This is a genomic window from Enterovibrio paralichthyis (assembly GCF_019209835.1).
Classification (GTDB): Bacteria; Pseudomonadota; Gammaproteobacteria; order Enterobacterales; family Vibrionaceae; genus Enterovibrio; species Enterovibrio paralichthyis.
Genome location: NZ_JAHUTS010000002.1, coordinates 171483 through 229153, shown reverse-complemented (window position 1 = coordinate 229153; position 57671 = coordinate 171483). Strand labels below are relative to the sequence as shown.

Annotated in this window: 54 protein-coding genes and 1 pseudogene (2 of these 55 cut by a window edge); 33 read left to right on the top strand and 22 right to left on the bottom strand. The window is 50.4% G+C overall.

The window, feature by feature from the left end; all coding sequences use genetic code 11:
* The 14 genes and pseudogenes from KU854_RS03385 to phnP form a co-directional block, all read left to right on the top strand.
* A protein-coding gene (locus KU854_RS03385) for a hypothetical protein (RefSeq protein WP_218357071.1) crosses the window boundary here: on the top strand, window positions 1–364 show its 3' portion. 335 nt of this gene lie to the left of the window's left edge; only the last 364 of its 699 coding nucleotides appear in the window; its start codon lies off the left edge, out of view; the stop codon is at window positions 362–364.
* 216 nt (window positions 365–580) lie between these two features.
* Window positions 581–1414 (top strand): phosphonate ABC transporter ATP-binding protein, encoded by an 834-nt coding sequence (gene phnC, locus KU854_RS03380; protein ID WP_218357070.1) that lies wholly within the window; start codon window positions 581–583, stop codon window positions 1412–1414.
* Between the two features lie 27 nt (window positions 1415–1441).
* A complete protein-coding gene (gene phnD / locus KU854_RS03375; RefSeq protein ID WP_218357069.1) occupies window positions 1442–2437 on the top strand; it encodes a phosphonate ABC transporter substrate-binding protein in 996 nt (331 codons plus the stop codon).
* A gap of 68 nt (window positions 2438–2505) precedes the next feature.
* Window positions 2506–3294, top strand: a complete 789-nt coding sequence (phnE, locus tag KU854_RS03370) for a phosphonate ABC transporter, permease protein PhnE (protein WP_218357068.1) — start codon at window positions 2506–2508, stop codon at window positions 3292–3294.
* A gap of 62 nt (window positions 3295–3356) precedes the next feature.
* A pseudogene (phnF, locus tag KU854_RS03365) lies at window positions 3357–4055 on the top strand (phosphonate metabolism transcriptional regulator PhnF); the annotation flags it as partial.
* A complete protein-coding gene (gene phnG, locus KU854_RS03360; protein ID WP_218357066.1) occupies window positions 4056–4508 on the top strand; it encodes a phosphonate C-P lyase system protein PhnG in 453 nt (150 codons plus the stop codon). It abuts the pseudogene before it with no gap.
* On the top strand, window positions 4505–5113 hold the full coding sequence (gene phnH / locus KU854_RS03355) for a phosphonate C-P lyase system protein PhnH (protein ID WP_218357065.1): 609 nt from the start codon (window positions 4505–4507) through the stop codon (window positions 5111–5113). The genes phnG and phnH overlap by 4 nt, the downstream gene beginning before the upstream one ends.
* Window positions 5104–6201 carry a carbon-phosphorus lyase complex subunit gene (locus KU854_RS03350; RefSeq protein ID WP_218357064.1) on the top strand — a complete coding sequence of 366 codons (1098 nt, stop codon included), beginning with the start codon at window positions 5104–5106 and terminating at the stop codon, window positions 6199–6201. Before phnH ends, KU854_RS03350 begins: the two co-directional genes overlap by 10 nt.
* Window positions 6198–7082 (top strand): alpha-D-ribose 1-methylphosphonate 5-phosphate C-P-lyase PhnJ, encoded by an 885-nt coding sequence (locus KU854_RS03345; RefSeq protein ID WP_218357063.1) that lies wholly within the window; start codon window positions 6198–6200, stop codon window positions 7080–7082. The genes KU854_RS03350 and KU854_RS03345 overlap by 4 nt, the downstream gene beginning before the upstream one ends.
* Before the next feature lie 26 nt (window positions 7083–7108).
* Window positions 7109–7906: a phosphonate C-P lyase system protein PhnK gene (gene phnK / locus KU854_RS03340; protein WP_218357259.1), complete on the top strand. Its 798-nt coding sequence runs from the start codon at window positions 7109–7111 to the stop codon at window positions 7904–7906.
* A 22-nt stretch (window positions 7907–7928) separates the two neighbouring features.
* Window positions 7929–8663, top strand: coding sequence for a phosphonate C-P lyase system protein PhnL (phnL, locus tag KU854_RS03335; protein WP_218357258.1), 735 nt, complete (start codon window positions 7929–7931; stop codon window positions 8661–8663).
* Entirely contained in the window at window positions 8660–9796 is a 1137-nt protein-coding gene (gene phnM, locus KU854_RS03330; protein WP_218357061.1) for an alpha-D-ribose 1-methylphosphonate 5-triphosphate diphosphatase, read from the top strand. Before phnL ends, phnM begins: the two co-directional genes overlap by 4 nt.
* Window positions 9797–9808: 12 nt before the next feature.
* Window positions 9809–10399: a ribose 1,5-bisphosphokinase gene (gene phnN, locus KU854_RS03325; RefSeq protein ID WP_218357059.1), complete on the top strand. Its 591-nt coding sequence runs from the start codon at window positions 9809–9811 to the stop codon at window positions 10397–10399.
* A 64-nt stretch (window positions 10400–10463) separates the two neighbouring features.
* A complete protein-coding gene (gene phnP / locus KU854_RS03320; RefSeq protein ID WP_218357058.1) occupies window positions 10464–11222 on the top strand; it encodes a phosphonate metabolism protein PhnP in 759 nt (252 codons plus the stop codon).
* A 47-nt stretch (window positions 11223–11269) separates the two neighbouring features.
* On the opposite strand, the gene KU854_RS03315 is transcribed toward phnP, so the two are convergent.
* A complete protein-coding gene (locus tag KU854_RS03315) occupies window positions 11270–12478 on the bottom strand; it encodes a multidrug effflux MFS transporter (protein ID WP_218357057.1) in 1209 nt (402 codons plus the stop codon).
* Window positions 12479–12932: 454 nt separating this feature from the next.
* Here KU854_RS03315 and KU854_RS03310 point away from each other — a divergent pair, with 454 nt between their 5' ends.
* Both KU854_RS03310 and KU854_RS03305 read left to right on the top strand, forming a co-directional pair.
* Window positions 12933–13367, top strand: coding sequence for a DUF3592 domain-containing protein (locus KU854_RS03310; protein WP_418885832.1), 435 nt, complete (start codon window positions 12933–12935; stop codon window positions 13365–13367).
* A gap of 206 nt (window positions 13368–13573) precedes the next feature.
* Window positions 13574–14014 (top strand): GNAT family N-acetyltransferase, encoded by a 441-nt coding sequence (locus tag KU854_RS03305; RefSeq protein ID WP_218357055.1) that lies wholly within the window; start codon window positions 13574–13576, stop codon window positions 14012–14014.
* A 278-nt stretch (window positions 14015–14292) separates the two neighbouring features.
* On the opposite strand, the gene KU854_RS03300 is transcribed toward KU854_RS03305, so the two are convergent.
* Window positions 14293–14625 (bottom strand): PBPRA1643 family SWIM/SEC-C metal-binding motif protein, encoded by a 333-nt coding sequence (locus tag KU854_RS03300; protein ID WP_218357053.1) that lies wholly within the window; start codon window positions 14623–14625, stop codon window positions 14293–14295.
* Between the two features lie 494 nt (window positions 14626–15119).
* Here KU854_RS03300 and KU854_RS03295 point away from each other — a divergent pair, with 494 nt between their 5' ends.
* Window positions 15120–16931 carry an Lnb N-terminal periplasmic domain-containing protein gene (locus KU854_RS03295; RefSeq protein ID WP_255555379.1) on the top strand — a complete coding sequence of 604 codons (1812 nt, stop codon included), beginning with the start codon at window positions 15120–15122 and terminating at the stop codon, window positions 16929–16931.
* Between the two features lie 5 nt (window positions 16932–16936).
* Window positions 16937–17380, top strand: a complete 444-nt coding sequence (locus tag KU854_RS03290) for a DUF3015 family protein (protein WP_218357052.1) — start codon at window positions 16937–16939, stop codon at window positions 17378–17380.
* A gap of 167 nt (window positions 17381–17547) precedes the next feature.
* Here KU854_RS03290 and KU854_RS03285 read toward each other — a convergent pair whose 3' ends face one another.
* From KU854_RS03285 to KU854_RS03260, 6 genes are all read right to left on the bottom strand, one after another.
* Complete coding sequence (locus KU854_RS03285) at window positions 17548–19236, bottom strand: choice-of-anchor X domain-containing protein (RefSeq protein WP_218357050.1); 1689 nt, start codon at window positions 19234–19236, stop codon at window positions 17548–17550.
* 4 nt (window positions 19237–19240) lie between these two features.
* Window positions 19241–20701, bottom strand: coding sequence for an esterase/lipase family protein (locus tag KU854_RS03280; protein WP_255555378.1), 1461 nt, complete (start codon window positions 20699–20701; stop codon window positions 19241–19243).
* A 20-nt stretch (window positions 20702–20721) separates the two neighbouring features.
* Window positions 20722–20997, bottom strand: a complete 276-nt coding sequence (locus KU854_RS03275; protein WP_218357049.1) for a hypothetical protein — start codon at window positions 20995–20997, stop codon at window positions 20722–20724.
* Window positions 20994–21698 carry a PEP-CTERM sorting domain-containing protein gene (locus tag KU854_RS03270; RefSeq protein ID WP_218357048.1) on the bottom strand — a complete coding sequence of 235 codons (705 nt, stop codon included), beginning with the start codon at window positions 21696–21698 and terminating at the stop codon, window positions 20994–20996. The genes KU854_RS03275 and KU854_RS03270 overlap by 4 nt, the downstream gene beginning before the upstream one ends.
* A gap of 356 nt (window positions 21699–22054) precedes the next feature.
* On the bottom strand, window positions 22055–23935 hold the full coding sequence (locus KU854_RS03265) for a methyl-accepting chemotaxis protein (RefSeq protein ID WP_218357047.1): 1881 nt from the start codon (window positions 23933–23935) through the stop codon (window positions 22055–22057).
* A 246-nt stretch (window positions 23936–24181) separates the two neighbouring features.
* On the bottom strand, window positions 24182–25675 hold the full coding sequence (locus KU854_RS03260; RefSeq protein WP_218357046.1) for a carboxypeptidase M32: 1494 nt from the start codon (window positions 25673–25675) through the stop codon (window positions 24182–24184).
* A gap of 151 nt (window positions 25676–25826) precedes the next feature.
* Between KU854_RS03260 and KU854_RS03255 the strand changes: the two genes are divergently transcribed.
* A complete protein-coding gene (locus tag KU854_RS03255; RefSeq protein WP_218357045.1) occupies window positions 25827–26402 on the top strand; it encodes a gamma-glutamylcyclotransferase family protein in 576 nt (191 codons plus the stop codon).
* A 56-nt stretch (window positions 26403–26458) separates the two neighbouring features.
* Here KU854_RS03255 and KU854_RS03250 read toward each other — a convergent pair whose 3' ends face one another.
* Window positions 26459–27445: an OmpA family protein gene (locus KU854_RS03250; protein ID WP_218357043.1), complete on the bottom strand. Its 987-nt coding sequence runs from the start codon at window positions 27443–27445 to the stop codon at window positions 26459–26461.
* A gap of 288 nt (window positions 27446–27733) precedes the next feature.
* The gene (locus KU854_RS03245; protein ID WP_218357042.1) at window positions 27734–28423 is read right to left on the bottom strand and encodes a DUF2786 domain-containing protein; all 690 of its coding nucleotides are present in this window, start codon (window positions 28421–28423) and stop codon (window positions 27734–27736) included.
* Between the two features lie 269 nt (window positions 28424–28692).
* Here KU854_RS03245 and KU854_RS03240 point away from each other — a divergent pair, with 269 nt between their 5' ends.
* On the top strand, window positions 28693–29550 hold the full coding sequence (locus KU854_RS03240; RefSeq protein ID WP_255555397.1) for a DMT family transporter: 858 nt from the start codon (window positions 28693–28695) through the stop codon (window positions 29548–29550).
* Window positions 29551–29580: 30 nt separating this feature from the next.
* On the opposite strand, the gene KU854_RS03235 is transcribed toward KU854_RS03240, so the two are convergent.
* From KU854_RS03235 to KU854_RS03210, 6 genes are all read right to left on the bottom strand, one after another.
* Complete coding sequence (locus KU854_RS03235) at window positions 29581–30495, bottom strand: substrate-binding domain-containing protein (RefSeq protein ID WP_218357040.1); 915 nt, start codon at window positions 30493–30495, stop codon at window positions 29581–29583.
* Window positions 30495–31301 carry an ATP-binding cassette domain-containing protein gene (locus tag KU854_RS03230; RefSeq protein WP_218357039.1) on the bottom strand — a complete coding sequence of 269 codons (807 nt, stop codon included), beginning with the start codon at window positions 31299–31301 and terminating at the stop codon, window positions 30495–30497. Before KU854_RS03230 ends, KU854_RS03235 begins: the two co-directional genes overlap by 1 nt.
* Window positions 31298–32353, bottom strand: coding sequence for an ABC transporter permease (locus KU854_RS03225; protein ID WP_255555377.1), 1056 nt, complete (start codon window positions 32351–32353; stop codon window positions 31298–31300). The genes KU854_RS03230 and KU854_RS03225 overlap by 4 nt, the downstream gene beginning before the upstream one ends.
* A gap of 85 nt (window positions 32354–32438) precedes the next feature.
* Entirely contained in the window at window positions 32439–33461 is a 1023-nt protein-coding gene (locus KU854_RS03220) for a sugar ABC transporter substrate-binding protein (protein WP_218357038.1), read from the bottom strand.
* Window positions 33462–33559: 98 nt separating this feature from the next.
* Window positions 33560–36055 carry a PAS-domain containing protein gene (locus KU854_RS03215; protein WP_218357037.1) on the bottom strand — a complete coding sequence of 832 codons (2496 nt, stop codon included), beginning with the start codon at window positions 36053–36055 and terminating at the stop codon, window positions 33560–33562.
* Entirely contained in the window at window positions 36055–36798 is a 744-nt protein-coding gene (locus KU854_RS03210) for a winged helix-turn-helix domain-containing protein (RefSeq protein WP_218357036.1), read from the bottom strand. Before KU854_RS03210 ends, KU854_RS03215 begins: the two co-directional genes overlap by 1 nt.
* Before the next feature lie 182 nt (window positions 36799–36980).
* Between KU854_RS03210 and KU854_RS03205 the strand changes: the two genes are divergently transcribed.
* A complete protein-coding gene (locus KU854_RS03205) occupies window positions 36981–39338 on the top strand; it encodes a DNA polymerase II (RefSeq protein ID WP_218357035.1) in 2358 nt (785 codons plus the stop codon).
* A gap of 52 nt (window positions 39339–39390) precedes the next feature.
* Here KU854_RS03205 and KU854_RS03200 read toward each other — a convergent pair whose 3' ends face one another.
* The gene (locus tag KU854_RS03200; RefSeq protein ID WP_218357034.1) at window positions 39391–39702 is read right to left on the bottom strand and encodes a hypothetical protein; all 312 of its coding nucleotides are present in this window, start codon (window positions 39700–39702) and stop codon (window positions 39391–39393) included.
* 297 nt (window positions 39703–39999) lie between these two features.
* On the opposite strand from KU854_RS03200, the gene KU854_RS03195 reads away from it, so the two are divergent.
* Window positions 40000–40266, top strand: a complete 267-nt coding sequence (locus KU854_RS03195; RefSeq protein ID WP_054779272.1) for a DUF1289 domain-containing protein — start codon at window positions 40000–40002, stop codon at window positions 40264–40266.
* Between the two features lie 80 nt (window positions 40267–40346).
* Here KU854_RS03195 and rplY read toward each other — a convergent pair whose 3' ends face one another.
* From rplY to KU854_RS03180, 3 genes are all read right to left on the bottom strand, one after another.
* Window positions 40347–40625 carry a 50S ribosomal protein L25 gene (rplY, locus tag KU854_RS03190; protein WP_054779273.1) on the bottom strand — a complete coding sequence of 93 codons (279 nt, stop codon included), beginning with the start codon at window positions 40623–40625 and terminating at the stop codon, window positions 40347–40349.
* A gap of 181 nt (window positions 40626–40806) precedes the next feature.
* Complete coding sequence (radD, locus tag KU854_RS03185) at window positions 40807–42582, bottom strand: DNA repair helicase RadD (protein WP_218357033.1); 1776 nt, start codon at window positions 42580–42582, stop codon at window positions 40807–40809.
* A 75-nt stretch (window positions 42583–42657) separates the two neighbouring features.
* Window positions 42658–43125, bottom strand: a complete 468-nt coding sequence (locus KU854_RS03180) for a GNAT family N-acetyltransferase (RefSeq protein WP_218357032.1) — start codon at window positions 43123–43125, stop codon at window positions 42658–42660.
* Window positions 43126–43381: 256 nt separating this feature from the next.
* Between KU854_RS03180 and rsuA the strand changes: the two genes are divergently transcribed.
* From rsuA to KU854_RS03165, 3 genes are all read left to right on the top strand, one after another.
* Entirely contained in the window at window positions 43382–44086 is a 705-nt protein-coding gene (rsuA, locus tag KU854_RS03175) for a 16S rRNA pseudouridine(516) synthase RsuA (protein WP_054779274.1), read from the top strand.
* A gap of 251 nt (window positions 44087–44337) precedes the next feature.
* Complete coding sequence (locus KU854_RS03170) at window positions 44338–45537, top strand: Bcr/CflA family multidrug efflux MFS transporter (protein WP_218357031.1); 1200 nt, start codon at window positions 44338–44340, stop codon at window positions 45535–45537.
* Window positions 45538–45542: 5 nt separating this feature from the next.
* On the top strand, window positions 45543–46196 hold the full coding sequence (locus KU854_RS03165) for a DUF2913 family protein (RefSeq protein ID WP_218357030.1): 654 nt from the start codon (window positions 45543–45545) through the stop codon (window positions 46194–46196).
* A gap of 17 nt (window positions 46197–46213) precedes the next feature.
* Here KU854_RS03165 and KU854_RS03160 read toward each other — a convergent pair whose 3' ends face one another.
* Window positions 46214–47674, bottom strand: a complete 1461-nt coding sequence (locus tag KU854_RS03160; RefSeq protein ID WP_218357029.1) for a DUF2867 domain-containing protein — start codon at window positions 47672–47674, stop codon at window positions 46214–46216.
* Between the two features lie 275 nt (window positions 47675–47949).
* On the opposite strand from KU854_RS03160, the gene KU854_RS03155 reads away from it, so the two are divergent.
* The 5 genes from KU854_RS03155 to KU854_RS03135 all read left to right on the top strand — a co-directional run bounded on the left by KU854_RS03155 (window position 47950) and on the right by KU854_RS03135 (window position 52872).
* A complete protein-coding gene (locus KU854_RS03155) occupies window positions 47950–48621 on the top strand; it encodes an ABC transporter ATP-binding protein (RefSeq protein ID WP_218357028.1) in 672 nt (223 codons plus the stop codon).
* Entirely contained in the window at window positions 48602–51061 is a 2460-nt protein-coding gene (locus KU854_RS03150; protein ID WP_218357027.1) for an ABC transporter permease, read from the top strand. Before KU854_RS03155 ends, KU854_RS03150 begins: the two co-directional genes overlap by 20 nt.
* A complete protein-coding gene (locus KU854_RS03145) occupies window positions 51061–52179 on the top strand; it encodes a lipocalin-like domain-containing protein (RefSeq protein WP_336245222.1) in 1119 nt (372 codons plus the stop codon). The genes KU854_RS03150 and KU854_RS03145 overlap by 1 nt, the downstream gene beginning before the upstream one ends.
* Window positions 52180–52300: 121 nt before the next feature.
* The gene (locus KU854_RS03140) at window positions 52301–52621 is read left to right on the top strand and encodes a hypothetical protein (protein WP_054779276.1); all 321 of its coding nucleotides are present in this window, start codon (window positions 52301–52303) and stop codon (window positions 52619–52621) included.
* Window positions 52622–52635: 14 nt separating this feature from the next.
* Complete coding sequence (locus tag KU854_RS03135; protein ID WP_054779277.1) at window positions 52636–52872, top strand: lipoprotein; 237 nt, start codon at window positions 52636–52638, stop codon at window positions 52870–52872.
* A gap of 50 nt (window positions 52873–52922) precedes the next feature.
* Here the strand turns inward: KU854_RS03135 and cra are convergent, their stop codons facing one another.
* Window positions 52923–53903, bottom strand: coding sequence for a catabolite repressor/activator (gene cra / locus KU854_RS03130; RefSeq protein WP_218357025.1), 981 nt, complete (start codon window positions 53901–53903; stop codon window positions 52923–52925).
* A gap of 313 nt (window positions 53904–54216) precedes the next feature.
* On the opposite strand from cra, the gene fruB reads away from it, so the two are divergent.
* The 3 genes in view from fruB to fruA are tightly spaced (at most 3 nt apart) and all read left to right on the top strand, a layout consistent with a single transcriptional unit that may run on beyond the window.
* Complete coding sequence (gene fruB, locus KU854_RS03125) at window positions 54217–55332, top strand: fused PTS fructose transporter subunit IIA/HPr protein (protein ID WP_218357024.1); 1116 nt, start codon at window positions 54217–54219, stop codon at window positions 55330–55332.
* Window positions 55333–55335: 3 nt separating this feature from the next.
* Window positions 55336–56304: a 1-phosphofructokinase gene (gene pfkB / locus KU854_RS03120; RefSeq protein ID WP_218357023.1), complete on the top strand. Its 969-nt coding sequence runs from the start codon at window positions 55336–55338 to the stop codon at window positions 56302–56304.
* Window positions 56301–57671 carry the 5' portion of a PTS fructose transporter subunit IIBC gene (fruA, locus tag KU854_RS03115; protein WP_218357022.1) on the top strand. It continues 360 nt past the right edge of the window, so the window shows 1371 of its 1731 coding nt (coding positions 1–1371); its start codon is at window positions 56301–56303; its stop codon lies beyond the right edge, outside the window. The genes pfkB and fruA overlap by 4 nt, the downstream gene beginning before the upstream one ends.

The window sequence follows — 57671 nt, the reverse complement described above, 5'->3', positions numbered from 1 at the left end:
ATCCGAACTGGCCGCGTTTGAAAGCGATTTTGCCGATCTACTGGTGGATAGCCAACTCAAGCCTTCCGATGTGCGCAAAGTGCAGAATGTGGTGGAGGAAGCTGTTTCGCTTGCCCGCAAGAAGGGCGTAGACGGTATGTTCAGTCTGCTCGAAAAGAACCTTGATGAATTGACTTCGCTTCGCAAAAGGGATGACCGCGGTGCATTCGACAATGTTCCAATGTGGAAGATTGTCGCTGTGGCACTTTTCTTGGGTGTTGCGGTCATTGCCATTATTCACTGCCTGGGTTTTGGTTGCCGGGGTAACGAAATATCTTACGGGGCAGCATTGCTCGTCTTGGGATTGATTGCGCTCTTTTGCTGAACAATCACATTCTGTGAAGATTTAATGAAGCGGTTATCTAGACAAGTGCTTTTACTTGTCTAGATGACTGCTTACAAGCCCCGAAAATTAGGGGATCCCGCCGCTAGACATCTGCTTACTCCTTATTTCCTGCCACATCCCTGACACCTCTCCGTTATATAAACGACATAAACAGACCACAGGATAGGGACACCACTTAACGAGGTTCCCTGAAACATGGACAGCATTATTGAAGTCAACGGCTTGACCAAAACCTTTGGTAAAAACAAGGCGCTTGACCACATCAATTTAAAAATCCAGCACAAGGAAATGACGGCGCTGCTCGGGCCTTCTGGCTCAGGAAAGTCAACCTTGTTGCGCCATCTCAGCGGCTTGGTGTTTTCCGACAAAGCAAAAAGCGGCGAGATTCAGGTCTTAGGCAAAACCGTTCAATCCGCAGGCAGGGCATCTTCAGAAGTCCGTAATTGCCGCGCTCAGGCTGGGTACATTTTCCAGCAGTTCAATCTGGTCAACCGCCTGTCAGTAATGACTAACGTGCTAATTGGCGCGCTTAACTACACGCCTTTTTGGCGCACCATTACGGGCAATTTCACCAAAGCGCAGAAAGCAGAAGCGATGGCAGCGCTGGAGCGGGTAGGGATGAAGGACTTCGCCCACCAACGTGTTTCGACGCTTTCTGGCGGTCAGCAACAACGTGTGGCCATTGCACGAGCGCTGATGCAAAAGGCACGCATCATTTTCGCGGATGAACCTATCGCGTCACTGGATCCGGAATCTTCCCGCATCGTGATGGAGCTGCTCAGTGACATAAACCAGCGTGAAGGCATTCCAGTGATCGTCACGCTGCATCAGGTGGATCACGCCCTCAAATATTGCCAGCACGTGGTTGCATTGCGCGATGGAAAGATTTTCTACCAAGGGGAAAGTGCAGGTATCAGCCAGGATGCTCTGGACGAGCTGTATGGCTGCAAGTCTGAACCTTCTCCAAAAGCGGCGCAGGGAAATGTTCCGGCGCTGCAACGTAAAACCCCACTTTCTATCATCAGTTAAACCGTTAACACATAAAGGACGATGACGATGTTACGAGCAATTCGCACTATCACCTGTGGTCTTGGCCTTATGGCTGCCACTGTCACAGGCTACGCTTATGCAGATGACAACATGGACACGCTGAATTTCGGCATTATCTCCACCGAATCACAGCAAAACCTGAAAGCAATGTGGGATCCGTTCCTGGCGGACATGAGCAAAGATTTGGGCATGGAAGTGAATGCCTACTTTGCACCAGATTACGCGGGCATTATCCAGGGCATGCGTTTCGACAAAGTCGACGTGGCCTGGTTTGGTAACAAATCAGCGATGGAAGCGGTTGACCGTGCGGGCGGCGAGATCTTTGCACAAACCGTGGATGCGGAAGGCAACCCCGGTTACTGGAGCCTGCTGGTCACTCACAAAGATAGCCCAATCAACAGCGTCGAAGACATGATTGCCAATCGCAGCAAACTGGCGTTTGGTAACGGCGATCCAAACTCTACTTCTGGCTTCTTAGTGCCTTCTTACTATGTGTTTGCCAAGAACAACATCCAGCCTTCCGATTTCAAACGCACACTGAATTCCAGCCACGAAGTGAACCTTTACGCCGTGGTTAACAAACAAGTTGATGTGGCAACCAACAACACGGAAAACCTGCGTCGTTTTGAGCAGACCAACCCTGAAAAATTCAAAGACGTGAAAGTGATTTGGCAATCACCGCTGATCCCGTCTGACCCCATTGTTTGGCGCAAAAACCTGCCTGAGAACGTGAAAGAAGACGTGTATGACTTCTTCATGAGCTACGGCAAAAACGGCGATGCCCAAGAAGTGGCTGTGCTGAACAACCTGCAATGGGCACCGTTCAAACCGTCAAGTGACTTGCAACTCCTGCCAATCCGTCAGCTGGCGCTCTACAAGCAGCTCAGTGGCCTGAATAACCAGGACAAGCTTTCTGATGAGCAAGCGGCAGAGCTGGCGAATATCAAAACCTCTCTGGCAGCGCTTAACCGCCAGATGAGTGCGCTGGAAGCGATGGAATAAAAGGGAAATGAGCCGGACGCTGTTCCGGCTCTTTGATACCAAACGAAATAATCGTGATGGAAACCAGAATGAGCAGTCACACCGCAGTTTTAACTACACCACCTACATCACACTGGAAACGCTTTGTTGGCATGTTGCTGGTGGCCGTTGTTCTTGCCTGGTCATGGCAGGGCGCGGAAATGAACCCCGGCCAGCTGATAAAAGATGCCGGAAACATGGCGGAGCTTGGCAGCGACTTTTTCCCGCCGGATTTCACTCACTGGAAGCTCTACGTCGATGAAACCCTGATCACCATTCAAATCGCTATCTGGGGCACGGTGCTATCCGTCTTGCTGTCGATTCCCTTCGGCCTGCTCTGTGCCGACAACATCGTGCCTTGGTGGGTGTATCAACCCATGCGCCGTTTGATGGACGCCGCCCGTGCCATCAACGAAATGGTGTTTGCCATGTTGTTTGTTGTCGCTGTTGGCCTGGGGCCATTCGCCGGTGTGCTGGCGTTGTTTGTTCACACCACTGGCGTGCTGGCAAAGCTGTTCTCCGAAGCGGTCGAGGCCATTGATATCGGCCCGGTGGAAGGTGTTCGTGCGACTGGCGCAAACAAGATTGAAGAAGTGATGTACGGCGTATTGCCACAGGTGTTGCCGCTGTGGATTTCATTCACGCTGTATCGGTTTGAGTCGAATGTGCGTTCAGCCACCGTGGTGGGCATGGTCGGGGCAGGCGGTATCGGCGTGTTGCTCTGGGAAGCGATCCGCGGATTTCAGTTCCAGCAGACCGCGGCCATCATGCTGATCGTGATTGTGACCGTCAGCCTGATCGATTTCGCATCGCAATATATCCGCAAGATGTTCATCTGATTCGAAGGGCGCTTTTTATTTACCCCAACTTGTCTAGATAACCCGAAAGGAAGCGAGGAAGCAGGATGCGCGTTTACTTGGACATCGCCCGACAACTTGAAAGCCAGGTGAAAAACCATTTTCAGGCGGGCGACTACCTGCCGCCTGAATCTGCGCTGGCAAAGGCGTTTGACGTTAACCGTCATACCGTGCGGCGGGCAATCGACGAGCTGGTGTTCAGCGGCTTGGTGGAACGTCAGCAGGGAAGGGGAAACATGGTCGTCAGTCAGCCTTATGACTATCCACTGCACCCCGGCGCGCATTTCACCGACAACCTGTTGGAGCAGGGTAGCTTACCAACAGGTCAGGTACTGAGCCGGGGTCTGGTTGCGGCCAACGAGAAAATTGCTGGCATGTTTGGCCTTGAACCTGAAAGCCAAATCATCAAATTGCGCACCCTGCGCAAAATCAACGGCATGCCAGCAAGCGTAATTGACCACTATCTGGCAGACCTTTCTTGGTGGGCAGTGGTGAAGCACTTTGAAGTGGGCTCGTTGCACGGTTTTTTGAAAGACAAACTGGATGTTCACCTGACACGCAAGAGCACGCGGCTGAGAGCCATGATGCCGAAAAAGACCGACTGCCGCCTGCTTCAGCTGTCTGGCAAGACACCCATCATGGTGTTTAAAACCACCAACGTGATTACAGGAACCGACCGGATTGTGGAGTTCTCATCATCCCACACCCGCTCCGATCTGGTTGAGATTGTTTTGGAGCACTAAATGGAACAAAAACAACGAACACCCCGTCAACGCTGGATGTCTGTCCTTGCCAGGGCAGATGCCGAGATGTTGCAAAAGCATTGGGAAAAACTGGCGCTGACGCCGCAATACCAGAGTGTCCGTGCGCCTGAAATTGGCTTGGCGCAGGTTCGCGCCCGCATGGGGGGCACAGGCAACGCCTTCAATATGGGCGACGTAACCATTACCCGCAGCGTGGTGCGACTTGCCAGTGGTGAGCTGGGTTACAGCTATATCACCGGACGCAACAAGCGGCATGCAGAGTTGGCCGCCGTGGTGGATGCCCTGATGCAAACCGCAGCGCATGACGTGTTGCAGCAGAACCTGATATCGACACTGGCAGCAGAAAAAGCAGAACAAGAACAGCTGCGGGCAAGGGAAGTCGCTGCCAGCAAAGTGGACTTTTTCACCATGGTGAGGGGAGAAGACGAATGAGCAAGTTAACCGCGGGATTTGATGACCCGGTACATGATGCGCAGCAGGTGTTCCGTGAATTGATGGATGCTATGTCCCAGCCGGGTAAGCGCATTGCAGTGAAACATGCCTCCCGCTTTGGCAAGGCCAGCTATGCCGCAACTCAGGTTTTGCTGACACTGGCAGATAATGCAACGCCGCTTTGGCTTTCCGGGTATTTCCGGGACGACGAAGCGCTGGTGGAGAACATCCGCTTTCACTGTGCAGCGCCCGTTATTGCGGAAAAGTCCGAGGCAACATTTGCACTGGCTCAGGGCGTAGAGCTGGAGGGTGTTAAAGCGTTTGCGATGGGCTGTGAAAGCTACCCCGACAAAAGCACCACACTGATTCTGGAAGTGGAAAGCCTGGACGAAGGCGTCACCTTTTCGCTGACAGGGCCTGGAATACCCACGACTGCGCAGCTCGCTGTCAAAGGGCTCAATGAGTCACTTCTGGCCTCGCTGCAAACCGAGCGCAGCGCCTTTCCCCATGGAATCGACATTCTGTTTACCTCAGGCCATGAGGTGGTTGCACTACCACGCTCAACCAACCTGACGCTGAAAAGCACGGAGGCCACATGTATGTAGCCGTAAAAGGGGGCGAGAAAGCGATCGCCGCCGCACACGAATTGCAGGACAAAAAACGCCGCGGCTCCCTTTCCCAACCCGCGCTGACAGTTGAGCAAATCGCTGAGCAACTGGCAGGCGCCACAGACCGGGTGATGACCGAAGGCGGCATTTACGACAAGGAACTTGCCGCCCTGGCCATCAAGCAAGCGGGCGGCGATCTGGTTGAAGCAATATTCCTACTGCGTGCTTACCGCACCACGCTGCCCCGTTTGGCGGTGACAGAGCCGGCAAACACCGAATTGATGAAAATCGAGCGCCGTATCTCAGCAACCTACAAAGATTTGCCCGGTGGTCAGGTGCTTGGCCCAACGTATGACTATACCCACCGGTTGCTTGATTTCGCGTTGTTGGCGGAGGGAAACACACCCAAAACAATGGTTGAACGGGATGACATTCAGGAAATGGAACCATGCCCACGTGTGATGGACATTCTTGAAAACCTTGAGCTCGCGGTGAAGGAAGAAGACAACGGCAACACGCCGGATGATATCACCATGGAGCCGCCGACTTTTCCGGCAAATCGCAGCGCAAGGTTGCAGCAACTGGCACGCAGTGATGAAGGCTTCCTGTTGGCGCTTGGCTATTCCACACAACGTGGATACGGACGCAATCACCCGTTCGCCAGCGAGATCCGCACTGGGAAGGTCACTCTGGAAGTGGTTGCTGAAGAGCTGGGTTTTGCGATAGAGATTGGCGATGTCGAAATAACGGAATGCCAGATGATCAATGGCTTTACCGGCAGCAAAAAGCAGAAAGCGAAATTCACCAGAGGTTACGGTGTGACGTTTGGCTTTTCCGAACGCAAAGCCATGTCCATGGCGTTGGTAGACAGGGCATTGCAATGCAGCGAATACGGCGAGGTTCCCGAGGGGCCTGCGCAAGACGAAGAATTTGTGCTTTCCCACGGCGATAACGTTGAAGCGGCGGGCTTTGTCAGCCACCTGAAATTGCCGCACTACGTGGACTTTCAGGCTGAGCTTGAACTTATCCGAAAGCTGCAGAAAGAGTTTGATGCCCGTGAATCCAGTGAAGGAGACGCACAATGAATACGGCAGTGCAAAGTGGCTATAACTTCGGCTATCTCGATGAGCAGACCAAACGCATGATCCGCCGTGCCTTGCTCAAAGCTATCGCCATTCCAGGCTATCAGGTGCCCTTTGGCGGCCGTGAAATGCCCATGCCTTATGGCTGGGGTACCGGGGGTATTCAAATTACAGCGGCAATCATTGGCGAGCCTGACGTGCTGAAAGTGATTGATCAGGGCGCTGATGACACAACCAACGCCGTGTCTATCCGCCACTTCTTTGAAAAAGTTGCAGGCGTCGAAACCACGGAAAAGACAGAACAAGCGACGCTGATCCAAACCCGCCATCGCATCCCGGAAATAGCGCTTAAAGAAGGGCAGATACTTGTGTATCAGGTGCCCATTCCTGAGCCATTGCGGTTTATCGAACCGCGGGAAACGGAAACCCGCAAAATGCATGGTCTGGAAGAATACGGCGTGATGCACGTGAAGCTGTATGAAGATATTGCTCGATACGGACATATCTCGACGTCCTACGCCTATCCGGTTCGCGTCAATGGCCGCTACATCATGGACCCGTCGCCCATTCCAAAATTCGATAATCCGAAAATGGATCAAATGCCTGCACTGCAGCTTTTCGGCGCAGGCCGCGAGAAACGCATCTATGCCATTCCGCCTTATACCGATGTGAAAAGCCTCGACTTTGAAGACCATCCGTTTGAGGTGCAGCAATGGGACGAGCCGTGTTGCATTTGTGGCTCAACCACAAGCTTTCTGGATGAGGTCGTCACGGACGACAAAGGCAGCCGGATATTTATCTGTTCCGATACCGACTACTGCCATGAGCAGCAGGCAAGGAATCAACAGCAAGCTTTGGAAAAGGAGACTATCGCGTGTCAGTAACAGAGTTGAGTCGCAACAGCGCGATCATGCCAACCCCAACCCCAAACTCAACAGTACAGCCCCTCCTGGATGTGTCTGGGATCACCAAGCTTTACCAGCCGGGCAAGGGGTGCCAGGACATTTCCTTTGATTTGTGGCCGGGTGAAGTGCTGGGCATTGTCGGTGAATCCGGTTCGGGGAAAAGTACCTTGCTGCGTGTGCTTTCCGGGCGGGAAGCACCGGATTCAGGCTCGGTGAATTACCAGTTTGAAAACGGTTCACAAGCCAGTCTCTATGACCTTTCTGAAAGCGATCGCCGACGCTTGCTCCGAACTGACTGGGGTGTGGTACACCAGCATCCGATGGATGGACTAAGACCGCGTGTTTCCGCCGGCGGCAATATTGGCGAACGGCTAATGGCGGTAGGAAACCGTCACTATGGTGATATCCGCAATCAGGCGCTGGACTGGCTTTCCCAGGTTGAGATCCCGACAGATCGCATCGACGACATGCCTATCACTTTCTCCGGCGGCATGCAGCAACGCCTGCAAATTGCCCGCAACCTGGTCACCCATCCAAGGTTGATCTTTATGGATGAACCGACAGGCGGGTTGGATGTCTCCGTTCAGGCAAGGCTGCTGGATTTGATCCGCAACCTGGTGACTGATTTAGGGCTTTCCGTGGTGATTGTGACCCACGATTTGGCCGTCGCACGCTTGCTGGCACACCGTTTGGTAGTGATGAAAGAGAGCCGGATTGTTGAGAGTGGACTGACAGATCAGGTCTTGGATGACCCACAACATCCGTACACCCAGTTGCTCGTTTCTTCGGTTTTGCAGGGGTAGGGAAGCCATGAGTTTCACAAACATGACAACAATGCTGGACGTAAAAAACGTTAGCAAAACATTCGTTCTCCACAATCAGGACAGTGTCAGGTTGCCGGTATTGGCCGATTCCAGTTTCTCGGTCGATAAAGGCGAGTGCGTGGTATTGCTGGGGCGATCCGGTGCGGGGAAAAGTACTTTGTTGCGCGCACTCTATGCGAACTATCTCGTCGATGGTGGCGAGATTAAGGTGCGCCATACAGATAGTTCCAATAAAGAGCAATGGATTGATATTGCCAATGCGCTGCCACGAGACATTCTGGATATACGCAAGAAAACCTTGGGCTGGGTCAGCCAGTTTCTCCGGGTCATTCCCCGTATCACTGCACTGGATGTGGTCTGCCAACCGCTGGTGGAGCAAGGGGAAAGCAAGAAAACCGCGAGGGAGAAAGCAGGCGCCATGCTCAAGCGCCTGAATGTGCCTGAGCATCTTTGGCAACTGGCTCCAGCTACGTTTTCCGGCGGCGAGCAGCAGCGCGTGAACATCGCTAGGGGTTTTATTGTCGATTCTCCTGTGCTCTTGCTGGATGAACCGACAGCATCGCTGGATGAAAGAAACCGGGAAGTGGTAATTGAGCTCATTTTGGAAGCCAAGCAACGCGGGGCAGCCATTGTCGGTATTTTCCACGATGAATATGTGCGTCAGCGTGTGGCTGACCACTACTACGACATTTCAACTGCAACACTGATTAAAGCTGAAGGGAAGGAAGCGCAATGATCATTACCAATGTTCAACTGGTGTTGGAAGACGATGTCATCAATGGCTCGTTGGAAGTTGAAAATGGCGTGATTCGCGCCATGTCTGATTCGCCAAGCCAGCAACCGGGCGCGATTGATGGTAATCAGGGGTGGTTGATGCCGGGCTTGATTGAACTTCACACCGACAACCTCGAGAAGTATTTCACGCCCCGCCCAAAAGTCAGTTGGCCGCCGTTTTCAGCCATGGCAGCACACGACGCACAATTGATTGGCGCTGGGATCACCACAGTTTTAGATGCCATTGCTGTGGGTGACGTACGCGATGGCGGTCACCGTCAGGAAAACCTCGATAACATGATCAACACTATTGTCCAGAGTGGTGAAAGAGGTCTGAACCGCGCTGAGCATTTTGTCCATATCCGCTGTGAGTTGCCCCATCATTCCACCGTGGAACTGGCATTGCGCTATCTTGATTTGGAGCAAACCCATATGGTGTCGCTGATGGATCATTCGCCGGGTCAGCGTCAGTTCGTCAATCTCGACAAGTACTACGAATATTATCAGGGGAAATACAACCTCAGTGACGACGAAATGGCAGCGTTTGAAAAAGACCAGCGCGAGCAGTCTGCGCAATGGTCAGACACCAACCGACGCGCGATTGCAGAGCTGTGTCACGCTAAAAGGATTCCCCTTGCTAGCCACGACGATGCGACCCGCGCACATGTCGAAGAATCCCGCGAGCTGGGCATGGTGTTGGCGGAGTTCCCGACCACGGTGGAAGCCGCGCAGCGCTCGCACGAACTGGGTTTGAAAGTGATGATGGGCGCCCCGAATGTGGTTCGCGGTGGTTCGCATTCAGGCAATGTGGCGGCACACGAACTGGCATCGCTTGGCGTGTTGGATGCACTTTCGTCTGACTACATTCCGGCAAGCCTGCTGGAAGCCGTTTTCCGTCTCGCGGACGACGAACGAAACGATATGGATTTGGCCGCCGCCGCAACGCTGGCCACGAAAAGGCCCGCATCAGCGCTGGGTCTGGCAGACCGGGGCGTGATCAAAGAGGGGATGCGAGCCGATATGTTGCTGGTGGAACGTCATTTCAACCAGCCGTATGTGCAGCAAGTGTGGCGTTCCGGTCGTCGTGTGTTCTGAGGCGGAGATAAAATGCCGAAATTGTTTTATGTATTGGGCGCATCCGGCGCGGGAAAAGATTCATTGATTGATGCGGTAAGAGATCAGTTCTCCGATCGCCTGATGGTGGCACACCGTTACATCACACGTCCCGCTTCGGCGGGCAGTGAAAACCATGTGGCGCTTTCCGATGCGGAATTTGATCTTCGTGTCGAACGTGGGCTGTTCACCATGCAGTGGCGCGCCAACGGTATGCGCTATGGCGTGGGCAGGGAGGTGGAAAACTGGCTGGAAGCTGGGCTGGATGTCATGGTGAATGGCTCCCGCGCCTACCTTCCGTTGGCTCAAGGGCTGTTTGGCAAGCAACTGGAAGTGGTCTGGATTTCTGTTTCCCAGCAAGTGCTGCGTGAAAGGCTGGAAGCGAGGGGCAGGGAATCGGCTGAAGAGATTGCCCAGCGCCTGGAGAGGGCGGTCGAATATGAGTCGCTGAAACCACATGATGCGATTTGTCTTGATAACAGCGGTGCGTTGGCAGATACGGTGGCGCAATTTGCGTGTAGGCTGGATCAAAAGCTTTGTCAGACGTACAGCGCACAAAACCGTGCAAAAGCAGTGAAGCTCTGACAATAAGCGATTAACTTTATGACATCGGGTTCTCTTGGCTTCTCAACCACTCATGGAAGGACAAATGTTGCGACTGACTTTGCTGGGTACCGGTGCTGCGGGAGGCGTGCCGCTTTATGGATGTGAGTGTTCGGCGTGCAAGAGGGCAACAGAACACCCCACCTTCGAGCGAAAGCCCTGCTCAGCCATGGTGGAATGGGGAAATGGAAGCGCCAAGGAACGCTTGCTGATTGATGCAGGGTTGATGGACTTACACTCGCGCTTTCCGGCAGAAACTTACCACGGTTTTTTGCTCACCCACTTTCATGTAGACCACGTTCAGGGTTTGTTTCACCTACGCTGGGGAACGGCTTCCCCCATCCCGGTGTGGTGCCCACCGGACGATCAGGGCTGCGCGGATTTGCTCAAACATTCTGGTTGCCTGAACTTCCTGCCGACGATGACGCATGGAGAGCCGCAGAACATTAACGGTCTTCGTATTACGCCGCTGCACATGACACATTCACGCCCAACGTTTGGCTATCTGTTGGAATACGGTGTGAAAAATATCGCTTATCTGACCGATACCGACGCACTTCCCACCAATACACTGTCATTTCTGAGTGAACTCCCACCGCTGGATGTACTGATTATTGACTGTTCATTTCCGCCTGACCATACAGGGCGAAACCACAACAACATCAACACCGTTACGCAAATCTACCTGGATTTGGCGCCCAAACGCCTGATTATCACCCATCTCGGTCATGATCTTGATGCCTGGCTGATGGAACATGGCGTGCCTGAATGGCTCGAAATCGGCCGGGATGGAATGACGGTTTAACGCCACCATTTCCGCTCATTTTCAAGGAAGGCTTTCAAGCAGAAGGCTTAGGGCGAGGCTTTAAAGTTCCCTTCTTCATCCAGCTGGTTTTTCTCAGAAAAGCCAGCTCTGATCAGTCCGCTGCCAAGAATGCCGACACAGACCAGCAGCAAACCAAGATGCCACGCCTTGCTCATGCCCAGCGCCATCAACCCCATGCTCAGCAGGGATGCCGTGACCATTTGCATCGCACCACCCAGTGCTGCCGTGGTGCCTGCTTTGTCCCGAAATGGCAGCAGTAACTGGGATTGGGCGCAGGGGAAGGCGATACCGTTTGCCACCACCATCAGGAATTGCCCTGCAATCACCGACCACGCAGTAAGCGGCGCAACAATCAGCCAGATACCGGCGATTGCATGTAAATAGGGGGCAACTTTCAGCATCCGCTCTGAGCCCAGTTTTGGGCGTAGCCTGTTGCAAATCGCCCCGCCTAAAAGCAGGCCGAATGCCGGGATCAGCGCCCAGATAGCATATTCATCACTCGTCATGCCGATTTGCACCTGCATGATGAAAGGAATGACGGAGATGGAGACGACCACCATGCTGTAATTCAGCCAGCCAATGCCGGAAAAACTGATGAAATAGCTGGATGTAATCAATTGCTTGTAGTTACCAAGTACGGTTTTCAGGTTGGGTACATGGCTTTTGGTATTCACCGTTTCTTTGAAGCTGAATACAAGGATCAACCAGACAATGGCGATGTAGATCAGCATGGCAACAAACACGGACAGCCAACCAAAATGGAAGTTAACAAAACCGCCAATCACAGGTGCGACAATTGGGCTGAACGACGCGACGATACCGAGCCAGGTCATGGCCTGAGCCAAATGTTGATAGGAGTAGCTATCGCGCAATGACGCCCGCGACAGCACGGAGCAGCATCCTGCACCGAGACCTTGCAAAAAGCGCCCCCAAAGGAGCAGGGAAAAGTTATCGACACCGCTGACAGTCAGCACCAAACCCGCAATAGAAATGGCGATACCCAGAAGCAATACCGGTTTGCGGCCAATGGCATCAGAAAGTGGGCCATAAAGCAGCTGAGAAGGGCCAAACCCCAGCAGGTAGAAAGAGATCAGTCGCTGGACTTGCTCAGCGTTTAACGAAAAGTTCTGTGCAATGGAAGGCAACGCGGGAAACAACAAACCCACACTGAGCTGACCAATACTGACAATCAGACAAGCGAGTAAAACAGGGCGAAGGGGAAAGCTAGACGGCATGAAACGGACTCCTTATCGCTCCATTATTACCGTAAAAACAAAAACCTATTTGAGATTTTCTGGCAGGGGTTTCTTTCCGCTGTGGAATGAATCAACAGTGGAAATTTCGGGAAGCATTTTGCCCCGTTTCTAGTCGACGGAATTAAACGCAGTCACTCTCATTTCGAGAGCTCCAAATGGATTTCCCGATGCCAAACGAGAGGTAGGTAGAAATACCCCATCTTGTCGCGTTTTTCCGTTCATGGTTTTTGGGGGTCTAATAAATTGTTAGCACAAAAATTTGCGACAAAAGTAGCGCAATTCAATGATTAAGAATTTGGGCTCCCGGTTAATATGGAAGTCTATTTTCTAAAAGTTAAATGAACTGATGTTTAAAAAGTACCTTAGTATTCTATTGATACTACTCTTATCGCCAATGTTCTTACTACTCCTGTATGTCACCGCTGGAAACCCGATGAAGATTGGATTTGGGTGTTATATTTCTCAAAACTGGAATGTGACTTCAGCAAAGATAATTCACGCAGAAGTTGATTCTATGACATTTGAAGATACGAATCGTCGTCGGAAAATTGCCTACGCTCCTAAGGTTTCATATGAATATAACTATGGCGGTAAGGTATATGTAGGTAATCGTTATTCGTGGGTAAAATCATATGATAACGGTGAGTTGCACAATGCTGCCAAAAGGCTTGTGTATACCAAGCATAAAGGAAAAGAAATAAAAATCTTTGTTAATCCAGCAAGGCCTAGTGAATCTGTTGTAGAACGGATGTGCGATAGTTACACTTTCAAAGTGTCTATATTTGGGGGCGTTTTCATACTTTCCATCATCAGTATTTTTGTTGCTGCATTTGTATTTTCTCGACGAAAAAGCGCAGTACATAATTAGGTAGTGAACTTTTGCGCTAATACATATGAGCCTTTTCTCGGTCACTCACTGCGTGCAGGGAGAAGTGATAATTGACGAGGTTGACGCCTCAAAAGAATTGAGAAGACATGGTTATCTCCAGTATTTGATGCAACACCTAATTGTGGCAAATCCCGGTGAAGGGGAATCCATGTCATTCGTTAGGTTTTCGGAGGAAAATTGTCAGTATGGGAATCGAGCTAAGAAGAATTGACCATGATAATTTCTATGAGATCTGTCAGTTACAAGTTGCTGAAAATCAATTGAACCATGTTGATAGCAATGCCATTTCATTGGCTGAAGCGAACTTTATGAGCTTTCCTTGGTTCAGAGGCATCTATTCTGACAATAAGCCTATTGGCTTTGTTTTAGTAAATGCAGACACAGTTTCGGGTAAATTTGAGCTTTGGCGGTTCATGCTCGACAAACATCAACAGTCAAAAGGTTATGGTCATATTGCTATCGGTTTGTTGAAATCAGCACTGGTCAGTGAGTTCGGAATATCGGCTCTATATACAAGTGTTGTTGCAGGATCAGGCAGCCCTCAAGGTTTCTACGAGAACTGTGGTTTTGTATCAACAGGTCACTTAGTAGAAGGGCGTGAAATAGAGTTGTGTCTACCTCTTTAACGCCAAACACACCACATATGAGCCCGTCGCCGTTCAATAGGCAATAGCCTCATTTGGCTGCGTCAGCAGCCAGTGCTCTCGAACGACAAAGTCGTCTACTTCGCTTTGTCATTTTCGCCATTAAGTCATTGCTTACGACAAACGAGGTCAGCGCCTCAAGAGAATTGAGAAGAGATTGTTATCTCCGGTATTTGATGCAAGACCTAATTGTGGCAAATCCCGGTGAAGGGGAAACCATGTCATTGGTTATACCGCCGTGTGAGGGCGGTATTTGGAATCTATGCACAGCACTTCTTGTATTTCTTGCCACTTCCACAGCTACAAGGGTCGTTTCTGTTAGGTGTTTTCTCAAATACTATCGGTTTTGGTTTGCTCAGAAGCGTGTCCAACTCAACCGTGTTTTCTTCTTGGTTTGCATCAATAGTGATATTGGCAACAATTGAATGCTCTTGAGTGATAGCTTCAATTTCAAATTTACGAGCTTCAGTCTGCACAGCGATCGAAATTGGCGCTTCTTCAGTACCAGCTTTTACGTCACGATTAACGTTGTAACCTGACATTACGTGGTTTTGTCGAGTTTCGATTCGACCTTTGAAAAACATTTTAGACATGCTGGTACTCTTAGTTTTCGGAACAGGAAAATGAGCAGGGATTATACGTGTCGTGTTGAAATGATAAAGCTCAAATTAAGTGAAGTTTAGTGTCGCGAAAAAGCACTTAACACATATGAGCCTCCTCTCCGGTTAGTAGACTTCTTTTGGCTGCGTCAGCGGCCGATTCGCTCGAACAACAAAACCGTCTAGAAAAAGAAGGCTTTGTTGTTTTCCAATTATCTTCAGGATCAAGTTGGCTGTAGGCAGCGTTGATGTGCGTTTGGTTGCGTAATAATGGGGCAGTTAGTCAACGCGGAAGAATTTGAACGAAGGTTGCACAGCAGACCATCAAAGTGATCCAATTCAATAATTTAGAAAGATAAATACAACAACCTCAGACGTGTGTCGAAAAAACAGACACCCTGTGTTCTACTTGATGGAAATCCAAGGCGTGAATAAGAAGTGGTTCTATCAAACGGTTTTTAAAATGCATAAGTGCATTCTCATTACACTTGTTGGCATCATTTACAACAAATGCTGAAGGCGCTCAGGAAGCAGATATCCTCCCTGTTTCCTCTCTCTATAACAACCAAACGTGGCTCAATCTACTACACCATGAACCCGGTTTGTTTGGGTCAGAAAGTCTCATAAACAGCGCCGACTTTTTTCTTTCTCCTGATGGCAAGAATGATGCTGCAGCGGAGCTGCGGGCGACGTTGAAAGCGTTCAAGTCTGATCCTCAAACGCAATGCCGATTTCCCGCAAGAAAAATGTGGTTGGAACAACAGTTACCGGACATAGAATTTCCAGTCGCCGAATGTGACGATTATGAGGCTTACATGGAGGCTTTCGCGGCAGAAAGTGTCAGCCTGATATATGCCAGTGGCTACTTGGGTAATCCTGCCTCTATGTACGGGCATTTGCTACTGAAATTTAATAATTCCCAAAACCATGAGTTTCTTGATAACACATTTAATTATGGTGCCCGCGTACCTGATGGGGAGAATAAGTTCGTATACATCTTCCAGGGTATTACTGGCGGTTATTCCGGCCAATTTGCCAACCAAAAATACCACCATCAAAACCTCACTTACAATGAATCTGAATTAAGGGATTTGTGGGAGTATCGACTTCGCCTGTCACAGAACAAGGTTAACTTCCTGTTGGCTCATTTATGGGAGTTGGAAAATAGCAATATGACGTACTATTTCTTCACGGAAAACTGTGCGTACCAGTTAGCCAAACTCCTGGAAATGGTCACGGACGTACAGCTGATCGCAGAAGGGAAACTTTGGGTGATGCCATTTGACATTGTCATGATGTTGAATAAACCCGAAGCAAAAACGTTTGTTGATGATGTTATTTATCATGGTTCCAGACAAGAGCAACTGTACCAGCGCTTTAGCCAACTTGAGAACGAAGAAAAAATAACCGTTGCCAGTGTTATCGACGCACCTTTGCAAGATGTTGAGAAGCAATTTAATGACCAATCAACAGTCAGTGCCTTGCGGATCATTGACACCCTCTATGACTACTATGCTTATATCAATGTGAAAAACGACGGTTTAAGCGATGCGCAGACGACAAAACTTAAGAAACTTCTTTCGCTAAGGTTCAGATATCCGGCAGAGAAAACGGAATGGAAAGTCGACAAAAAGACGCCACCTCATAAGGCCCAAAACACGGCCATGTTTCAAGCTTCTCCAATCTACAACGACGCCTTTGGCGAGGGCTTGGAGCTTCGGTTCCGTGCCAACTATTACGATCTGTTGAATGTAAATGCTGCGCGTATTGAAAACTCAGCGCTGAATACTTTTGACCTGACACTTCTATATACCAAAGAGGAAGAACGGGTTCGACTGAGAGAGTTTACGCTCATAGATATTGTTAATTTGAACCTTTCTCAAACTGGGCTTCCAGAGGATAGCGAGTTAGCGTGGGGGATTTCCGCGGGATACAAGCCAACTGCTCTCGATTGTATCGATTGCTCAAATACGTATTTCGAGGGCTTTGTTGGCAAAAGTTGGGAGACTGCTGACAACTTCGTGAACTATTTTGCGTTGGCAGGAGAGGTTCAATTCAATTCATTAAAGGACATTGAATTCTTCAGTGGTCCTGAGATTGGGGGGGTATTAACCATCGCTCCTTATTGGGTTAGCTCAATTAAATTAGGTGGTTATTTTAATTTAAACAAAAATTGGCAATACGATAATCATTTGAGATGGGAACAACGATTTTTTGAACATCAAGCATTTGATGTCAGGACATCTGTTCGATATGACCAAGGGTTTGAATATGCCGTGAATCTATCTATTTATTGGTGAATACTATGAAAAAAATTGCTTTAGTCGCTGTCGCTGCTGCTCTAATGTCAGGGAATGTCGCTGCAGAAAATAAGAAAGGCGTTAACCCTTGGACACAATGTGGTATTGGCGCAATGATTTTTAAAGATACCCCTGTTGGCGCTGTTATCTCAAACGTTATCTGGGACTTGGGTACAACTGCTGTGTCTTCAAATATTTCTTCGCAACAGACTTGTGAAGGCAGTGAAGTGAAAGCGGCGATGTTTATCCAGGATAATTTCGACCAGATGATGGAAGACACGTCTAAAGGCTATGGTGAGCACATCTATACGATGCTGGAAATTCTGGAAGTTGAACAAAAAGACCAGCAGGAAATTATTACATCTGTGCGCGCTAGCGTCGCAGATCAGCTTGCTGCGGACGAGGTGACACCTCAGTCATACTACAATGCTGTAGTAGCAAGCTTATAACACTGAATCGCAGGCAGTATTGGCACTCTGTTCGTTTACGGCATCTCGCCAATATTTGGTGTTTAAGTTTCACTGGTGTTCAAACGCTAGATTGGAAATTTAAACAGCATCAAGATAAAGAAAAGGGGCTCGCTGGAGCCCCTTAAGTTTATCTAAATGACAGACTTTTAGTTAAGTCGTTGTAACAACAAAATATCACGAATAGTGATTTTACCGTCGTTGTCTAAATCTCTCCTGTCACCTGGGCTTAGCGCTTGTTGGTTGCGGAAAGGCACAAGTATTGCGCGATCCGCGGCGTCTACATCGCCATCCGCATCAAGATCCCCTTGCTTAGTCGGCACAAATTGCCACCTGAGCAGGGTATCTGAGCTGCCAACAAATGCTTTCTGGGCAGATATCCCACCACGAACAACGAGTGCGGAGATGAGCTGATAGGGGCCATCAGAGGTCTGGAACTGATCAGAACCAACGGTGAAGGTGACATCGTTTTGTCCTTGGGACAAAAAGCGGGAGAATGCAACCAAGTCAATATCCTGTCCAGTCGCAGACACAACTTTGAAGGACATTTGGTAGCTGCCTTGTAGCGTGACTGAAACAGGTACGGAGAACTCCAAAGCACTGATCATGTTGTTTTGGATAACCGGTGAGATAACCGCTTCGCCGATCACGATATCCTCACTACACAAATCAGCCAATGATATCGCGTCCGTTTCACCGAGCTGGGTTCCTTTACCAGCAAGCACGATGCCTTCATCCGAAAGCGATAGTACATTGAGGTATGGAAGCTGATACGGGCCATCTACAGCCAGGCTTTCCAGAATATCGTCCACATCGTAAAATAGCGTGACGTTTGACGTGCCGGAAGAGAGCGTGAAACGAGCCTGTTGATTCAGCGTGTTCCCATTACTCGCCACCAATTGGCCTTGAACCACATATTCCCCGGACGTGTTCACCGTTAATGTGGCGATTTCATTGATCCCTTCAATACACCCTCCGTTGCCATAGACCAGTTGCGAAACCACGGTCGACACATTTACCGGTGGCGCTTTCACCGTCACCGTGCGGCTGACTGAGCGGGAGATCGTACCGTTAACAGTAGGGATGTCAGTATTGGCCTGAATGATATAGGTACCGGCAGCATTAAAAGTATAACTGCGGGTATATACGCCATCATTAGCCAGCCCATCGGGATCCACGCCGTCATCCTTACCCAGTGCGCTGTCCGGAGCTGCACCTTCTTTGGTAACGGTAATAGTGGGTGAGAGGCCTGTAACGGGCGAACCGTTATTCAGAACCAGCATACCAGGGGCAATCTCTTCTCCCACCAAATAGTTATCCCGGTCGAGGGCAACGCCAACCTGCCATTTTGAACGAACAAACAGGGTGGTGACGATCACTGTGTCGACAGGGGCTTCAGTGTAAATCAGCTTGATTTTCCACACGCCACTTTGGGGGGAGGCAACTTCCTCAGTGGAAAAAATACCACCGGGAAGATTTGAACCAGGCTGAATGTCTTCACCGGAGACGAAGCTTACTTCAGCGTCGCCGGATTCGAGCACCACAGCGCCCGTTGGATCGATTAACTGAAACGTTGCACCGTCAAGCGGCGTTACAGCTTCAGTTTTGAGGCCATCAGCCCCTTCAATTAAGAAAGAAAACTCCGTTTCAGTATCATTGACTTTTACCTCTTCAATCAGTGTGACCGGCATATTGACAGCAACCGGAACCGATTCTGCAGTCACGGTTGTAGAGGACAGGATAAGACCCAAAAACACAACGAACCTATTCACCACGGTCGCAAAGGCACAGGAATTGTGTCCCCGGTTTTTGAGTGTAAAGCATCTACTCATCATCATAGGTTCACCTAAGTGGTATGGTTTTCTGAAGGAACTGATCCACGTTTACTGCATTTTTAACCGTACTGTGGTTATGGAGACTGTTACCAAGAGACGTTCCATAACTTGTTGGGTTTGCACTGTTCGTGGTTACCACAATGTCGTTGTCCTGCGGTGTCGCGGCGACGATAGTCTGGTAAATGAGGGTTGTTTTTTCCCCACCCAAACAGAAGAAACAGGGGGTTGTCTGCGTTTGTAGAATCGGCGCAGAAGAAAAATCACGCATCACCCGCCAAGCCCGCTCAGCGGCATAATGAGCAACGCCGGGGAAAAGGCCGGCTGATTCGGATGATTCCAGATCATTGTTGCCGTTCGCGTCCGCATTTGCGCCTATGGTGAACGTCTTGCCGATATTTCCTCTGAGATTGAGCGATATTGCTTCACTCGCTCTGCCTGTGGTCAAATCCCTCAAGCCCGGCAATTGGGGCCCCTGACCAAACGTCCAAGAGTTGATATACGTTGCAGCAAAACCGTTGGGGTCGTTTCCTTGGTTGACGCGGTTATCGACTTCTGCCTTTTGAATGATTGAAAGGTCTGCGGCAACACTGCCAAGGTGAGGCGTTGATAGCGTAGACAAGGAGAGTATCTCGAAGCTCGGTGCCCTAGCTTTCAATTCCTGTGTATCCAGTCCGCCTTTACTGTGTGCAATGACGTGAACCTTTTTGGATTTGATACTGTCAAGGAACGCCTGGATGTTCTGTTCGAGTTGAGCTGCATTTCCCGCAGAGCGTCCATTAGCAGTCACAGAAAAACGGGTATAGAGCACGCCAGTGTTATCCAGTGTTTCTAGCACACCCGGCGCTGAGCCAGCATCCCAACTGGAGGCGTCAGCGTTTATTCCGTGCGCCAGTACATATGGCGCCGAAACATCAAACTCCAGCGACACCCAGTCGACCGCCATACACCAGGATTCTGAAGTATTGGCGGTATCGATATCTATCCGAATTTCATTGGTTTGACCAAACTTCACCTCTTCAATCGGAATAATAATGGCATCGTCCGTCCATTGATTATTCACACCAGAGAGGTTCTTCTTGAAGGTGCCGTTGAAGGATATTTTGTCCACTTCTGGTTGGATCCCCGATACGTTTGCGCCGGAGTCGATGTCATAAACCGGAAAACGCATGACAGCTTGAGCGCCAAGGACACCATTGGATACCAGTGCCGGAGCGTCTTTCAAATAGCCATCCGATCCAATGGCATTGGGGTTAACGATGGCGGGAACTTCAAGCGAAATAATAAGTGGCCCGCCTGAACGGAAAGTGCATCCGGTATCAAGGCCGCTGCCGCTGTTAACAACATAGACCCCAAGCTCTTCTTCCGGCGGGTTGAAGGGGGAAGATGTATTTGCGAGTGCAGGAGCTGCTATACAGAGCGATGATAGCAACCCGCTCCACGCGCAGATCTGCATGGAATGATGAGTCATTAATTTATCTCCGTAATTGCTTATTCCTTCCCGGAATCGGTTTCGATGATGGTAGGGAGATCGGCTCCGGTTACGTATTTACCCGAAATTGTGTTTCCGACCATCTCTTCATCGACAGAAGCCGATGTGGTCATCCAGGTGACATCGCCATCAGCAGATTCGATAGCTAACCGCTGGCCTTCGACAGCAACAATAGTTCCTTCAAATACCTGAGGTTCGTCCGCGTTGGCTTTGAGTGAAAAGGGGGCAAGTGCAAAGATTAAAAGGAGTATCTGAGTTCGAAATATACGATTCATTTTGGTCTCCTGAACGAGCGGGATTCTCTGAACAGACGGGTAGCAAACAAGGCAAGCGCAATAAGTAAAAATGAGGAAGAAGGTTCAGGAATTGGCGTTGGGGGGTTGCCTCCGGTAACAGACAATGTTGTTTGACCAGGGGTAAAGGTTGAAGCCACTTCATCCAGATTGCTGTTCAACAGGCTGAAAAGCGGATCGTTTACCACAAATCCAATATCCGACGACGCTGATTCTGCAATTGCAAGAAATTCAAGCTGAAATAGCCGAAAAGAGTCTTCTTGCAGAGAATCCAAGACACTCTGGCTGTTTCCCGAAATGCCGAAAATATCGACGATGCCTGCGCTAGCTATTGCATCCCCAAAAAACGGGAAAGCACCCGCTTCGGGTAAATCCAATTGGTTACCGAAAGTAGGGTCACCAAACGTCGCGGAAGAGAATGAAAAGACACTACTGTCAAAGCTGATATCAAAATCAAAGCCGGCAAGCGCACTTCCGGGTGTGGTGCCATTAAGGCCAGAGATCCCGATATCGATCAATACTGACTGCCCGGTAGTAACGGAGGATGTGGAGGGTATGACTGAGAGTATCGCTGCGGATACAGTGGAGGGTAACAGTAGAGAGAACAGAATAAAACTCACATTCAACACGGCTTGTTGTAGCCGATGGCGATACCTTTTTTTCACGTAATTAACGTTGTGCATAGGCTCAAATCCTTACGCCTGGTGAACCAGCGGGCCCGATTGCCCGATGTACTACAGGACTGGCTTTTAGCAAAACGTGCGCCACAAATTAAAATGGCTTTATTTCAAGGGGATAAAAACAAGTTGTCTGTAAAACTTTCGCGGAGTGTAAACTTTATTGACACAATGTTGGGAGGGATTACGTTGTTTACACCAATCAGAACTGGGCGGGTCGAACTTTGATGGGCGGCTTCGGATTGAATTCAGTCGATAGATAACACCGTTGCCTTTCCATGGGAGACCACTTAAGGTGACTTTGCCACCTTAAGTAGTGTCCAGAATCCTTAAACCACAGCACATTTCAACGGGACAACTGATCAAACCTTAAACTTGTTCAGCTCTATATCCTGCTTGCTAGTAAGTTCGACCATACCGGCACAACGCTGTTCTTGCTCAGAGGCTCTCTCAGACGCGGCTTGGCTCATAGTACGCATCGTATTAGCGCTTTGATTGACTTCCATTGTCGTCGTGTTTTGACTATCTGCGGCGTTTGCTATGTCTGTGGTAAGTGCGTTTATTTGGCCGATACTGTTTCGGATTTCGTTAAGCATTGAGTCTGCTTGAGCTGCTATTGCTTGGGTATGTTTGGCCGTATCGCGTCCTTTTAGGATGATGTCTTCTGCGCTACCCACACCCAATTGCAGCTGACTAATCATCTTTTTGATTTCTTCTGTGGATTGCTGCGTACGAGATGCTAAAGCTCGAACTTCATCGGCAACCACGGCAAAACCTCTACCCATCTCTCCCGCTCGCGCAGCTTCGATCGCAGCATTTAGCGCCAACAAATTAGTTTGTTCTGCAATGCCAGTAATGACAGTCAGAATGGATGAAATATTGTCGCTGTAGCCAGATAGCTCGTTAATTTTACCAACAGCCATTTCCATTTCTGCGGTTAAGGTTGAAATGGATTGAGAGGTATTTGACACAACTTCGACGCCCTTACATGCCGCATTGTCCGCTTCCTGTGCGGCGCCTGATGCCCTTTGCGCATTGTCAGATACATTTTGCGCAATGGATGACATGTCATCCATTGCAGCAGTGAGTGATTCAAGTTCTTGTAATTGCTTTTGCACGCGTTGTGAAGACGCAAAAGCGGCATCGGCAGTGAAATCGGTATTCTTTCTTACCTCTAGCGAGATGTTTTTTACCTGACTGATAAGGTTTTGTAAGTAGTCAAGAAACTGATTGAAGTCGTTTGACAGTTTACCGAATTCATCGTTACTGGAAACAACAATCCGTTTGGTTAAGTCGCCTTCGCCACTATTGATCTCCCGCAGTGAGTCGCGAAGTCTATCGAGTGGTTTAAGCTGGCGAGAAACTCCGATGTATAACGCAATTGAGCAAAACAGCGTGCTGATAATGGTGGCAAAAAAAGCGATCCATCCAAGCTGTGTGGCTTCGGCCATGACTTGATTTTTATCGAGTACCACACCAATCAACCATTGGTTACCGTAGAGGTTGGTGAGTTCATAAAAAACAGTGAAGACAGGTTGGCCGTCGACGATGGACTCGGCCATATTTTTTGAAAACGGCGGCACATTGTCTCCGAATAGTGCCGACGTGGATTTGCCATTGAGCTCGGTGTTGGGGTGACTGATTATGGTGCCATCTGCACTCAGAAGGAAGGCGTAACCCGTGTTGTCAAAGTTCAATGTATTCACGGCTTCAGACACTGTATTAAGACTAAGATCACCGCCGAACGCGCCTTTAAACTCACCCTTATCATAGAAATTTGCCACGGCAGAGATGAGGATTTCATTAGTACCTGCATCTGCATACGGCTCAGTCAGTATTGCGCGATTATGTTGTTTGGCGAGTGGATACCAAGGGCGTTTTCTCGCATCCCAGTTCTCAGGTGTCCATGTCAAGTCATTGGTGATGGATTTACCGTCGGTTTCTAATCCGCCAAAAATGAGAAGAAATTCGTCTTTCAGCAGGGGAGTATCAAAGGTTTTTTGGATGGTTTCAGCATTAAAATCGGCATCAATGGTTTGAGCCATCATATCAATCAAGCCGAGTTTGCTATTCAGCCAGTTGGTGATTTGGTTACCCAGTGCTGATGTGGCCTCGAGAGTCGTTTGAGCCTTGTTTTCGTAAAGTGCATTTTTTACCGTATTGTATTGAAACCAAGAAAAAATAGAGAAACTTAATACAACAATACAGGAAGCCAGCACGGCAACTTTATGGGAAACCTTCATCCTTCACCCCAACACATCGTAGAATCCAATAGTTAATGATTGCTTTATCGATAAGAAGTATAGTCAGAAGAGAGGCGTTTGGTTTTTATCTGAGAGTGTATTAGATAAAAATGATTTCCCTGAAACAATATAGAGGGCAATACACAAGTGATACGCTCGTTGTGGCTATCTAAATGATCAAAGCCGCTTCCTTATCTCTGTCCCATAACCAATCAGCGCAGCCTTTAGCTGCGCTGGTGGTTTTCATCAATTATTCAGGTAACGCTCGATTAGATGCTGTTTGAAATACTCTGGATTGAGTGGTTCACCCGTCGCCTGAATCACTAACTCATCGGTCGTAAGGGTAGAGCCTTTTGACCAAATGTTCTCTTCAAGCCATGCCCAAATAGGTTCCATTTTCAGTGTGCGAATGCACTCGTCCACATCTACCGTTTTACGCATTGCAGCCATAAATTGGGCGGCATACATGGCGCCTAACGTGTAGCTTGGAAAGTACCCAAAGCTTCCATCACACCAATGAATATCCTGCATACAACCGTTGGTGTAGTTGCCTTCGGTATTGATGTTCAGGTATTCCTGCATCTTTTGATTCCAGATGACGGGAATGTCTTCAACCTCAATGCTGCCTTCAATTAACGCGCGTTCGAGTTCATAGCGCAGGATGATATGCGCAGGGTAGGTGACTTCATCGGCGTCCACGCGAATGTAACCAGGCTCAACACGTTTATAGATTGCGTCCATGTTGGCTTCTGCAAACGCGGGATCGGATTCGCGGCCGAAGGTTTCCTTGGCGAATTTTACTAAATGGGCGACAAAAGCCGGGTTGCGTGCCAGCTGCATTTCAAAAAACAGGCTCTGGCTTTCGTGGATACCCATTGAACGCGCTTCACCGCTTGGCATGCCGGAAAGGGCTTTTGGCAGTCCTTGCTCGTAGCGCGCATGGCCGGTTTCGTGGATCACACCCATGATGGCAGAGGTGAAATCATCTTCGTTGTAGCGGGTGGTGATGCGGACATCTTCCGGCACGCCGCCACAGAATGGGTGCATGCTGACATCCAAGCGGCCATGGTTAAAGTCAAATCCCAGAATGCCCATAAAGGTTTTGCCAAGTGCAGCTTGTTTTTCAGTGTCGAACGGGCCTTGTGGCTGCTGCACCTGGGTGGATTTCTGTTTTTCGATGATTTGTTTGGTCAGGTCTGGCAACCAGGATTTTAACTCACCGAAAATGACATCCAGTTTGTCTGTGGTCATGCCCGGCTCGTAAAGATCCAGCATGGCGTTGTAAGGCGAGAGACCGGTTTTCTCTGCGCGTATTTGCGCTTCTTCACGTGAAAGCTTCACCACTTCTTTCAAGTTGGGCGCAAAGTTATTCCAATCATTGGCTTTACGTTGCGTGCGCCATCCGTGTTCACACTTAGAGCCAGCGTTGGACTTGGCTTTTACCAGCTCTGAAGGCAACGCAGAGGCCTGAAGCCACTGGCGTTTCATCTCGCGAAGCTCCACGTTTTGTTCTGCACTCAATGTGCTGCTATTTGCTTCTGCGTCTGCAATCCACTGTCCAACTTCGTCTGCTGTCAGCGTTTCATGGCAAAGTACCGCCAATTCACTCATGGCGCGGGCGCGGGCTTCATTGCCACCGTCTGGCATCATCGCTGCCTGATCCCAGCCACAAATCGCGGAGAGGTGACGGTAGTTGGCAAGCTTCTGGAATTGGGTATTCAGTTTATCCATTGAAGTCATTGTTTTATCCATATCGGGAATCGTTTTTTTGAATGCGTTGGCTGAATGGGTTTAGTGTATGGCATAGCGAGAAGTTTCACTAAGAATGGTTGACAGTAGCACGTTGTCAGGGATTATTCTGTATGAAAAGAAGCAAATAGATGACGGGTGTATGTATATATTTGGCTACGGCAGTTTGATCAACGAAGCTTCACGGAACCTTACCGGCGATACGGGCAAGGCAATGCCAGCGGTGGTGAGTGGATTACAGCGTTACTGGGGTAAAACCGGTTCGCCGGTGATGTCGCATTTGGTTGTGCGCGAAGGGGAAGGCGAGTGCAATGGCGTGCTTATCCATATCGATGACGAGGCTCTGTCGATTTTTGATATCCGTGAAGCAGGCTACCAGCGTGTGGAGCTTGCAGCATCACGGGTTAAAGTGCTTGAGCCGGGTTTCACCATTGATGGGCCTGTCTATGTCTACGTGACCGAAGACGTCATTTCCCCCTGTCATATTCAGCCTATCGCCCAAAGCTATGTGGATACGGTGCTGGCCGGTTGCCTGCGATATTCTGCAGATTTTGCCCAGGGGTTTATCGCTTCTACCTATGGTTGGGGTTTCCCGAGAATGGATGACCGCCATGCGCCGGTTTATCAGCGGGTGGCAGGTGTTGCGGATTCTGACAGGAGTATCATTGACACCCTGTTGGAGAACTTTCCGGATGCCTTCAAAAAGCAGGAAGAGTGAATCAGGAAACAAAAAAGCCACGCATTAAGCGTGGCTTTGATTCTTACCGGCGTTGATTACTCTTCGTAAACAAACTCTGGTGATTCGATGTCTACACGGCGGTTTTTCGCACGGCCTTCATCAGTGTCGTTAGACGCTACTGGATCGCTTTCACCTGCACCAACAACACTCAGGCGATCAGCGCTGATGCCGTTTGATGTGAAGTAATCGGCAACAGACTGTGCACGCTCTTCAGACAGTTTCTGGTTGAACGCTTCAGAACCCACGCTGTCAGTGTGACCAGTGATGATCGCGACTGATGATGGGAAGTCTTGCAGACGTTTCAGCATAGGTGCCAGAGACTGTTCTGCGTTTGGAGACAGTTCTGATTTACCGAAGGCAAACAGCTCAACTTCATCCGCCTCAGAGAATACGTAGCGTTTTGGTTCAACCACTACGGTTTCTTCTACTACAACGACTTCTTCAACCATCATTGGCTCTGGCTCAGACTTACGACCGAAGTGGTAAGTCATACCCACAGACACCAGGTGGTTGTTCGCATCGAAGTAGCCTTTGTTCATATCATCGATGTACTGGTATTCAAGACGCAGGTTGATTGCGTCGTTTGCACGGTGATCAAGACCAACTGCACCCAGCAGGGAGATATCGTCCTGGTTGCCAGAACCGCTGTCGAAGTTCCACCATGCGCCACCGACTTTACCGTAAATGTCAGTTGCTTCAGTTAGAGCAAGGCTGAGTTTAGGAGCCAGCGTGAATGCTGTCAGGTCACCGGTTGAAGCACCGGTTGTTGGGTAGTTGATGCCAAAATGGCCCAGGTAGTCATAGGTCGCTTCGATAGCGAAAGCGTTGCCAAAGTCATAACCCAGGATCAGACCGCCAGCACCTTCTGAGGTATCGTTACAGTCGCCTGCTGGGCAGTTATCTGACATTGTGGATACACCTAAACGACCACCCAGATAAAAGTTTGCATCGTCTTGTGCTACTGCGCTTGCCAGAGGACTCAAGGCCACAATCAATCCCAGGCTTGTCACTGCTTTTTTCATTTTGCTTTCTCCATTCCTTCTAGAGAGGGTTTGGAAGGTAGACTTCGGAACAACATGAAGAGTCACCCACCGACAGTTTGCTAAATGCAAATCTTCTCAATCACCAACTAGGGTGGTGATTTAATAAGCTAGGCTAGGTGGGAGTGAGCCGCAATACAATAGCGCAACATTAAATTCAGGCTTTTTTAATACAACAGTGTTCAAAAAAGCGTGATTTTTTTGGGACTGCTTGATTCTGCAAGATTTTACAGAACGCAAAATGGTGGGATTTTGGGTATAAAAAAACGCCTATCGAAGGCGTTTAATTTCTCCGGCTCCGGATACTGGGCGGCTGACGGAAACCTGCTTTCCTTTCTTCATACCGCGCTCGTAATCGTCGGTGATGTTTTTCATCGCTTCGCGAAGTTGCTGTTTAAAGGTTTCGCGGTCAATGTTCTCGAACTGTTTGTCGATGTAATCTTTGATCTTTTTGTCTGAGTCGCTGTCCTGGGCAATGTTTGGCAGTTTTGCCAGCGCGCCTTCAAGCCAGCCCAGCGTGAAAGAATGGACACGGCGTGTCAGTTCAGTCTGGGATGTACCGGTACCTTGAAAGCTGTTTCGGAACTGTCCGATGTGCTCGTTCATTTCGCGGTAAACGATATCAAAGGCAAAGGCGGCGAAAATCGCGCGGTCCGCATCGCCAATGAACTCTGCTTTCTTCAATCCCTTGTGGTTGGTCAGCACGCATTCAACGCCAAAGCGCGTGTTAATGCCACGGATGATTTTAAGAATGGCATCGCTGATCGAGGACGGGAGCAGGGTTTCAGAGGTGGTTTTACCCATACTGATAAAGTCAATGTCATCCTGATCCAAGCCATACTTTCTCATCAGACTCTGCGCCATCTTGATGGCTTGTGCAGCTTCATTGATGTTGGAGGAATTGCTCAGTTCCAGGCATTTCGCAATTTTTTTGAGCGCTTTGCGTTTAGCTTCAGACATTCACGGCACCACTGAAAAAACAGGAGCGGTATTTTACCTGTTGTGACGCATTTTACCAAGAGGCAGAGGCGCTTTAGCCCAATTTCAAAGGCTTAGAGCCTGACGGTAAAGTTCCCCATTATTTTGACTCATTAAGTAAATTCTCATTGTTGTGAAATATTGTGTATGGGTGTGCGGTCAATATTAGCAAAGGGAAATTTAACGACGTATAGGGTATGAATACAGTGGCAAATCACTCTTTAAAAAAGCTGCTTCTGGCAGCAGCAGCGATGACATTCTTTGCTGCAAATTCTGTGCTTTGCCGTATGGCGTTAACTGAAACAGATATCGATCCTGCCTCATTTACCTCAATCCGGCTCTTGTCTGGAGCAGCCATGCTGTATGCCCTGGTTTGCTTCATTCCGAGGAAAAAAGATCCTGAAGAAAACTGCCACTTGCTGCACCGGCCGATGGAACATTGGCTGGCGGCCGCCATGTTGTTTCTTTACGCTGCGGCGTTTTCCTTCGCCTATCTCTATCTGGATACGGGCATGGGCGCATTGATCCTGTTTGCGTTTGTCCAACTTACGATGTTTGCCTACAGCCACTACAAGGAAGGTGGTGCATCGGGGCTTGAATATATCGGTGCGCTAATCGCGATTTGTGGGCTGGGGTATTTGGTCTCACCCGGCATGAATGCGCCGAATGCCTGGGGGGCAGGGTTAATGGCGATTTCAGGTGTGGCATGGGGCGTTTACAGTGTTCTGGGTAAAGAGATGAAAGTGTCGCAACTGGTAGCGAATTGCGTCAATTTCCGCCTAAGCCTGTTCTTTGTGGTGCCGTTTTTCCTGTTGAATATCCCCATGAATGCGCTGTCGGAACAGGGCGTTTGGCTGGCAATTGCGTCAGGTGCCATTGCATCGGCAGTCGGTTATGCAGTCTGGTATGGGGTTGTGGTGCAATTTAAGGCGACACAAGCTGGGGTGATGCAACTTACCGTGCCGGTAATCGCAGCGGTGGGAGGTTACCTGTTTTTGGCTGAGGGGCTGACACTGCGCATGGTGATTTCTGGCGGCGTTATCTTGCTGGGAATTACTATCACCTTTCTGGCCAAGGATAAGCGGGCCCTTTCAACGAGCGACACTTAATCGCCAGTGTGTTGAATCAATATGCTGAAATCACCAGCCCGACGAGTCCTTAACGTTTTCTGCTGTCATCAGTTTGGTAGGGATTAGCACATTCACGCTGTCAACCTTGCCGGTTTCCAGCCATTTCGCTGCAATATGCACTGCTTTCCGGCTCATTTTGTCAGGAAACTGGGTTGCACTCCCAAGCCAGTGCCGACGATTTTCTGAAAGCGCCAATTTGGCCGCTGGACTGCCATCAACCGACACGATAAGCGCTGGCGAGTTGGCCTGAAGCAACGCCTGCTCTGCACCAAGTGCGGTACGATCGTTAATGGTAAATACCCCGGCGATATCATCGTAAACTTGTAGCGCGTAAGCCATGGTCTCTAATCCACCCTCAACGCTGGCGGTGCCGTTTAGTGAATCATCTACCATGGAAAGCGCGGGGTATTTTCCGAGCGCGGATTTACAGCCCTGCACCCGCTCAATCACAGATGACACTTGCGGCCCGTTAATGATGACGACATTGCCCGTGCCGCCAATGGCTTTTGCCAAACCTTCACAGGCAATGCGGCCAGCTTGGATGTTATCTGTGGTGACAGTGGCGGTGGCGCCGTCAGCGCGCACGTCAATGGCGAAAACCGGCGTGCCGTCTTTCACCACTTGTTTGACGGTAGGGCCAATTTTGTGTTCATCAGAAGCGACGACAAAAATCATGTCGACAGCTTCCGCTTCAAACTCTTTGAGGTGGCGAACCTGTCTGGGGTGGTCGTAGGCGCTGGATCGAACCAATAGGCGGGTATCCCGGCCAAAAACTGCAGTCATTTCATCGCGGATAGTGCGAACCATGGTAACGAAATAGGGGTTGTTGAGATCAGAAACGCTGACGCCGGCAGTGATGGTTGCCTGAACCTGTAAGGGTAAACAAAGCAGCAATAACAGCAGCGGCGACAGCGTTTTTCTCATCAGGCGGGTTGAACCTCGTCTTGATTGCCAGATGTGCCGGGCTCCATTGCGCCGGTCATGATGGCAACAGCATCATTCATAGTGTGGGTCTGGGGCGTGATGATGTCCACCCGTTTGCCCAGACGATGAATATGAACCCTGTCTGCCACCTCAAACACGTGCGGCATGTTGTGACTGATCAGCACCACAGGCAAGCCACGGTTTTTAACCTCTAGGATCAAATCCAGCACGCGGCGGGATTCTTTCACGCCCAGCGCCGCCGTCGGTTCGTCCATGATAACGACCTTCGAACCAAACAGGGCAGAGCGGGCAACAGCAACACCTTGACGCTGGCCGCCAGACAAAGTTTCCACTGCCTGGGAGATATCCTGAATGGTCATCAGTCCCAGTTCGGTGAGCTTTTCTCTGGCCTTTTCGTTCATGGCTTTCTTGTCGAGCATCCGCAGCCATTTGCCCGTCCAGTCTTTGCGGCGAATTTCACGGCCGAGGAACAGGTTGTCGGCAATGTTGAGTGCGGGTGACACAGCAAGGTTCTGGTAAACCGTTTCAATCCCAGCTTCTCGCGCTTCCATTGGGTTGGAAAAGCTTACCGGTTTTCCATCCAGCATAATTTCACCGGCATCCGGTATCAGCGCGCCTGAAAGGGCTTTGATCAGGCTGGATTTACCTGCACCGTTATCACCAATAACCGCAAGAATCTCGCCTGGCATCAATTCGAAATCTGCACCGTCCAGTGCTGTCACGCGGCCATAGCGTTTAACCAGGCCTCGTGCCTGCAGTACGGGGGTTTGTGTCGTTGAACTCATGCTGCGACCCTCCTGATCCACTGGTCGATACTCACGGCGACGATGATCAAAATACCGACGGTAAATTCCTGCCAAAGTACATCCACGCCAAGCAGTGCCAACCCGTTCCGGAACACGCCAACGATCAATGCACCAATGAGGGTGCCGAAGATTGAACCGCGTCCACCAAACAGACTGGTGCCGCCGATGACCACGGCGGTGATGGAATCAAGGTTGGCGGTGTAGCCCGCTTGTGGGCTTACCGAACCAATCCGGCCGATCAATACCCAGGCCGCAAGTCCACATATCACACCGGCAATGATGTACACCGACATCAAAATGCGTTTGGTGCGGATACCGGCGAGGCGCGCGGCATCCGGGTCGTCACCGGTTGCATAAACGTGGCGACCCCACGCTGTCCAGTTCAGGGCATACCAGACGATAACGAACAGCAGCAGCATGAATATGGAGCTATAGGCGATCCGGGCGCCGAATACATCAATAGTTTGTCCCAGCCATTGCAGCAGCGGTGCTTCCTGCGCCAGTACCTGTGATCGAATGGTCTGGCTGTTGGAATACCAAAGATTGAGGGCGAAAAAGACGTTCCAAGTGCCGAGCGTGGCAATAAACGGCGGCAGCTTGATTTTAGAAACCAGCCAACCGTTTACGGCACCACAAAGCGCACCGACTGAGAGTCCGGCTAATAGGGCTATCGGGGCGGGCAGACCGAAATCTATCGCAACACGCCCCATAACGACGGACGTTAATACCATGATGGCACCGACAGAAAGGTCTATCCCGGCGGTTAAGATGATCAGCGTCTGCGCGATACCAATCACCCCGATGATGGTCACCTGCTGCAGAACCAGCGACAGGTTAAAAGGGTGGAAGAAACGGTCGCCAACCAGTGTGGAGAAAAAAGCGATGGCAATAATGAGCACGAAAAAGGGGGCGGCGGTCGGGTGGTTGTGAAGGTACAACTGTATCCTCTGGCCGAATCCCGCTTCGTGCCCGAAATGATCACCGAGCTTGCGGCTGTTGTCTGATTGTGAATTCTGGGGAGAAGATGACATGTTGCGCTCCTGCGTGCGTCCTTGAGCTGAAATAAGCGATGTCAAAACGAAGAGAGGGCATTACGCCCTCTCTGTCAGGCATGGGTTAACCCCAACACTTGCTTTTGCCTTCTTTGGCGGTAGATGACTCAACGCCTTCTACGGGCTCGTCAGTGATCAGCTCTACGCCGGTATCAAAGAACGCTTTGCCCGGTGTTGCGCCAGGTTTTACGCCAGATTTCGCGTATTCCACGACAGCTTCAACCCCCAGTGACGCCATGCGCAGCGGGAACTGCATTGAGGTTGCACCAATCACGCCAGCACCCACGTTATCCACGCCAGGACAGCCACCATCGACAGATACGATGATCACATCATCTTCACGGCCAACCGCTTTCAGGGCTTCATACGCACCCGCCGCAGCTGGTTCGTTGATGGTGTAAACAAGGTTGATTTCAGGGTCTTTTTGCAGCAGGTTTTCCATCGCACGACGGCCACCTTCTTCAGAGCCTTGGGTAACATCGTTACCGACAATGCGAGCATCGTCTTCATCGCGGTTGATGCTTGGGTTTTTGGTGTCAATGCCGAAACCTGTCAGGAAGCCCTGGTCACGGGCCACATCAACCGTGACGTTTGCTGTGCTCAAATCCAGCAGCGCAATTTTTGCATTCTTGGCATCGTCGCCCATTTTGGCTTTTGCCCACTCGCCGATCAGTTGGCCAGCTTTAAAGTTGTCTGTCGCAAAAGTTGCATCAGCCACGCTTGCCGGAGAGAAAGGGGTGTCCAGCGCGATAACCAGCACACCGGCATCACGGGCACGTTTTACTGCCGGGGCCAATGCCTGTGGATCACTTGGGGTGATCAAGATGCCTTTTGCACCGGCAGCGACCAGGTTTTCAATGGCCTGAACCTGTGAATCGGTATCCCCATCAAAACGACCAGAGAATGAACTCAGTTTTGCGCCCAGTTGATCGGCAGATTGTTGTGCACCTTCTTTCATCTTAACGAAGAAAGGGTTGGTGTTGGTTTTGGTAATCAGTCCTACCAGCACTTCTTCTGCCGCAGCTTGTGCCATTGGCAGGGACGCGATCATGGCAGCGAGCATAGATTTACGTAACAGCGATTTCATAGCAGATCTCCTTGTGTAGTCACAAAGACATTGGCAAACGAAAACGAATGAATGATTTCAAACGCGCAAGCGCTTCATTAACAATTGAAACAATTGGGCTAACACGCTGATATTTGGTGGGTAAGCGCAGAGATGAGTGTTTTGCGTGTTATCGGTTTTGTGATCAACGGCCAGCTTTGCGGATAGCCAAATTGCTCTGCAAGCTGGGTTCTAGGCAATCCTGACATCAATAGCACCGGTAATTCAGGTTGGTTTTGGGACAGTGCTGACTTCAACCAGATGCCGGTTTCACTTCCCCCAAGGTTTATGTCACTGAGCACAAGATCTACCGGGTGCAGTGCAAGGTAAGAAAGGGCATCTTTGGCGGCATTGACGAGGGTTACCTGTGCGCCCTCATGCTCGAGCAGGGTTTTTATCGGCAGGGCGACATCTGTGTCGTCATCCACTAAAAGAATGTGGCGTTGCGACCAATCGACGTCCTGAGCCGGAAGTACGTCATCCGGTACCTTTTCAACGGGCGAATAGGAAACGGGCAATATCAGGGTAACCCTGGTGCCGATACCCAGTGTCGAGTCAATGGTGACAGTGCCGCCGGATTGCTCAACAAATCCGTAAACCATACTCAGCCCCAACCCGTTTCCCTGGCCTTTGTCCTTGGTGGTGAAAAATGGCTCCATAACATTGGCAATCAACACGGGGTCGATCCCGCTGCCGGTATCTTCCACTTCCAGTGCTACGGCGCTTAAACGGCTTTCCGGGTAGCAGCACAAGCGGGTAGATACTGTGACTGTTCCGCTTCGGGTCATGGCGGCATTGGCATTCAGCAACAGGTTAATCAGGGAATTTTCCAAACCACTCTTATCGACAAAGACAGAGCTTTCCTGTTCCGCCAGTTGCAGCACAAGGCGGGATTTGTTGTCGAGGGTATATTCGAGTAAATCGGAAAGCTCAATCAAAGTTTGTTCCAGTTCAACCTTCTCAGGATGAAGCGGTTCGCGGCGGCTGAAAGCCAACAGGCGTTCGATAAGCTGACTGCCTTTTTCCGTCACCGAAAGGGCGCGGTTAAGGTAAATGCGGTTAGCGTCATCCAGCCGCGCTGACATATCCAACAACTCAAGGTTGCCACTCAATGCGGAGAGCAGGTTGTTGAAGTCGTGGGCGATACCGCCGGTCAACTGGCCGAGGGTTTCCATCTTCTGCGCTTGCCGCAGTTTCAGGTCTATCTGGCGTTTCTCGGTCAAGTCACGGTACAGGGTAATAAAACCACCGGAGGGAATAGGCTGGCTGCGGTATTCAATGATGCGCCCATCCTTGAACTGGCGTTCGAATACCTGCGGGCTTCTCTGGCGTTGCAATGTGTTCTCGTCATTTTGCTCCGCCAGCGAATACTGCATCAGAGACGGGGCAATCTTTGAATGTATGTCGCGCAGCGTCATACCAACATGGAGTTCTGCGTCGTCAATACCTAGCAGTTGGGCGTACTGGCGGTTCCATGCCAGCAGGCGGTTGTTATTGTCAAAGGCGCTGAGGCCGTCTTGCATTTCGTTGAACAAGGTTTCGAGCAGCACTTTCTGTTGGTAGAGGTCTTCAGTTGCCTTGGTTTTTTCAATCGCATTTTGTTGAAAGGCGATGAATGCGTCGGCCAGCTGGCCGATTTCATCAGGACGTGACAGTGTGACGGGCTCGTGACCGGTATTGCCGCTGGCCAGCGCAAGCATTTCGTTGGTAACCAGTTGAAGATCACGCGCCATGGCATCGTTGAAGCGATAGATATAAAACACCCCCACACACAGCGATACCAGAATAATCCCCATCAGCAAGGTCACCTGGTTGATAGCGTCTTTTGCCTGTGCCTGCTGAAGGCTGATTTTCTGTTGGTGATCTAACACGATAGTACGCACATAGTCAGCCATACGTCCTGATTGTGCACGGATAGCGGCAAGCAGGTAGGCGTTTTCGGCGCGTAATACTTCGATTTGGCGGCTGCTCCGCGCAAGGTTGGCAAGCACAGGCATGACATTGTTACGCAGGGTCGGGTTTTGCAGGCTTGCACCTTCGACGTGGCGCTGAAGCTGGGTAAGCCAGCCTTCTGGGATCCGGGTTGGATCGGCGACAAAGGCGTTGGTGAACCCGTCGGCGAAGGGGTAGTGACGCAAATCATCCAGGTTAAATTGCTGCGCCATCAGGTCTTCACGGATATACAACTCCTGTTCGACGTTGGACATCAAGGTGTTCAGGGCAGTTTCAACTTCGTTCACCCGTTTACCCAACTCATTGGCGTATTCCGGCTTGGTGAGTTTTGCAGCGTCACGTTTAAGTGCTTCCGAACGGGCGGTCAGCTGAACCTTTTCATTTTGCACTTGAAAAGGCCGGGCAGAAGACGCCGTGTAGGGCGCCATCGCAGCGATTTGGGCGACACCTTCAGAAAGGTTGAGGGCGATTTGCGTGTCAGCCAGTGTGGATTCGGTAACTTCATCAAGCAGGAACTGGTTTTTCCAAAGGGTGAACAGCGAAAACCCCGCCATCAGCATGGTCAGCAACAGAAGCGCTGATAGGGTAAGCATCAGGTGCGGACGAATACTGTTTCCGCGCATTAGCCTTGGCTTTCCGCTGAGACACAGAGTTTAGTGACGCTGCAATCAAACCGGTAACCCACGCCACGTTCGGTTTTGATTAGCTGGGGAATGCGGGGATTGGCTTCGATTTTACGGCGAAGACGTACCACTAATACGTCTATGGTACGGTCGAGGGAGTCGCTGTCGTACCCGTGGGTCTTCGCCATTAGCTGTTCACGCGACAACACCCGCTGCGGCGCAGAAAGGAAAGCCTCAAGCAGTGAAAACTCACCATAGGTCAGGTCGGGGGCATAGCCGTCTTCGCGCGTAAGAGTGCGGCGTGAAAGGTTGAGTGTCCAGTCTGCAAAACGGTAGAAAGGCTCTTCAGCCGTAACGGGCTCGGCATTGATATTGTTGCGCTGGGCGCGTCTGAGTAGGGCATTGATGCGGGCGGTAAATTCGCGGAGGTTGAACGGCTTCATCATATAGTCATCAGCAGCCACTTCAAGGCCGATGATACGGTCGGTTTCGTCACCTTTGCCCGTGAGCATCATGATGGGAATGTCTGTTGATTCGCGTAACTGACGGGCGAGTTGCAAGCCGTCTTCATTGTTCAGACGGAGGTCGATAACCGCCAGATCAACGTCGCTGGCGGCCTGCAATTCAATGCCGTTCGACGCTCTAGTGACAGTGTAACCTAGTTGGCACAGTGCGTCAGAAAGTACGTCCCTGACATCCTGTTCATCATCCACAACCACAATATGGGGGACGCGTTGAGCCATTTGCCTTCCTTTGTGCTGCATTGCTTTGTACAAAGTCTAGCAATAGGTCGTTGAATTGAATGGCTATCTATTAAGATTCTGTTGAAGCACACAGAAAAGTACTGGTTAGGCATACAGATCTTTTCAGCGTCAAAGCCGTCATGGGTTATAATCCCGGTGTTTTTTCTAAGCCTGAGGCTAATTTGCAGTATCACGAAGGTTTTCTTATCAGCCGCCATAGCCGCGATATCGGTGACCAAACCGAGATTACATTGTGGCTGCAGACAGCTGATGGCCCTGCCAAGCTCATCATTACCGGTGAAAAGCCGGTTTTCTTCGTCAATGAACCGCAGTCAAATGAAGCGGCAAGCTTGCTCGCCTCTGCGTCTATTCCCTTTACCCAGCGCACGCTTCCCCTGACAGATTTCGCTCACCGCAATGTGGTCGGTTTTTACTTCGACACCATTCAGGCAGCCAATCGCGCCAGTCGGTTGTTGCAGACAGAAGAAGTGGATGCGCTGGAGTCCGATGTGCGGTTGGCAGACCGCTACCTGATGGAGCGTTTTATCTGCGGGGGGATCACCTTTGCGGGTAATGTCACGCGCAAACAGGGGTTCAGCGAATTCAGGAACGTGAAGCTGAAGGCCTCTGAGTATTCCACGATGCTTTCGCGGGTGTCGCTTGATATCGAGTGCTCAGAGAAGGGCGTGCTCTATTCCATTGGCCTCGACAGCCCAATGGATAGCCGGGTGATCATGGTGGGTGAAACACCTGTAGATGCGGCGAAGTATCCCTGGATCCAATGGGTTGACAGTGAACTGGCGCTGTTGAAAGCGTTGAACCAATGGTTTGCCACTTTCGATCCGGATGTGGTGGTTGGTTGGAGCGTGATTGATTTTGACTTCCGCCTGCTGATGAAACGGGCAGCGTTCAACCAAATCGATTTACGCCTTGGACGTGGCTTTGAAAAAGCGCACTGGCGTGATTCTTCAAATAGCCGTCAGGGTTTTATTACCTTGCCGGGGCGCGTGGTTATCGATGGTATCGATGCACTGAAAACCGCCACCTACAGTTTTCGCTCATGGTCGCTGGAATCGGTTTCGCGCGAAATGTTCGGTGAAGGTAAGGCAATTGATAATCCATACGATCGTATGGATTCTATCAACCGCATGTACCGCGATGACAAACCGGCGCTGGCAAAATACAACCTTCAGGACTGCGTGCTGGTAAACCGCATATTTGATACCACGCACTTGATGGAGTTTCTTATCCAAAGAACACGTCTGACCGGTATTGAGCTTGACCGTATTGGTGGTTCGGTGGCGGCATTTACCAACCTTTATATGCCAAGGCTGCACCGAGCTGGCTATGTCGCGCCAAGCCTTGCCAGTGAAAACTGGATAGCGAGTCCAGGCGGTTATGTGATGGACAGCAAGCCGGGGCTTTATGATTCGGTGCTTGTGCTGGATTTCAAATCCCTGTATCCCTCAATTATCCGCACTTTCCTTATCGACCCGCTGGGTTTGATTGAAGGGTTGAAACACGCTGAGGAAAGCGTCCCTGGTTTTCGTGGCGGCGTGTTCCACCGTGAGAAACACTTCCTGCCTGAACTGATCCAGAACCTCTGGAAAGCGCGTGATGAAGCCAAAGGCCAAGGCGAAAAAGCCTTCTCGCAGGCGATTAAAATCATCATGAACTCGTTTTACGGTGTGTTGGGTTCATCAGGTTGCCGTTTCTTTGATCACCGTCTGGCGTCATCTATCACAATGCGTGGGCATGAAATTATGAAGATGACGCGGGAATTGATCGAGGCGAAAGGCTATGAGGTGATTTACGGCGACACAGACTCGACGTTTGTCTCGCTCGGACGGCGCTATGAAAATGATGAGGCTGACGCTGTGGGGAATGCGTTAGTCGACCACATCAATGCATGGTGGACAGAGCACCTTACCGACACCTACCAATTGGATTCTGCGCTGGAGATTGAATACGAGACCCATTACCAGAAGTTTTTGATGCCAACCATCCGGGGGCAGGATACCGGGAGCAAGAAGCGCTACGCGGGGCTGGTGGACAAACACGGCGAAAAACGCATGGTATACAAAGGGCTGGAGACGGTACGCACAGACTGGACACCGTTGGCGCAGGAGTTTCAACAAACGCTCTACCAAAAGGTGTTCGATGGCGAAGCCATCGATGATTATGTCCGGGAGGTGGTGGAAAATACGTTACAAGGTAACAACAACCAGAAACTGATCTACCGTAAACGGCTGCGGCGTAAACTCTCGGACTACGAGAAGAATGTCCCACCGCATGTTAAAGCCGCGCGTAAGGCTGATGAAGTGAACAAGAAGCTGGGGCGCTCTCTGCAATACCAACATGGTGGCTGGATTGAATATGTCATCACAGTTAATGGGCCAGAGCCATTGGAAGCGCTGGAAAGCCCGTATGACTATCAGCATTATGTGGATAAACAGCTAAAACCTATCGCGGATGGGATTTTGCCTTTTATCGGTAAGAACTTTGATGAGCTTTCAATGCCACAACTTGGCTTATTCTGAAGGCGATAAAAAACCGGGTTAAACCCGGTTTTTTCCGTTTAAGTGTTTCGAGTTAGAAGAAATCCACACTGGAAACATAGGTGCGGGATGCCACTACCGGGTCAAAACAGACGGCACCACGGTTAGGTGTGCAGACCTTATAAACATCGCCGCAATCAAAAATGGCGAGAATAACTTCATCTTCTGCGCCAAAACAGAGTGGGAGTTTATCACCCACTTTGGCGACCACTTGCTGACCTTCATGTTCCCAGGTCAGTGTCTCGATTCGCTCGTCACCAACGGGGGCATCGACATTGCCAGCAATGGCTTGATAAATAGACTCTGCATGCTCTTGGGACTGTGCGGACGGAACAAAAAACGGCATAACTCCTCCTAATAAATCAATCTTCCCTGCGCCTTTTTCACCTTGTTTTTCGTCATCTTGCTTCCGGTGACTGATGGTGATGTGTTCTGCTAAAAGGCGATAACCCAAAAGGTTATGTGGTCAACTTAACAAATTTAGACCACTAAACGCAATGTTATTTTATTGTTATGGTTGAAATCACCTAAGTGGGTATGCTGCCAGGTCGGGTCATTTTTCAATGGTTTACCGCATGAAATTTGCTTTTATGGCGAAAACTCGCTTGAATGAAATTTCTATACACCGACGATTGGAGGAAGGGTGGAACAATTAGATTTCTTTACCGTACCCAGCCCCTGTATCGGTGTTTGCCAAGTGAACAACAAAGGGTATTGCAAAGGGTGTTTCCGTAGCCGGGATGAACGCTTTCACTGGAATGAATTCACCAGCGAGCAACGCCGAAATGTGGTGCGACTATGTAAGCAGCGTTATCAAAGGGTGATGCGCGCCAAACTGGCAAAAGAGGCAGAAGCTGCTCGGGTAGAAGAGGTGAATCCACAGCAATCTCTGTTTGGAGATGATGACTGAAATGCTGGGGTGGTTTGTTTGGGGATAGATACAAAAAAAGCGCCGAAACCGGCGCTTTTTCAATTCAAGCTCAGACGCAATTAGATGCGAACGAAGTCCATGTGCATAACTTTTGGCTTGAATGGGTGACGTTGGATGTCTTGTGGCTTAACCTTAACTTCCGCGCCGTCGATTACCAGAGTAATCGCTTCGTAGAATTCTGGTTTGTCCATTTGAGTGATCACTTTAGCGTGTTCCAGAGCGATTGCAACTGGAGCTGCTTCGCCACCGTAAACTACTGCTGGGAATTGATCAGCGTGACGCAGGCGGCGGCTCGCACCTTTACCCTGCTCAGTACGTACTACTGCTTCGAATTTCATAATAAATACTCTTATATAGAGAGTTGGAAAAATGCACTCAGATTTGCGACCAAACTGAGTACCAAGTAAATCGAGCGCGGATACTAACATTGAGATTGGGTAATAACAAGCTATCCCAGCAATTTAGTGCGCAATTGATGGTGAAATGCGCTAACCGCTTTATTCCTGCGCAAATCCGGCACTACGCCACGTTGGTCAGCATGGTTTGAACCTCTTGCTGTGAGGCGAATTGGTTGAGGTCGAATATCTTGTCGCGGATTGCCCAGAAGCGGCCGTTCTTTCTTGCTACCACAAAATCAGGAAAACGCAGCCTGTGCTCAGCGCGGACAATTTTCGAAGGTGCGGTGTCAGTAAACGGGCGATGCCTGTCAACCAAATGTGGGTTGATAAACTTAGCAAGAAACTCTTCTTTCTGCCTTTTGGTCGATAGCGGCCAGACTTCGTGGATCTCAGCGCCGTCCTGTCCAATGTATGTCACTTTCAATTGTGGTTTATCGAACTTGTTCTTTCCGGCGGTCAGGCGCATGTCGGCACAGGCCATTATCATGGCGTCTTTGAGTTTCAGGGCATCACGCAGTTTTTTATCCGGGTCGACAAGGGCATGGTCGCACTGGTGGCAGCGGCGGGCGGCGATATCGTTATCTGCGCCACATTCGCTGCAAAACTTGGCACGGAAGCGGTATCCGCAGATTTCTCGTTCGCCGTCATCATCTTCAAAAAAGCCCTGACAGCGTCGCCCATAGTGCTCAATCAAAAAGCCATTGCTATCGAGCTTGCCCCAGAAGTTGTTGTTAAACCCGCACGCTGGGCAGGGCACGGTGACAATTTCGCTGTCACTGTCCGGTTTTGGATCCCCAATCTCAGGCTGGTAGAGGTCATAGACATTGCCAGCATAGTCGAGGATCAAGCAGTCCTTTTTCCCCGGTGAAAGTCGTAATCCCCGACCTGCAATCTGCTGATACAGGCTTACCGATTCGGTCGGGCGCAAAATGGCAATTAAATCGACGTGAGGGGCATCAAACCCCGTGGTCAGTACAGAGACATTGACCAGGTATTTGATCTCTCGCTTTTTGAACTGTTGAATGATGCGGTCTCGTTCGTCTTGCGCCGTGTCACCAATCACTAATGCTGACTGCTCAGGTGGCAGCAAGGTCAGGATTTCCTGCGCATGCTTTACAGTTGCTGCGAAGACCATCACGCCGTGTCTTTCCCGCGCATAGTCGAGCACCTGGGTGACGATTTGCGGTGTTGCACGCGGCGCGTTTTCAATGACACGGTCGAGATCCGCTTCTTTATAGAAACCGGTCGGTGACGCTTTCAGGGAAGAGAAGTCATAACTCAATACCGGCGCATCGAGGATTTTTGCTTCGGTCAGAAATCCTTCGTCGAGCAGATAACGGATTGGCAATTCAAAGATACAGTCGCGGAAAAAACGCGGCTTTTCGCTGCGGACACGTCCGGCCGTATGGAACTGGTAAATCCACCCTAACCCCAGGCGATATGGGGTAGCGGTCAAGCCAAGCACTTTAATGCCGGGGTTCACCGCCTGTAGGTGGCTGATCACTTTGCGGTAGCTGCTGTCTTCGCTGTCCGGAACGCGGTGACATTCATCAATCACCAGCAGAGAGAACTGATCTTTGAATGCGTCAAGATTGCGCACAACAGACTGCACTGAGGCAAAGACCACTTTGTCGCTGCTTTCTTTTCTGCCAAGCCCAGCTGAGAAAATTCCGCCTTTCAGCCCGTAGCCTTCGTACTTTTCGTGGTTCTGCTCTACCAGCTCTTTCACGTGAGCCAGCACCAAAACGCGGCCACGCGCCAGTTTTGCCAGCTCGGCAATCACCAGGCTTTTACCCGCGCCTGTCGGCAATACTGCGACGGCAGGTGTGCTGTTTTTGCGGAAGTAGTGGACGACGGCTTTTACAGCGTCAGATTGATAAGGACGAAGGGTATACATGCAATTAAAAAGGCAGCCAATTCAGGGCTGCCCAGTGTAACGGTCGAACCTTGCGGTGACCAGTATTGAACGCACTTAACGGGGAAGGCGCTTAGCCATAATGCAGTGCTGGCGGCGCGGCATGTAATCAAATTGCTCGTAAAACTCCCGCGCGCCACTGTTACCAATGTTCACTTCGAGGATCACCGCATGGCAGTTTCGACTGTTCGCCTGTGCTTCAATGGAAGGCAAAACATGGGAACCCACACCTTGGCGACGCCAGTCTTTGGAAAGGAATATCTGGTCGATCACTGCGATTTGTCCACCCAGCTCAATACTGAAGCTGTAACAAAGTACCACATAGCCAATGATTTCCTGCTCACCGTCCTGATCGAGCGCAATGAGGAAGACGTCCCCATGTGCGGGATTACCAATGAGGTAGCTGAAGGAGGAGGTAACATGCTCGACATCAAAAGACAGTGCCTCGTGGTCGTGCATTTGTTTGGATAACTCCAGCAGGCGGGGCATTGATTCTATGGAAGGTGATTGCAGCGATACTTTCATAAATTCTTCCCTGATCAATTAGTTAGTTGACGAAGGATTATAAGCATAAATGGGAAAACTAAGGGTTAGACTGTTTCGATTTTGTTAAGTTCGCCATCTTCTAGTTATAGACCGGACAAACCAGAGTGCAATTTTTGAGTTTGGAATTGTCGCAGTTGCCGGGAATTTTTCTCCGCGATCTTGCTGAAAACAAACTGCATACCGCCAGCTTTTGGGTATATACTTCGCGCCTTAATTTTTTCTTCGGATTGATCCAATGATAAGGCTAGACAAATTTCTCTGTGAAGCAGTGGGCGTTACCCGTTCACAAGCAACCCGACTACTTAAAGAACAACGAGTAACGGTTGACGGAGAGGTGATTAAGAGCGGCGCGGTGAAAATCGCGGAAGATGCTGATGTTGAATTTGATGGCATGTCGCTGAGTCTGTCTGGCCCGCGTTACTACATGATGAACAAACCGGCCGGTTATGTTTGCTCACATGAAGATGCACATAACCCAACCGTTTTCATTCTGCTGGATATCGTCAGCCCTGAGAAACTGCACATCGCGGGTCGTCTGGACTGTGATACCACAGGTCTGTTGTTGCTGACGGATGACGGTCAATGGTCACACCGCGTGACTTCGCCGAAGCACAAATGCGACAAGCGCTACCGTGTTTGGTTGGACGATCCAGTGTCTGAAGATACAGAAGCGACCTTTGCTGAAGGGATCCAGTTGCGTGGCGAGCGCACTGAAACCTTACCTGCGCAAATGGAAAAAGTTGACGAGAAAGAAGTACTGTTGACTATCCATGAAGGTAAATACCACCAGGTTAAGCGTATGTTTGCGGCTGTTGGTAACAAAGTGGTGGGGCTTCACCGCGAATCTGTGGGCGCGCTGGAACTGGATGCAGATCTGGAACCGGGTGAATACCGCGAACTGACAGAAGAAGAAATCGCGCTGTTTATGCCGAAAAAGTAATGCCTTGATTTGTAAAAACGCTGTGGGGTTTTGCCCCACAGCGTTTTTTGCGTTTTAAGGCAAAACAATCGGATAATTCTATTTAACATCCTAAAAAACGCTTTATATACAGCAAGCTAGCATCTTGAGAAAGTCATCATTTCCTCATGGGAATGAATCTTGGTGTTATCATCTGCATAGGCACGCTTTCTAGTTCACAAAGAAACAGCCACCAATTTCTTTTGTCTTCTTCTTTTCTTTCCAAGGCATACATGACAACAAACGCGATTAATCCACCTCAGCAGCAGCTGACGTTTTTATTGATTCTGGTGTTGGGCGCTATCGCTGCGCTGACGCCATTGGCGATCGATATGTATTTGCCGGCAATGCCGGAAATTGCACGCGATCTCGCTGTGACACCGGGGCAGGTACAGACAACATTGGCGGCTTACACCGCAGGCTTCGCCATCGGACAGCTTATCCACGGGCCGATTTCCGACAGCTATGGCCGTCGCCCTGTGTTGATCATCGGCATTGCGTTCTTCCTTGTGGGCGCGATTGTCAGTGCGTTAGCTGTTGATATCCAGACGCTCACATATGTTCGTGCCGCTCAGGGTTTTTGTGGCGCAGCAGCGGCGGTGGTTATCCAGGCACTGGTCCGCGACATGTTTGACCGTGAAGATTTTGCCCGCACCATGTCATTTATCACTCTGGTGATGACGGTTGCGCCTTTGGCTGCGCCAATGATGGGCGGTTATCTGGCGGTGTGGTTCGGCTGGCGCTCTATTTTCTGGTTGCTTGCTGGCTTCGCCGTACTGGTTATCGTGCTGGTGATGGCGCTGATCCCCGAAACGTTATCTATGGATAAACGCCCGCCACTGCGTATTGGTTCTACGCTGCGTAACTACATGAAAATCCTCCGTTCCGGTAAGTCGGTCGGCTATATCTTTTCGTCTGGTTTTTCCTTTGCAGGGATGTTTTCGTTCCTGACTGCGGGTTCGTTTGTTTACATCGACTACTACGGTGTCAGCGTACAAAACTTCGGTTATCTGTTTGGCCTGAACGTGGTCTGTCTGATTGTTATGACCACAATCAACGGCAAGTTTGTACGCAAGATGGGCAGCGAAAGAATGCTGAAAATTGGCTTGCTGATCCAGCTGGCCGCGGGCATTGCGCTGATCTTCGGTCAGGTTTTTGATTGGGGATTGTGGGGCACCGTCATTCCGGTTGTCTTCTTCGTTGGCACCATTTCTATCGTCGGCAGTAACTCAATGGCTTGTGTGCTAAGTACCTATCCGGAACTGGCAGGAACGGCTTCTTCACTGGCAGGCACAATGAGGTTTGGCACGGGCACCGTGGTTGGTGGTATAGTCGCGGCCATTCCTGTCCACTCAGCCTGGCCGATGACCGGCGCGATGGCTGTGTGTGCCATTCTCTCCGCCCTGTTCTACTGGGGCTTAGCGAAAAAATAAGAAAAATGAGTTACATCAACGAAATTAAATCCGTCGTAGATACGGCACTGGCTGAACTTGAAGAAGTAAAAGCCGCAGGTAAAGTGCAAAACAACCCCGTCAGTGAGGAATCTTTCCTGTGTCGCTGGGTGGCACAAGCAGTCAAAAAACAGCGTTTCGGCAACAAAGTGGCGAAAGACATGACTATGTGGGTCCAACAGGGACGCAGCATGGGCAAAAACGCCAATATCAAAGGGCAGATGTTGCACATCGCAAATGTGTATCACCACTTTTTCCCTGAAGGTGATGCACATGCGCCGGTTACCCGTGACGTGTTTGACGCCTTGGTAAGCGAGCTTGAAGCGGCGGACTGGATGATCCACACCGAGTACGAAATCAACCGTAAAGTGCGCGTGATTTCAGACGGCCAGCATTCTTTTGCTGTGTGCAGTGTGGCTTTGGCGAAATGCTTCAACGATCAGGGTGAATTGGTTAAACCGCTTAGCCTGTATGTTCGTGGCCCTGAACCTTGGTTTATCGAAACCGTTCTTCAGAAAGGTCTGCTGTTGACCAAAGTGACCGACTATAAGTCGATCGTGAAATATCACGGTGAGTACCAGATTTGGCCGAACAACCAGGCCGATACCTTGGTGGTATTGCCAGACAGCCTGAAACCGTAACCGGCAAAACGCTTTGGTTAGCGGCGCAGCGGAATAATTTTCGTTGCGCCGCTTTTTTTCGCCAGTGCAAAGGTCATACCGCGGAAGATAAAGAGATGGGCGGGCATCATGGCAAACCAGTAAAGCAAGCCACGAAAGCCGGCAGGATGCCACCAGGCGCGAATGTCTAACTGACGCTTGTCGCCAAAGTCTTTGATTGTGAACTCCAGGCGGCCAAGCCCAGGTGCTTTCATGCCAAACAGCAACGACAGATGGCTATTGGGTTCACATTTGATCACTTTCCAGCTATCGATATAGTCGCCGACATTGAGCGTGTCAGACGGCGGACGACGCTTTTTCAGCGCGTCACCACCAATGGCGGCATCCATATAGGCGCGCAGCGTCCACAGCGCATCGCCAAAGAAATAACCTTCGTCGCCGCCGACTTTTTGGATGTTGCGCCAGAGATCTTGCGCAGAAGCATCCGTTTCGACGGCGTACCCGGCCTGTTTGGGGTAGTAGCCATAATCCTTGTGCCACCGGGCAACCGCGTCCGAATCAAAACCCCAGATATCGTTTTTCACCACATCCGACTCTTCGGATAACGCTGTTTCAACCGCTTGCTCAAATGTCAGGAGTGGCAGGGTGATATGCGCGGCAATGTCGTTACCTTTGGGGTTTAGATTGTGCTTCAGTCCTTCTATAAGTGCAGCAGCGATAGGCTTCGGCACCGAGGTAACAACGGTCAGCCACATCGCGGATATGCGGGGCGTCAGCAGCGGCATTTTTATGATGGCAATACGTTTATTGATGATTCGGGCAAATCGGCGCATCTGTTCTTCATAGCTGATCGCCTCTGGGCCTTTGGCATCAAATATTGGCGAACCGGTGACTGAAAATTCGAGCAGGGCTACCAGGTAGTCAATCATGGTTGTGAGCGCAATAGGGCAAGATTGTGACCTGACCCAAACCGGCGTGGTAATAATGGGCAGGTTGCAGACGATATCCCGCATCACTTCAAATGCAGCAGACCCGCTACCAATGATAATGCCCGCACGCAGCTCAATAACCTGGATGCCACTGTCCCGGAGTATGTTGCCCGTTGCCTTTCGGGCGGCGAGATGTGGCGAGAGTGCGGAGTCGGGCAGGGTCGCACCCAGGTAGATAACACGTTTCACCTCGCTTTGGCTCAGGGCACGTGACAACTGGTGTGCCATATTCAGTTCATACTGATAGAAATCGTTGCCCGCACCCATGCCGTGAACCAGGTAATAGACCACGTCTATGTCTTTAAGGTGGCCTGAAAGATCGCCTTCTTGGGAAAGGTCCAACGGTTTGAGTTCGACATTTGGGTGAGCGTGCCAGCGCAACTGTTGCAGGGTTTCGACCGAGCGGCTGGTGGCAATGACGGTATGGCCTTCAGAAAGTAAGGCGGGCACCAAATGGCTGCCGACATAACCTGTCGCGCCAATGACCAGAATTTTGCGAGGTTTGTCCATATTTCCTCTGGTGAATGCGTCGGTGCGGTAACTGACCTTAATGTCAGCATTATGCGTAATTAAAGGTCTGGAAGGGGTAACCCGTTGGAAAATTGTGAGCAGCCTCTGTGGGATTCGGCTTATTGAGCCTAATGTTATTAAATTGTCAGTGTGGGTCAGAATGTGCTGTTCATTCAAAGACCTTTCTTGACAGCTTAGATTGATGTAAATTGCTTGACCTGTAGGAAACGGACGTCGGTCACGTTTTGTTCAGTGAGGCGTATCAAGGGGAAGTGATGTTAGAGTTGGTGGGACTTTGCAAAGGGTATCAGGACGGTGGAGAATTCCATCCAGTATTGCAAGGTGCAGAACTCTCTTTAGCCAGACACGAACAGATCGCCCTCATGGGGGAAAGTGGCTCCGGCAAGAGTACCATCCTCAATTTGGTTGGTGGTCTCGATCAACCGGATTCCGGCGAGATACTGGTCGATGGCACCTCGATTACCGCGCTTTCTGAACGGGAAAGAACCCGTTTTCGCCGTCTGAATATCGGAATGGTATTCCAGCAATTCAACCTTCTTCCTACACTGACGATTGCCGACAATATCCGCTTCTGCCGCCAGTTAAAGGGTCTGTACGATGATGACAGTCTTTGGCGGCAAATCATTTCTGCGCTTGATTTAATGCCACTACTGGGGCGTTACCCTGAAGAAGTTTCCGGCGGCCAACAGCAGCGCGCTGCAATTGCCCGCGCCCTATATATGGAGCCAAAAATCCTGTTGGCTGATGAGCCTACCGGTAGTCTGGATGAACGCAATGCCGATGCGGTAATGCGCTTACTGACAACCCTTACCGGAACATTGGACTGCGCGCTCCTGCTGGTGACGCACAGCGAAAAAGTGGCTGATTACCTGGGAAACCGTGTGACGCTGCAAGGGGGCGTTCTGAATGTACGTACCCGTCGCTAAAGCGCTTTTCGGTCACTACCGGCGCCATCCGTTTCAGGTACTTCTGGTCTGGCTGGGTCTGACGCTTGGCGTCGCGCTGCTTGTCGGCGTTATGTCTATTAACCAGCATGCACAAACCAGCTACCAAAAGGGCGCAAGCCTGTTTTCTAACCCTTTTCCCTTTGTATTGAATCACCGCGAGCGAGGAAAACGGATCAGTGAAGATCTGTATGTGTCTATGCGACGGGAGGGCTACAGCCAGTGTGTGCCGGTCGATATTTACCGGACAGAGACTAAAGACGGCAAAGACATCCAGATGATGGGTGTTGATATGGTGGCGATGTTTGCTTTCAATGCCGCAAACCCCAAGCTGGAAGCTGCCCACAAACCTTTGTCTGAAGGATTTGGTACCCAATGGGTGAGTATGGAGCTTGCCCGGCATTTTGGCTGGAAAGATGGCCAGAAAGTGTTGCTGAAGAATGGCAAGGAAATTGGTCCTATCCGCTTGATGGAAGGCGGACAGATAGGCGCGGGCACCCGCTTGTTTGGCGATATCTCCGAGATAAGGGCGATCTCTGATCATCAGGGCTTCAAGATGGTCTATTGCGGCGATATGTCCAGAGCCGAACGTGATGCACTGCGTGAATTCCTGCCAAACACAATCACACTGTCGCGAACAGAAACCGCGCAATTGGGGCCGCTGACCCGTGCTTTTCACCTCAACCTCTTTGCGATGGGTTTACTGGCCTTCGTCGTTGGTCTGTTCATTTTTTACCAAGCCATTTCCCTTTCTATGACCCAGCGTCAACCCCTGGTTGGCTTGATGCGGGAGCTTGGGGTGGGGCGCAAAACCCTGGCCTGGGTGGTGAGTGGCGAAATGCTGATATGGCTGATGTTGGGGCTTGTCAGCGGAAATATTGCCGGTTTGATACTGGCGCAAAAACTCCTGCCTACAGTAGCGACAACGCTGAGCGATCTGTACGGTGCCAATGTTGACCTTACCCTGCATTGGCAATGGGAATGGGGGCTATACAGCTTTGCGCTCGGTGTATGTGGTTTTGCGCTGGCTTCGGGTTGGCCGCTATATCGCTTGTTAACAACCCAGCCTGCTCATCTGTCCAAGCGCATGTCACTTGTGCGTTTCTCTGGGCGCGAATTCAGCTGGCAGGCGGTTGTCGCTACTTTGCTGATTGTCATCGCGCTGATGGTCTACAGCGCCCCACAGAGCCAGGCGCAGGGCTTTACGCTGATTGCACTGATATTGATCAGTGGTGGATTACTGATGCCGTTTCTGATGTGGCGGACTTTCCAGTTTCTGGCGGACAAAATCCGTATCGCAAGACTGCGCTGGTTTTTGTCCGATGCCTCTGCAAGCCTGACATACCGCGGCATTGCCGCCATGGCGTTTATGATGGCGATTGCGACCAACATTGGCATGGAGACCATGGTTGGCAGTTTCAGGAGCACAACAGAAGGTTGGCTGCAGCAGCGCCTAGCGGCAGACATCTATCTGCGTCCTGATAAAGCGATCGTTCAGGATTTGGTGCAATGGCTTGATGATCAGGAAGAAGTGGAGCAGAGCCTAATCCAGTGGCGTCATGAGCTTGAAACTGCGCAGGGCGTGGTAGAAGTGCGAAGTATTGGTACCACAAAAGAAGAGCGCGAAGCGCTGGCGATCAAAGTGGCAGCACCGGATTACTGGAGTAAATTCCACCAGAATAAAATGCTGATGATCAGTGAATCACTGGCGCTGAAATTTGATGTTCACCCCGGTGAGGAAATCACGCTTCCCGAACCGTTTGGTGATGGCTGGCTAGTGGCTGGTACCTATTTTGATTACGGCAATCCGTACAGCCAGATCATCATGTCGAACCGCTCGCCCCTGGCCGATTGGTTAAAAGACAATGGTCGGGTGGGTGTCGCTGCTTTGCTGAAAGAGGGGGCAGACGAAACAGCACTGGTGGAAGCTTTGCGTAGCCAGTTCAATATGCAGGAAACGCAAATTAGCAACCAGCGCGACATTCTCAGCATGGCGATGCGGATCTTCGACCGCACCTTCCTGGTAACCGATACCCTTTGTACCCTGACGCTGATCATCGCCATTTGTGGCCTGTTTTTCTCCACGCTGGCCACGGAGCTTTCGCGCCAACGCCAATATGCACTGCTGCGTTACATGGGCATTTCCGGACGTGAATTGGCGTTTCTGGGGGGCGGCCAGCTAATGCTGATAGGTTTGTTCTCAGCACTGTTTGCGTTACCGCTTGGCCTTTTGATTGCAGAAGTTCTGATTAACATCGTACTCAAGCACTCCTTTGGTTGGACAATGTCTGTTTCCTACTTCCCATTTAGTTACGTTGTCACACTGGGTGGTGCATTGCTGACACTACTAATTGCAGGATGTTGGCCTGTCTGGCGACTCACCCAGCGTGCAGCAGTCTTGTCATTCAGGGAGGCGCAATAGTGAGAGTCGAAGAAAAAGCGCAACCCTTCATGCTCAAAGTCATCGGCTGGAGCCTTGCGCTTCTGCTTTCGCTGTTAGCCTTGTTTGGCTCGGTGCTCATGCATGGCGGAAAACCTGACCGCAAAGTGGCAAGCTTGTTGTTTGCCAAAGACAATGCCGGTTTTGCTGAGGTGACCCCAGGAAGATCCTTCTCCTTCCCTGACGACTATGCGACCCATGAAGACTTCCGTCAGGAGTGGTGGTACATCACTGCCAACCTTCAGGACAGGCATGGACAGCGCTTTGGTGTTCAGTGGACATTGTTCCGCTCAGCGCTGGATGCCGATGGTGGTGAAGGTTGGGAAAACAGCCATGTCTACATGGCCCATGCCGTGGTCACCACCGCGAATGGTGTATACGCAGCAGAGCGTTTTTCGCGCGGTGGGATTGGACAGGCGGGTGTCAGGAAAGCGCCGTTCAATGTGTGGCTGGATAACTGGCAATGGAAATCGCGCAATGCTTCCCCATTTCCCGCAATACTTAGCGCGGCGGATGATGACTTTGGTTTTTCCCTGCATATGGACAAAGTACAGCCTGAAGTGCTGCAAGGGGACAATGGGTTCAGCAAAAAGCACGCAACAGATAACGTCGCCTCTTACTATTTCAGTGTCCCGGCCATTGAAATGTCCGGTGTGATTGAACTGGAAGGTGAGCGAATCGAAGTGTCTGGACTTGGCTGGATGGACAGGGAGTGGAGCACTGCTTCGCTGGGAGCGCATCAACACGGCTGGGACTGGTTTTCAGTTCATCTTGACGATGGCCGGGCATTGATGGTTGTTCAGGTAAGAAGTGATGACGGACTGTTCCGATTTGGATCCTTGACGTCCCCAGATGGCACCAGCAAAACGCTGAGCACCGGAGAAATCACAATGATGCCTACCTCATTTGCCAAGATGAAAAATGGCAGGCACCTGCCCACAGAGTGGGAGATTTCTGTACCGAAGGCGGGTATCAAACTTCACAGCCAGCCACTGCATGAACAGAATTGGCTCGATTTTACATTCCCTTACTGGGAAGGGCCGATTCAACTGAGCGGCTCCAATAATGGGGTTGGCTTTATGGAAGCGACCGGTTATTAGGGCTATCGTAACAACGCCTGTTTATGCCGGACTGACAATGCCGCATACCGGTGTCTATGCTAAGGTGTTGATAGTATCGCAGTAATCGTGCAACAAAGAGATCGGGAAGAGGAAGGGAAACATGATTAAGCCAATCCTTGGTATGGCAACAGCACTACTTCTCACGGCATGCTCATCGGGCACAGATCCTTACGATGAGCGGGTTGACGCAGCGATCAAGCTTTGTCACAGCGATAGTGCGAAAGCATTTTCGCAATCAGATGCACTGCGTGTGATGTGTCATAACGGCAGTTCGTATGTTATCCGGGGTGACATTACTATCGATGACATTGTCGAAATGGACAGGGTCTATTGTTCGAGTTCGGGCGTCCGGGATTTTGTCTCCAGTGATGATGGCGACGTCCGACTTTCGTGCAATGATGGTTCAAATTACGTTTTATAAAGGCAGCGAGAATAATGAAAAGAGTATTGTTACTGGCAGGGTTAACGCTGGTTTTAGGTGGGTGTTCTTCAATCGAAACAGCAGAGTCCATGCCGAATCCTGATCAGCGCGTGGTGGATAGCCGACTGAATATTTCCAGCGATTTGAACGCGACATACTGTGAAGGTGCGGGTTTTGAGAAGTTCATGGAACGTGAAAAGTACTACACCTTTACCTGCAAAGACGGTTCGTTCTTCAATATCGCAAAATAACGGTTTCCATAACCAATGAGAAAGGAGGTCAAACGACCTCCTTTCTGTTTTTATTCGCGCCAGACAGGTCTGCGCGGGACAACCTCCACGCCACTTTGGTAACGGCCTGAGATAGCATTCAGGGTCAGTTCCAGCGCATGTTCACTGATCAGTTCAAACTGCTGGGGCAATGATTGTACTTTCAGCGGGATAAAGTCGAGCATGCGGTTGTCGCCAAAGGTAGCAAATTGGGTTTTCTTCCCGATGTTGGGTTCCACCAAAATCGCATCCAGTACGCCTTCAAACAGGGCATAAGAGGTTGTCAGGATCGCATCTGGCAGCTTTCCATTCTTGTACCACTCCAGGATAAGGCGTTTGCCTTCCTCTTGTTCAAAATGCTCACCATAAGCTAGCTGTGTCTCGATACCGGCCTTATTGGCGGCAGTGATAAAACCTTGTTCCCGTTCACGTGAAATTCCCAGGTTAGGCATAGCGCCAATCAAACCGATGGACTGAATACCTGGGTTGATCAGTTTTTCTGTCAAAGAGAATGCCCCTTCCAGATCTTCACTGATGACGCAGGCAAACAGTTCATCGTCCAGCACACGGTCAATTGCGATAACTGGCGTACCGGATTGTTGGATCGCAGGATAAAAATCATTATCAGCGGGGAGGGCAGAAGCCACGATAAGCGCGTCGATTTTTCGGCTGACCAATGTACTTACCACCTGCTTTTCAGTATCGGGATTGTCGTCAGAGCAACTGATGATCACCTGATAACCTGCCTGACGCGCATCCCGCTCCAGCAGTTTGGCAATTTTGGCATAACTGGTGTTTTCGAGGTCAGGAATTATCAAGCCGAAAGAGCGGCTTGTGCCTGCCCGAAGCGCACTGGCAGCGTGGTCAGGGCGATAGTTGTATTTCTCAACCACGGCCATGACTTTCTGCTGCGTGCGTTCGCTGATGCGGTATTTGCTTGATTTACCGTTAATTACATAACTGGCTGTTGTTCGGGAAACGCCAGCTATGCGTGCGATTTCGTCCAGTTTCATCCTTGTTCCCATCCTCGATGTGTGCGCATGATCAAATTATTCGCAAAGGATCATCTTGATTCTTTGCATTATAAGCTGAAACGATTCAGTCTTAAAGCTGAAAGGTTTCAGCAAAATTTAAAAGTGAGCGTGAAACCTAATTTTTGCGCTGAATGCTGAAACGATTCAGTTGATTCAGCAAAGCCTTCAGCAATCGTTTACGACGCGAAAGGCAAGGTTTAAAAGCACCAACCTGTATCCATTCCTCAGCTCGGAATGTGTTGGCACATAGAAGACGGTGACTGGGATTCACCAGACGGTAGAGGCAATCAATATGTTGGAACTAAATCAACGCGACATTCAACTCGGCAAGAAAGCAGGCACGAAAGAAGATGCTATCGAAAATATCGCTTTGGATCTGGTCACCAAGGGTTTGGTGGAAGTGGGATACGGCAAAGGCATGCTGGAGCGTGAAGCACAAAACGCGACGTACCTGGGTAACGGCATTGCGATTCCTCACGGCACGACCGACACGCGCGGTCTGGTAAAAGAAACCGGCGTACAAATCCACCACTTCGCAGAAGGCGTGGACTGGGGTGACGGTAACACCGTTTATCTTGCAATCGGTATCGCAGCGAAATCTGATGAGCACCTGGGTATTTTGAAGCAACTGACCCACGTTTTGTCTGCTGATGGCGTGGAAGAAGCGCTGAAGAATGCGAAGTCACAAGACGATGTGTTGGCAGTGTTGCGTGGCGATAACCAAAAAGGCCTGTTGTTTGATGCCTCTGTGATCACGCTGGATTTCCCGGCGACCGACCTGGTTTCCATGGCGGCGGTTTGCGCAGGCAAACTGAAAAATGCGGGCGCTGTAGGTCAGGGCTATGTGTCTGAATTGGTCTCCCAGCAACCTATGCACGTTGGTCAGGGTTTGTGGCTGGTTTCATCTGCGGCAGAAGTGAAGCAAACCGCACTGTCTTTCATTTCAGCGCAAACCCCGTTTATGGACGGAGATCAGCAAGTGAAAGGTCTGCTGGCAGTTGCTGCTACCGGCACAGAATATGTGGACGTGCTGAACAACCTGAGTGGTTTACTGTTTGCCAACAAAGCGTCTGAAATCTTTGCGGACAACGCAGATGCTGTGATTAAAGCGCTGACGGAAGCACGTCAGGAAGGCTTATCTAAAGTATTCAAGATTAAAAATGCGCACGGACTGCATGCCCGTCCGGGGGCGATGCTGGTGAGTGTCGCCAAGAAGTTTGATGCGCAGATATGGGTCGCAAACCTCAATGGCGAAGGTAAGCAGGTAAATGCCAAGAGTCTGATGAAAGTGATCGCCCTTGGCGTGAAGCAAGGCCATGAGCTTGAGTTTACCGCTGACGGTGCCGACGCCGACAAAGCCATTGAAGCGATTGGCGAGGCCATTGCAAGCGGTCTGGGTGAGGGCTAAGCCATGACAGCCAAACGAATTGTCACTGTTACCTTGAACCCCGCGCTGGACATGACCGGCGCAATGGGGGAGTTAAAGCCCGGTGCGGTGAACCTTATCCAACGTTCAAACCTAAATCCAGGCGGTAAAGGCGTGAACGTGGCCAAAGTGCTGGCAGAGTTGGGCGCAGAGGTTTCGGTAACTGGATTTTTAGGTGATGACAACCAAGATCCATTTGCTCATCTGTTCGAACAAAAAGGCATCAAAGACCGTTTCGTGCGTGTTCACGGCGCCTCCCGCATTAACGTGAAACTGGTGGAGGAAACCGGTCGCGTCACTGATCTGAACTTCCCTGGTGTGGAAGTGAGCGAGCAGAACATTGCGGCGTTGGAAGAAACACTGCTGTCACTGGCCGAAAACCACGACCTGTTTGTGATTGCCGGCAGCCTGCCAGGCGGCCTGTCACCAGCGCGTTTAGCGGACTGGATCGCTATGCTCCGCGAAAAAGGTAAGAAAGTCTTTTTCGACAGCAGCAATGCAGCACTCAAAGCCGGTCTGAAAGCTTGTCCTTCACTGGTGAAGCCAAATGATGAAGAGCTTTCCCAGTGGGCAGAACGTCACCTGACGACCAAAGAAGAATTGCTGCAAGCTGGACGTGAATTGCAGGCAACCGGTATCGAAAACATCGTTATTTCCCGTGGTGCAGAAGGTGTGCTGTGGTTAAAAGACGGCGTGTGGATGGCAAGTCAGCCACCGAGGATGAAGGTTGTCAGCACTGTCGGTGCGGGAGATACCCTGGTCGCCGGTATGTGTTGGGCAGAAGTCAATGAATGGGACAGGGAAACGTCACTGAGCTTTGCGATAGCATTGTCAGCACTGGCGGTAACACAGGTAAACGTAGGCGTTGATGATATTGCTCAGGTAGAAGCACTTCAGCGCGAGATCAGCGTGAAACAAATTAACGATAACGAAGGAACAGGGGTAGAGAGATGAAAGCTGTAATTGTTACATCGTGCCCAAGCGGTATTGCAAATACCATCATCGCGGCAGGATTACTCGAAAAAGCGGCAGGCGCCAAACAATGGCAGGCGACTGTTGAATGTCAAACCAGCGTAAAGGCAACGCAGGCAGCAACGCAGTCTGATATTGATAGCGCAGAACTCGTTGTCGTGGTTGGCCCAGCGAAAGATCTGGCACGCTTCAATGGCAAAAAAGTGTATCAGGCATCTTTGGAAGCGTGTTACCAAAACCCGGCGAAACTGTTGGAAGAAGCTGAAGCCAATGCGACGGTTTACCAACACGTTGAAGAAGCCATTGAGACGCCGCAAGCTGGTGGACAGAAACGTATTGTTGGTATCACTGCCTGTCCTACCGGTGTTGCGCACACATTTATGGCCGCAGAAGCAGTTGAAGAAGAAGCGAAAGCACAGGGCATGTGGGTGAAGATTGAAACCCGTGGCTCTGTGGGCGCGAAAAACCAACTGACCGAAGAAGAAATTGCACAGGCAGACTTGGTCTTTATCGGCGCTGATATTGAAGTGGATATGTCACGTTTCGATGGGAAGCGTGTTTACCGCACCAGCACAGGTTTGGCACTGAAAAAGACCAAACAGGAACTGGCAAAAGCATTCGACGAAGCTGAAGTTTATAAGCACGGTGGTGCAAAAGCGGATACCTCTGGCAAGAAAGAACGCACTGGTGCATACAAGCACTTGATGACAGGTGTTTCCCACATGCTTCCGTTGGTGGTTGCAGGTGGTCTGTGTATCGCGCTCTCTTTCGTGTTCGGTATCGAAGCATTCAAAGAAGAAGGTACGCTGGCTGCGGCGCTGATGCAAATCGGTGGTGGCAGTGCATTTGCCCTGATGGTGCCGGTTCTAGCAGGTTTCATCGCGTTTTCAATTGCTGACCGTCCGGGTCTGGCTCCGGGTCTTATCGGCGGTATGCTGGCAAGCTCAACGGGCGCGGGTTTCCTTGGTGGTATTGTTGCGGGTTTCCTGGCCGGTTACACAGCGAAGTTCATTGCTGACAAACTGGAGCTGCCTGATTCAATGGCAGCGCTGAAACCTATCCTGATCATTCCTTTGCTGTCCAGCTTAGTGACTGGTTTGGTGATGATTTACATCGTGGGTGGCCCGGTTGCAGGCATCATGACCAGCCTGACAGAGTTCCTGAACAGCATGGGCTCTACCAATGCAGTTCTGTTGGGTGCGATTCTGGGTGCCATGATGTGTTTCGATTTGGGTGGTCCGGTAAACAAAGCAGCATACACGTTTGGTGTGGGCTTGCTGGCCTCACAAACTTACACACCGATGGCTGCGGTAATGGCTGCAGGTATGGTGCCAGCGATGGGTATGGGT

Excerpts from the sequence above, each read along its gene's own strand:
- phnC (WP_218357070.1), top strand. The coding sequence starts at position 581 with ATGGACAGCATTATTGAAGTCAACGGCTTGACCAAAACCTTTGGTAAA.
- phnD (WP_218357069.1), top strand. The coding sequence starts at position 1,442 with ATGTTACGAGCAATTCGCACTATCACCTGTGGTCTTGGCCTTATGGCT.
- phnE (WP_218357068.1), top strand. The coding sequence starts at position 2,506 with ATGAGCAGTCACACCGCAGTTTTAACTACACCACCTACATCACACTGG.
- phnG (WP_218357066.1), top strand. The coding sequence starts at position 4,056 with ATGGAACAAAAACAACGAACACCCCGTCAACGCTGGATGTCTGTCCTT.
- phnH (WP_218357065.1), top strand. The coding sequence starts at position 4,505 with ATGAGCAAGTTAACCGCGGGATTTGATGACCCGGTACATGATGCGCAG.
- KU854_RS03350 (WP_218357064.1), top strand. The coding sequence starts at position 5,104 with ATGTATGTAGCCGTAAAAGGGGGCGAGAAAGCGATCGCCGCCGCACAC.
- KU854_RS03345 (WP_218357063.1), top strand. The coding sequence starts at position 6,198 with ATGAATACGGCAGTGCAAAGTGGCTATAACTTCGGCTATCTCGATGAG.
- phnK (WP_218357259.1), top strand. The coding sequence starts at position 7,109 with ATGCCAACCCCAACCCCAAACTCAACAGTACAGCCCCTCCTGGATGTG.
- phnL (WP_218357258.1), top strand. The coding sequence starts at position 7,929 with ATGACAACAATGCTGGACGTAAAAAACGTTAGCAAAACATTCGTTCTC.
- phnM (WP_218357061.1), top strand. The coding sequence starts at position 8,660 with ATGATCATTACCAATGTTCAACTGGTGTTGGAAGACGATGTCATCAAT.
- phnN (WP_218357059.1), top strand. The coding sequence starts at position 9,809 with ATGCCGAAATTGTTTTATGTATTGGGCGCATCCGGCGCGGGAAAAGAT.
- phnP (WP_218357058.1), top strand. The coding sequence starts at position 10,464 with ATGTTGCGACTGACTTTGCTGGGTACCGGTGCTGCGGGAGGCGTGCCG.
- KU854_RS03315 (WP_218357057.1), bottom strand. The coding sequence starts at position 12,478 with ATGCCGTCTAGCTTTCCCCTTCGCCCTGTTTTACTCGCTTGTCTGATT.
- KU854_RS03310 (WP_418885832.1), top strand. The coding sequence starts at position 12,933 with ATGAAGATTGGATTTGGGTGTTATATTTCTCAAAACTGGAATGTGACT.
- KU854_RS03305 (WP_218357055.1), top strand. The coding sequence starts at position 13,574 with ATGGGAATCGAGCTAAGAAGAATTGACCATGATAATTTCTATGAGATC.
- KU854_RS03300 (WP_218357053.1), bottom strand. The coding sequence starts at position 14,625 with ATGTCTAAAATGTTTTTCAAAGGTCGAATCGAAACTCGACAAAACCAC.
- KU854_RS03290 (WP_218357052.1), top strand. The coding sequence starts at position 16,937 with ATGAAAAAAATTGCTTTAGTCGCTGTCGCTGCTGCTCTAATGTCAGGG.
- KU854_RS03285 (WP_218357050.1), bottom strand. The coding sequence starts at position 19,236 with ATGATGATGAGTAGATGCTTTACACTCAAAAACCGGGGACACAATTCC.
- KU854_RS03280 (WP_255555378.1), bottom strand. The coding sequence starts at position 20,701 with ATGACTCATCATTCCATGCAGATCTGCGCGTGGAGCGGGTTGCTATCA.
- KU854_RS03275 (WP_218357049.1), bottom strand. The coding sequence starts at position 20,997 with ATGAATCGTATATTTCGAACTCAGATACTCCTTTTAATCTTTGCACTT.
- KU854_RS03270 (WP_218357048.1), bottom strand. The coding sequence starts at position 21,698 with ATGCACAACGTTAATTACGTGAAAAAAAGGTATCGCCATCGGCTACAA.
- KU854_RS03265 (WP_218357047.1), bottom strand. The coding sequence starts at position 23,935 with ATGAAGGTTTCCCATAAAGTTGCCGTGCTGGCTTCCTGTATTGTTGTA.
- KU854_RS03260 (WP_218357046.1), bottom strand. The coding sequence starts at position 25,675 with ATGACTTCAATGGATAAACTGAATACCCAATTCCAGAAGCTTGCCAAC.
- KU854_RS03255 (WP_218357045.1), top strand. The coding sequence starts at position 25,827 with ATGTATATATTTGGCTACGGCAGTTTGATCAACGAAGCTTCACGGAAC.
- KU854_RS03250 (WP_218357043.1), bottom strand. The coding sequence starts at position 27,445 with ATGAAAAAAGCAGTGACAAGCCTGGGATTGATTGTGGCCTTGAGTCCT.
- KU854_RS03245 (WP_218357042.1), bottom strand. The coding sequence starts at position 28,423 with ATGTCTGAAGCTAAACGCAAAGCGCTCAAAAAAATTGCGAAATGCCTG.
- KU854_RS03240 (WP_255555397.1), top strand. The coding sequence starts at position 28,693 with ATGACATTCTTTGCTGCAAATTCTGTGCTTTGCCGTATGGCGTTAACT.
- KU854_RS03235 (WP_218357040.1), bottom strand. The coding sequence starts at position 30,495 with ATGAGAAAAACGCTGTCGCCGCTGCTGTTATTGCTGCTTTGTTTACCC.
- KU854_RS03230 (WP_218357039.1), bottom strand. The coding sequence starts at position 31,301 with ATGAGTTCAACGACACAAACCCCCGTACTGCAGGCACGAGGCCTGGTT.
- KU854_RS03225 (WP_255555377.1), bottom strand. The coding sequence starts at position 32,353 with ATGTCATCTTCTCCCCAGAATTCACAATCAGACAACAGCCGCAAGCTC.
- KU854_RS03220 (WP_218357038.1), bottom strand. The coding sequence starts at position 33,461 with ATGAAATCGCTGTTACGTAAATCTATGCTCGCTGCCATGATCGCGTCC.
- KU854_RS03215 (WP_218357037.1), bottom strand. The coding sequence starts at position 36,055 with ATGCGCGGAAACAGTATTCGTCCGCACCTGATGCTTACCCTATCAGCG.
- KU854_RS03210 (WP_218357036.1), bottom strand. The coding sequence starts at position 36,798 with ATGGCTCAACGCGTCCCCCATATTGTGGTTGTGGATGATGAACAGGAT.
- KU854_RS03200 (WP_218357034.1), bottom strand. The coding sequence starts at position 39,702 with ATGCCGTTTTTTGTTCCGTCCGCACAGTCCCAAGAGCATGCAGAGTCT.
- rplY (WP_054779273.1), bottom strand. The coding sequence starts at position 40,625 with ATGAAATTCGAAGCAGTAGTACGTACTGAGCAGGGTAAAGGTGCGAGC.
- radD (WP_218357033.1), bottom strand. The coding sequence starts at position 42,582 with ATGTATACCCTTCGTCCTTATCAATCTGACGCTGTAAAAGCCGTCGTC.
- KU854_RS03180 (WP_218357032.1), bottom strand. The coding sequence starts at position 43,125 with ATGAAAGTATCGCTGCAATCACCTTCCATAGAATCAATGCCCCGCCTG.
- rsuA (WP_054779274.1), top strand. The coding sequence starts at position 43,382 with ATGATAAGGCTAGACAAATTTCTCTGTGAAGCAGTGGGCGTTACCCGT.
- KU854_RS03170 (WP_218357031.1), top strand. The coding sequence starts at position 44,338 with ATGACAACAAACGCGATTAATCCACCTCAGCAGCAGCTGACGTTTTTA.
- KU854_RS03165 (WP_218357030.1), top strand. The coding sequence starts at position 45,543 with ATGAGTTACATCAACGAAATTAAATCCGTCGTAGATACGGCACTGGCT.
- KU854_RS03160 (WP_218357029.1), bottom strand. The coding sequence starts at position 47,674 with ATGGACAAACCTCGCAAAATTCTGGTCATTGGCGCGACAGGTTATGTC.
- KU854_RS03155 (WP_218357028.1), top strand. The coding sequence starts at position 47,950 with ATGTTAGAGTTGGTGGGACTTTGCAAAGGGTATCAGGACGGTGGAGAA.
- KU854_RS03150 (WP_218357027.1), top strand. The coding sequence starts at position 48,602 with ATGTACGTACCCGTCGCTAAAGCGCTTTTCGGTCACTACCGGCGCCAT.
- KU854_RS03140 (WP_054779276.1), top strand. The coding sequence starts at position 52,301 with ATGATTAAGCCAATCCTTGGTATGGCAACAGCACTACTTCTCACGGCA.
- KU854_RS03135 (WP_054779277.1), top strand. The coding sequence starts at position 52,636 with ATGAAAAGAGTATTGTTACTGGCAGGGTTAACGCTGGTTTTAGGTGGG.
- cra (WP_218357025.1), bottom strand. The coding sequence starts at position 53,903 with ATGAAACTGGACGAAATCGCACGCATAGCTGGCGTTTCCCGAACAACA.
- fruB (WP_218357024.1), top strand. The coding sequence starts at position 54,217 with ATGTTGGAACTAAATCAACGCGACATTCAACTCGGCAAGAAAGCAGGC.
- pfkB (WP_218357023.1), top strand. The coding sequence starts at position 55,336 with ATGACAGCCAAACGAATTGTCACTGTTACCTTGAACCCCGCGCTGGAC.